Genomic DNA, 57671 nt, shown 5'->3' on the forward strand with positions numbered 1-57671 from the left:
ACGAGGGTCCGGCGCGTCTCGTCCTCGGCGGGGGCGGGGGCGGCGGAACCGTTGACGGATCAACGAAGAACGCCGCCGTGTTCTTAAAGCCCTGTGCTTCTGCAAGTTTGGTGAGAGTCGAATAGACGTTCTGAGCCGACACAATCGGCGATCCGGAGCTAAGCAACTGCATCTGTTGTGCAAGCATGGCGTTCAGCGATTGCGTAGACTGATCACGGCTCATCACCGAGAACGCAACCGATGTCTGTACATCGAAGTCCGGGGTAAACTGGTCAATCGGTACAAATTCGTTTGTCAGCCGCGTCACAAGCGCCTGTGCCTCTTCCGGATGCTGGATAAGCTGATCGATCAGCACGCGAACCAGATAGGCATATCCCGAATCCGCGAAAACACGCGAGATGCCTTCAATGAGAAGCTGACCTTGGTTTGAACGCTGATTTGCAGCGGTAGCCGTCACGTCCTGTAGATCGGAAGCGTTCAGCGACATCATCGACGGACCGACACCAGTCGATAAATCCAGACCTTGTGTAAGGCTCTGAAGCATCGGTACAGCATCGCCACCAGCAAAGGGCGGAACTACGTAGGAGATGCCGCCCGTTGGATCGGAAGAGCGGATGACCGCGCCCGGATGGATGTTCATGGCATCTTCAGGATTGGTCACGTCGGGATTGATGACCTTGATAGGATGAACATGCATGTACAGGTCATCCAAGATCGCCCGAGTCATCTTGGTGATGGTGACATGTTCGTCACCGATCCGGTCAGGGATACCGAGCGAGAACAGACTCCCATGAATCGGGAAAGGAACGAAAGCGGCGTAAGGATAGAAGCGGGTTGTCTCTTCCCAATCCAACAGAACAGGTGCGTCCAGACTACCGGCAAGAGTCAGACGGTAGTGACGTGCCTTCTTTTCCAGCTTCAGCTTAGTGTAAATTTCATAGACTTCGACATCGTCACCGGAAATGCCTTCATCGCCATCGGTGACCTTGTGCCGCTCAATAGCAACCCCGTCCGTGCTGTCTGTGGCGAGTGGAATTTTATCAACCTTTGCGGCGTCATAGCCCAAGTCCAAGAGGTCTTGCTTGCTCATAATGCGACGGTGCCCCTGCAACTTCGCATCAATGCCGCCCGTCTCGCACGACAGCTTCGCATCGCGGGAAATAATCAGGTTTTCAGGTTCGACCGGACGAATGATCGGGTTGAAGAACTTGGTGATTGTCCGGATTTTCAGGTCGCGAACTTCAACGCCCATCTGCGGATGCGGATAGGGGTCGGAAGCCTCTTCGATGACGATTTGCTTCTGTTCTTCCTGCTGGAGGAAAGTGGCAAGTTGTTCATTCGGAACGCCCTTTAGGACTTGCGGAAGCGATTCCTGGGTGTCCGTGTTGAACTCTACAGCAACCACCGACAGACCGTTCAGCAAGCCCGTTTGAATCCACGGTTGCAGGAACGTTGCGTGCTTGTTCTTCTGTGTGAGAATCCACGAAACGACTTTCGTCTGTTGGCGCGCAATTGCCTCATCTTCCGCACCGAACGGCACGAACTCGACAACGTGTTCCGAAGAGTCAAGAATGTGCAGAAGTTGAGCAGTCAGCCAGTCGCAATGCTGCTGCACGACAGGGCTAACCCACTTCGATGACCGCTTGATTTTCTCGTCACCGGGAAGATAGGCGCGATTATAGTATTTTAGAGCCTTTTCGCTCTTCGCCGCGATGTTCGAATTGGACCAGCTAACAGCGTCTTTGAGCTTAGCGCTAATGTTTTTTAGAATAAGTTCTTCAGCCATAAATCTCTACCGAATTTATAGCTATTTAGGGAATTCTATTCATTCGAATGATGGGAGATGGTCGTAGTTAAGCGGCTTAGACCACGAGTATTTTGACGCATAGCGCGATGGAGACACGGCAAAAGTCAGGGCAAGAGCGTCCGCAAAGTCGGGCGAACGCCCCAAACGCTTCTTTATGCTCTTTTTATCTTCGACCTTGATTTTGCCGGTGCTGTCCTCGTACGTCGGAGTCGCAAGCTCTTCGATCAGCCTTGCAGAGTTCGGGATTCCAACATTCTCGGAATGAATCCATTCGCGGACTTCCCACAGGAGTTGGTCACGCAAACGGCTGTATCGGTCCGGATTCCGGGTTGGCGTCTTCGCGGTATTGCAGCCATGAACGGGAAGCCCCCAATCCTTCAGGTTGGACCAAACACCGTTGCCAAGACCGTTGGAGTCGACGGAAATGACGGCAGGACGGTCTTGCTTCGGAGTGGCTTCGTAGAGGTCGCGGACCTTGTACGCCAGTTGGGTAGGGTCAAGGTTCTGCCACTGCTTAAAATCCAAAATCTTGTTGTCGTGGCGGATGCAGAGAACAGAACTGTCCTTACCAGCGCCAGCCGGGTCCAAGCCCCATAAAATCGGAACATTGGGAGCCGGTGCAACGTCGGCGTAGTTCCGAACCGCTGCATCAATGAATTCTCGGGAGATCATCCCTTCCGTATCGGACAGCGGGAATTCGCCTTCGACCATGATCCGATATTGTCGAGAGGTCGGACCACCGAAGTTCTTGGCGATGCGCTCGAATTTTTCAGGCTGGCTTGGGTCGTACTTTCGCGAGTCGAAGAAGGTGCCGTGAACCTTGGTCCATTCATCAGCGATTTCCGGATCATTCCATGTTCGCCAGAAGAAGCCGCTTGCCCGGTCCGGGTTGGAAATTAGGCAAAGCTTTGCGCCGTCGCCGTCCGACAAGATGTTCACGAGTGCTTCAGTGAAAACCTCATCATCAACGCCCGATGCCTCATCTACAAAGACGAAGTTGTTTTCGGCATGGATACCGCGTGCCCGGGCGGTGTTGGTCTTGTCTGCAAGGCGCATTTCGGCAGTACAGGAGGCGGCATTGACGACACGGCTAATGGTCGTCGCCTGTACGCTGTAGGCATCGCGGAACAGCGGAAGCATGCGGTCATGAAACTGCTTCAGTTCGTTCCATACACCGGTTTTCAGGTTCGGCTCTGAAGGTCCGAAAACAGAGATTTTTACCTGATCGTGGGTGATCAGTGCCCACCAGATACAGACCGACATCACGAAGGTTTTGCCGAAGCCGACACCACCCTTGAACGTGATCTGTTGGCTTGTCCGGAACGCTTCGCAAAATTCGACCTGTTTCGGTGTTAGGTCGTAGTCAAAGACCTGCTTCGCGAACAACGGAATATCGACATACCAAGCGTCACGAAGGGCGGCAAGTTGTTGGAATTCTTCTTCTTTTGTAGACATGCCCATATTTAGAGAACGGGCATTTTCTCACGCTTCGAAGCGGTCACTTCTTGCTAATCAGCCGCAACACGAGTTCGCGGAAATCTTCCTTCAGCTTGCCCGGGTTCTTCCGGTACTGCTTCGCCCAGTTGATGCAGCCTTCTGCAATGTACATGCCGACCAGACCGATGGAGAAGGCAACGGCATTGGCAATCTGCGGATCGGCAACGCCAAGAGCCATGGCAACAATCGGGGTGAAGTACACGGCGAAGAGCGAGCCGGTGAAGCCACCAATGAGGTTTTCAGCCATGGTGCCGGATTTGGCGACAACGGCTCTGGCAATCGAGCCAAGGAAACCAGCGACAAGGTGAGACGGGGAAAAGCCATTGGCGGCAAGCCAAAGGGCGAAAGCGGCGATCATCGCGACAAACCAATCAATCATTATCGGCATCCTTTACGGTCACCGGTTCAATGATTGGCGTGACATCAATGACGGGCGTGACATCGATGGTCTTACGGTCGTCCTTCAAACGAGCTTGGTTGATTTCAGCAAGCAAACCAGCGATGTGGTGTCGATGATCGACCTTGATTTCCTGCTGTGTTGCCGCCTTGGCAACGAACGGATCGAGGAAGTAGGCAGCGGCTTTCACTCGGGCATTGTCATTGCTTGAATTCAGCATGACATCGGCAAGCGTTTCGACCGCGTCCATGGTTCGCTTTGCCAAGGCTTCCTTGACTTCTTGCGGAATAGGCACGGTGCCACCAGTCTTTTTGCGTCCCTTCTGGAAACCAATGGTCTTCAGGTGCTCCCGGTGTTCGGGGCTTTGAAGCCGTTCCCGCTCTTGCTGGCTAACCGCGCGCTTCGGTCGTTTCTTCGGTGCATCAGTCACTAATCCGCCCTCCAAAGGTCTTTAGGAAAGCGTACGCGTCGTCCTCGTAAACGAAGTCAGCAATGAAGCCATCATCCTGCACTTCAATGGTGAAATCGTCGGAAATAAGTTCGCGAATTCGGGTGCCGAATTTGCGGTTAACCCAAATGGGATATTCACCATCTTCGCGGGATTTCGTAATTTCAGCACTGTAGCCATTTTGGGGAATGAAAAATCGAATACGCACGTCTTGCCTTCTGCATTGAAATCTGTTTTCCCGTATTTATTGCAATTGGGATTTGAGAGGATTAGAAGATGGCTGGATTTCTGAAGTTTGCGGAAAAGTACGCTGTTAAGGAAAATAAAGCCGTTGAAGCTTTTCGTTCGGCTTTGACTAAGCAATCGGAAGCGTTTGAGAAGGGCGAAGTCAACCGGCGTAGTTGGGTGAAGCCAGATGGTTCAAGCTTTGTGGTGAAGCTCGGGAAGCTCGACGGAACCTATGTCATTCCGACCAAGCAAGAGGTCACTGCTTTCCTTACCGGTGCGGCGAATGCTTCCCGCGATGATAGTGAGTTCATCGCCCTGATTGAATCCGTATATGGCGAGCCGTTGGGCGAAGAGCCGAAGCCGCGCCGGGGTCGGAAGCCGAAGGCGCAAGCGGCTGAAGTCCATACGGACGTGATCCGGCTGAACCTGAAGAGTGCGCCGCGTTCCGAGTGATCGGAAACGACAGGCAAAAGTGACGAAGCCCCGGGGATTTTTCGTTGGGGTTAGTTCGCTTCCGGCTCATCCCGGCTCGCGGCGATGTGCGCAAAATTGTTGATGGCGGTCGGCTCGATTGCAGCCGCTTCCGCTTCGATGGCTTCCGGCTCGACTCTGTTGACCTTCACAGCTTCGGCAAGTTGAGCCGCGACCGCGTGAACCGCTCCAAACTCTTCAAGCTTGAAGGTGCCACGGTCGGCGGCGGCACGGATCACGGCAAGGGCGTTCTTTGCCAAGGTTTCGGGCAGAAAAATTACGGGTTCGTTCATGGGTAAATCTCTCAAATATCAGTTGGTCGCTTCGGCGGCTTGGCGCTCGTATTCCGCGACCTTCAGACGCAAGCGCTTTTCAATGTCGGAAAGAATCCACCGATCTTCCATCGGCTTTCCCTGCACAAGGTCGGCGATGCGTAGTTTCAGGTTTTCATATCCGAGATAGGCGGGGTTCACGGTGTCCTGAATGCAGTTGAAACAACCGCTCTTGTACATCTTTTGCCACATGAACAGGTTTTCAATCTCATCCTGAAGGCGGTTGATCTGAGCTTGCTCGTCATCCGTAATGCGGTAGTTGGTCATGGGAATATCTCTCAAATATCAGTTGGTCTTTTCGCCATGCCTTGCCAGCATCGCAGCCACATCAGCGGCAACGCGGTCGATCTTGGCGATATAGCTGTTTGCCTTCTGAAGGCGTTCCAAGCGGGTAGGGTTGGTCATCGGGTAAATCTCCATTGGGTTAACTCACGATAGTATTTAGCGAATTCGGATTTTGGGGGGAGGGGCGGAGCATGGACGCGGGTCCGCGAAAAAAGATGCCCCGGCTGTGAAGCTGGGGCATTAGTCAATCGCCTCCATCAGAGGCTGGGAGGAGAACCACGGAACATGTGCCCGACGCGTACAGGCGGGGTAACCTGTGGGGGACTTGGGTCAGGGTCAGGCACATGTCCCAATCAGAAAGCTAGGGCACAGAGAGAAATTGGCAATGCCTGAAAGACGCGTCTATGCGCTGTAACGATGCGACTGAATGTTGTGGCTCGTACTGTAGCATTCACTAATAGAATGATGAACGGACGGAGAACGCTCCGATGCCGCCTATTCAAGCTGCATCTGTGCAGCCTGTTCGGCTTTCTTCTTTTCGCGATAGCGCTGCTTCTTCAGCTTCTCTTCTTCCCGCTTCTTTTCGACAGACTTCGTGACACGCGGGCGACCACGCTTCGGTTGTGCGCCAAAATCAATAGGAAGCGGTGTGGACGGGGCACAGCCAAGCAAGCCTTGAAAGGCTTCGGCTGCGCCTTCGTCAGGAAGAACGCAAACAACTTTCAGTATCTTGCCAGTGTCGTCGGGCTTGCCAATCTTGTCCTTGTCCCGGATCATGGTGCGCCCGAGAAACTGATAAATCATCTGGTAGCAGAGCGCGTTCTTCGCTTGTGCCTTTGTGATGCCGTAAAAGGCATAGAGCCGGTCATTGGTGTCCGGATCGTAATTGATGGCGGCGAGGAACACAGCCATGTTGCAGTGCTTGAACGTGTTCCAGCCGAACGGGTTGGTGATGACGCGTTGACCGCCTTTATCATCCAGCAGCCAGCGATAATCCTTGTCGTCTGAAAGCTTGTTGGAACAATGAATGTGTTCGCGACCGGGGAACATATCACCCAAGCAGAGCGCAACCCGATCCACATAGTCTTGCGTGCCTCTTTCCTCGTCGCCTTTGCCAAGGCGGGTCAGGAAGGTCTTCGACAAGTTCTTGACCGGTGCGTGATAGAGTTCAACAAAATCGGCAACGTGCTTCATGTCCTGATAGCGTAGACGCGACTGAATCCATTCGTTCCGCTGAAAGTGCACGTCTTTCGACCACATCATTGCCAAGAGGGTTTCATCGAAATTGGCGCTGATAATCAGGGTGTCTTTGTAGGCATCAACAATGGACGGTAGCATGAAAATAGTGAATTGAAGCCAAACGCGCCTTTTACAGATCACCTTGCCGAGCATTTCGATGAAGTCGTTGACCGCCCGAACAAATGGACGCCATTTCTTGTCATAGGCGCGAGCGTCGAGATTGGACCACTTGCCCGGGGTCAACTTTTTGTACGCGTCCAGCGCGCCGCTAAGCTTCAGGTTGGAACCTGCCAAAGCGCCGCTGATGGCAACAAAGTCCAGTTCACCGGGACGCTTCATTTCTTTCAACGCCTGAAGTCCGTTGTTTAGCATATCGACGGATTGTTCAGTCGCCGCTTCAAGGAACTCTTCGGGGCTGTGCTGTTCGGAAATGCCAAGATTGTGCGCTCGGTTGGTCGAAGCCTCTGGCGTGATCTTTTCATGATGATCTTCGGGCGGATTCTCGCCAGTCCGAAAATAGTTCAGCCATTTTGCAGTCAATTCAGCGACAAGCGCCTTTGCAGTTTTCAAATCGCCAGTTCGCAGCGAGCGCCAAATTTGTTTTCCGTACTTATCCCAATAGAATGAGGGAACAGCGATGCGGAAATAGTAGGTGTTGTTCCGCTTGAATAGATAGGTTGCGTCTACAAGAGACATTTTCAGTTTTCTCCATTTGTCGAAATAGTGTATAATGCAGCCGCAACGCCACCTAAGCGGCTTGCAAACTCACCATACAGATTGTGATTGAGTGTAAACGATCCTGACAACGGCGCGTCGGCGCGAGCCGTTAAGTGTCTTTCCGAATTGTCGGGGGATCGAATGCGTTCATTATCGCAGTGTAGCAAAACACTGTCAACGATTATTTCGAACCTTGCTTCATTTTTATTTCGTTTTGAAAATGAATTCTTGGATATACTAGAATTTACTTTGAAAACGAATTTGGGAAAGCCGGGGAATCTGCTGGAAAATGGTATGGCAAAGCAGCCCTTGGCGGGCGCTTGTATGTAGCAGTTGATGTAGCAGATTGGAGAAAAAAGCCAAAAAACCTTGAAAATCAGGGACTTAGTGGCGGAAGAGGTGGGATTCGAACCCACGGTACGGTTTCCCGCACGCCGGTTTTCAAGACCGGTTCCTTAAACCACTCGGACACTCTTCCAACTCATCGATATCGCTTGGCGACGGGGCTCCCTGCTAAAGCCGGTCGCAAACCGGCCATTGCGGCCCGTTTCCCACCAAATCACTCGATGGCTGGCTTTCTAGCAGCTTTGATTGCGCCGTCAACTTGCTGTGTCGTTTGGCCGGCGGTGGCGTGGGCAGTCGAACAGGTGTGTTCGCGCGTTAAGGCGTCCTAAACCATAATGGAACTTTCATCCTCGATCCCGCCGTTTGCGAGCAAATCGTTACGCAATTTCGCCATCATGGCATCGTGATTAACATATTGTTGTGAGCGCACCGATACGAGGCGACGGATCGCGGGGGCATGACGATCCGGGTCAAACCGACGGGGACTGTAGCGGCGTGGGATATATGAAAAGTGGATGCTTCTCGGCCGGAGCGCGCAGGGCGATGCGCGTTGCCGCCATTCCGATAATGTGTGCCGGTCTGGCCGCCTGTGGCACAACGGGCGATACCGCCAAGAAACCGACCCGAAGCAAGGAGTACTTCGCTGAATCCGAATACGGCGTGAAGGCGAGCCCGCGGGTGGTCCAGGAAGGACAGCCGGTTCCAAAGGGAGGCGGCCGCTATCAGGTCGGCCAGCCCTATCAGGTGCGCGGGAAATGGTACCAGCCGAAGGAGGAGCCGGGCTACAGCAAGGTCGGGCTCGCGTCCTGGTATGGTTCGGCCTTCCATGGCCGCTACACCGCAAACGGCGAAATCTACGATAGACACCACCTTTCCGCGGCCCATCCGACATTCCCGCTGCCGAGCTATGCCCGCGTCACCAATCTCGAGAACGGTTCGTCCGTGATCGTTCGCGTCAACGACCGCGGTCCCTATTCGGACGGGCGGATCATCGATGTTTCCTCAAAGGCGGCCGAGATGCTCGACGTCAAGGGGAAGGGCACCGCTAAGGTTCGAGTGCAGTATGTCGGCAAGGCCCCGCTGGACGGCCACGATATGCCCTACCTGATGGCCTCCTATGTGCCGAAGGGCTCGCGCGTTCCCGCCGTCGATCCGGGTGGGCAGATCGCGACCGGCGTGATGGTCGCCTCTGCGGCACCGCTTGCCGAAGCGATGCCGGCCGTTATCCCCACCTTTGCGCAACGTGACAACGGTCCGTCCGAAGGCACAAGCTTGACGGCACTGGCCGCCGAACGACCGACGAGTGCCGCGGTCGCAGCGATCGGGCAGTTCGCGGCGCTTCCCGAGATCGGTCCTATCCCGGCCGCACGGCCCGGCTACGTGCCGCTGCCGGGCGACGGTTCGAGCTATGCGGCCGCTTATACCGAAGCGAAGCCGGTGCAGAAATCGCTCGAGGCCTTCGAAGCGGTCCTTCACCGCGACGGGTCGCTGAGCCTGATTCCGGGGCCGGGCGAGGCACGCTGATATCACTTGCGGCTTGCCGCGAGCGTCAAGATGTAGGACTCTCGGCCGGTCATCGGAGTCTTCATGTTCGCCCGCCTTCTCACCGCATTTTTCCTATGCCTGGTATTGCCTTGGACCGTCGCCGCACAGAGCGCTGGCGGCGCGACCGCGTTCGACACCAAGGCAAAGCAGATCTATCTGATCGATGCCGCCACCGGCACGGTGCTGTTTGCCCGCGGCGAAAATGAACCCGTCGCCGCCGCCTCCCTGGCCAAGGTGATGACGCTGGCGGTTGTCTTCAAGGCGGTCCATGACGGGGAAATCAATCTCGATACGACCTTTCCCGTGTCCGAGCACGCCTGGCGGACCGGTGGCGCGCCCTCGCGCACGGCGACGATGTTTGCTGCGCTGAAGTCGCAGATCCGGGTGGAGGACCTGATCCGCGGCGTGGCGGTTCTGGCCGCAAACGACGCATGCATTGTCCTGGCCGAAGGCATCGCCGGTTCTGAAAGCGCTTTCGCGGCACGGATGAACCAGCAGGCCAAGGAACTAGGCCTGGCGCGGTCGCGTTTTGACAATGCGACCGGCCTGCCGTCCCCCGGAAATAAGGTCAGCATGCGTGACCTGGTCGGTCTGGCGCAGCACCTCCAAGGGAGCTATCCGGATCTCTATCGCTACTATTCCGAACCGGAATTCGAGTGGAACAAGATCAAGCAGCGCAATCGCAATCCGTTGGCGACGATGAACATCGGCGCGGATGGCCTCGTGATGGGGTTTGCAGAAGACGCCGGTTATGGTCTGGTCGCTTCGGTCGAGCGGAACGGCAGGCGCTTGTTCCTGGCCATGAGTGGGCTGTCGAGCGACAAGGAGCGTCTCGACGAGGCCAGGCGCTTGATCGACTGGGCGATGACGTCATTTGCTTCGAGGACCTTGTTCAAGGCTGGAGAAACGATCGCCGAAGCGAGCGTCTATGGCGGAAGCGCCGGTCATGTCCCGCTGCTGGCGAGACAGGACGTCGATGTGCTCCTGCCGATCGGCAGCACCGAGCGCCTGTCGGCGCGCGTGATCTACTCCTGGCCTCTGCGGGCACCGGTCGCCTCCGGTCAAGGGGTCGGTGTGCTGCGGATCTGGAGCGGAGACAGGTTTTTGCGTGAGGTGCCCTTGGAAACCGCAGCCTCGGTCGAGGTCGGCACGCTCTCGAGCCGGGCGCTGGATGCGCTGCAGGAACTCTTATTCTTTTGGCTTTGAGGTTCGGCGCGCGCTGGCCGGTCCGATCGAGGTTGGGCCGCGATGGCCAGCAATTTCAATCGCAAATCGATTTTCTGTTTTGCAGGATATGCGCTAGAAGTGGGCCGAATCGCCCGGCTGGCGGACGGGAAAGACCCCGGCGCACCGGGAAGCGGAAGTTGGATTGGCTGGGTTGACCGGGTTGTTTGTCACGTTTGAGGGCGGCGAGGGCGCGGGAAAGTCGACCCAGATCCGACTGTTGGCGGAAGCACTCAGGACGCGAGACCATCGCGTACTGGTGACGCGAGAGCCCGGCGGTTCGCCGGGGGCCGAAGCTGTCCGCCATGTCATTCTCTCGGGTGCCGCCGAGCGTTACGGGACGCGCATGGAAGCCCTGCTGTTTGCGGCCGCCCGCAACGACCATGTCGAGGAAGTCATCAGGCCGGCTCTGCGCTCCGGCACCGTCGTGCTGTGCGACCGGTTTCTCGATTCGTCGCGTGTCTATCAGGGCATCACCGGCAATCTGGAGCCGGCTTTCATCGAGCGCCTTCAGATGGTCGCCATCAATGGCGTGATGCCGGACTGCACGCTGATCCTTGATTTGCCCGCCGCCGAAGGTCTCGATCGTGCCCGTCGTCGGGCCGCCGGCCCGTCCGCGGAGGGTGAGCCTGATCGGTTTGAAAGAGAGGAAATCGAGACGCACGAAAAGCGCCGGGAGGCGTTCCTCGAACTCGCCGAGCGCGAGCCGTTCCGTTGTCGCGTCGTCGACGCAACCCAGACACGGGAAGCAATCGCCAGCCAGATCCTGTCGATCGTCGAACCGTTGCTGCCGCTGCAAAAGCGGGGCCGCTTCGCTTTACCGGAGGACACGACTTGAGCTCGGAGCAACCAGGTGTGCTAGACGGCGCGATTGCGCCTGCCGAACAGACATGTCTGTTCGGGCATGACAACGCGCAAGCGTTTCTGGCGCAGGCCTATCGCTCCGGCAAGGGCCATCACGCGATCCTGATCGAGGGGCCGGAAGGCATCGGAAAAGCGACGCTTGCCTTCCGTTTTGCCCACCATGTCCTCACCTATCCAGATCCGAAGACCGCACCGGAGACTTTGATTGCACCGGACCCCAACTCGGCTCTCGGACGCCAGATCGCCTCTGGCGCCTCGCACAATCTTCTGCACCTGTCACGCCCCGTCGACGAGAAGACGGGCAAGGTCCGCACCGCGATCACCGTGGACGAAGTGCGCCGGGCCGGCAAATTCTTTGCCCAGACGTCGGGGACTGGAAACTGGCGCATCGTCATCATCGACCCGGCCGATGATCTGAACCGCAATGCGGCCAATGCCATCCTCAAGATCCTCGAGGAACCGCCAAGAAACGCGCTGTTCCTCGTGCTGACGCACGCGCCAGGCAGGCTGTTGCCGACGATCCGGTCGCGTTGCCTGCCGCTCAGCCTTGCGCCGCTTGGAGACCGCGACCTCGCCCTCGCCTTGGACAATCTCGGGGTGGCGCTGCCGGCCGCGCATTCCGATCGCTTGCTGGCCGCCGCCGGCGGCAGCGTCGCGACGGCACTGAAACTGATCAACTACGGCGGCTTCGACATTCTCGAAGCCTTCCGGGCGATTGTCGCAGCGGCGGGCGCGGCACCGCGCAAGGATGTGCACAAACTTGCCGAGGTTCTCTCCGCCAAGGACAGCGACACGCTTTACGACTTCTTTTGTGGTCAGGCGATTGACCACGTCATGGAAGAGGCGAGGGCGGCCGCATTGCGCGGCGACATCGTCAGGGCGGAGCATGTGGCGCGTTTGTCGTCGTCGCTGACGGAAAAGTTCGGCATTGCCGCAGCTTACAATCTCGATCGCAAGCAGACGATCATCGAGGTTCTGGACGACATCGCCGCACTGGCCGCGTGACTGAGCCACGCTCAGGTCCATCAGGCAAAAACGAGCTTTGACCCCACCAGGCCGAGCGTGATCGCAAGGAGCGTGCTGATGAGACGTTCAGGCAGGCGCGGCGAAAGATGGCTGCCGATGATGATGCCGGGGATGGACCCGATCAGCAGCGTTCCCAACATCAGCCAGTCGACTTCGCCGATCATCCAATAGCCCATGCCCGCCAGAAGCGTCAGCGGAACCGCGTGAACAATATCCGAGCCGACGATCTCGCGCACGTGGAGGGCCGGATAGAGTGCCAGAAGCACCGTCACGCCCAGCGCGCCGGCACCAACAGACGTCAGCGTGACGAGCACGCCGATCACCAGTCCGAGCAGCACCGTCAGCAGCGCCATGGTCGTCGGCCCGACCTGCGGTCGATTTCGGCCCAGCCGGCGAAGCTTCTCGATGATCCGATGCCGGAAAAGCAAGAGAAAGGCGGTCAGGATCAATGTGTAGCCGAGCGTGATCGTGATGAATGCGACCGCGGTAAAGCTGGCTCTGTCGATCCCCGAGATGAGCCACAGCGTCACCGCTGCGGCCGGCAGGCTGCCGGCGGCCAGTCTTCCGACGATCCGCCAATCGATCGTCTTGTTGCGGCCATGGACGGCGGTGCCGGCGGTTTTGGTGATCGCGGCGTACAGAAGGTCCGTACCGACGGCGGTGACCGGGTGAACCCCGAACAGGAGAACCAGAAGCGGCGTCATCAGGGAGCCACCGCCAACACCCGTCACACCGACGAGCATGCCGACGAAGAAACCGGAAATGGAGAACAGCGGATTGAAAGAATTCCACAAATCCAAACAGCGTTTCCTTCCGGTTTCAAGCGGTGAACCATGATCGAAGGTTCCAAACCCTGCGAAACTGGTCGAAATGCCGAATGGTTAGTGGCGGCTTCGGGCCGTGTCAAGCAAGTGATAAAGGCGTCGCGGAAGGACGGCAGGGGTGCAAACTTGCTGTTTCCCTGGCGGCCTGCATGGGCTAATAGCTGCGTCCATATCACGATAAGACAGGTCAAGCTTCGACATGAGAGACACGTCGCCCTTCTACATCACGACCGCAATCGCCTATCCGAACGGCAAGCCGCACATCGGGCACGCCTATGAACTGATCGCGACGGATGCGGTGGCGCGCTATTATCGGCTGGATGGGCGCGACGTGTTCTTCCTGACCGGCACCGACGAGCATGGCCAGAAGATGCAACAGACCGCGCGCAAGGAGGGTCTGAGTGCGCAGGAACTCGCCGACCGCAACACGGCGGAGTTCCGGAAGATGGGTGTGCTGCTGAATGCGTCGAACGACGACTTCATCCGCACGACCGAGGCGCGTCACCATGAGGCCAGCCAGATCATCTGGCAGCGCATGGCCGATGCCGGCGACATCTACAAGGACAGCTATTCCGGCTGGTATTCGGTGCGCGACGAAGCCTACTATCAAGAAGGCGAGACGGAATTTCGCGATGACGGCGTGCGCTATGGTCCGCAGGGAACGCCGGTCGAGTGGGTGGAAGAGGAGAGCTACTTCTTCCGCCTTTCGAACTACCAGGACAAGCTTCTGCAACTCTACGAAACGCAGCCGGATTTCGTCGGCCCGGCCGAACGGCGCAACGAAGTCGTTTCCTTCGTGAAATCTGGGCTCAAGGATCTGTCGGTTTCGCGCACGACCTTCGATTGGGGCATCAAGGTGCCGAACGATCCGGCGCACGTCATGTATGTCTGGGTCGACGCACTGACCAACTACATCACCGCCACCGGCTACCTGACCGACGCCAACGGCCCGCGCGCGAAATACTGGCCGGCGGACATTCACATGATCGGCAAGGACATCATCCGCTTCCACGCCGTCTACTGGCCGGCCTTCCTGATGTCGGCAGGCTTGCCGCTGCCCAAGCGCGTCTTCGCCCACGGCTTCTTGCTCAACAAGGGCGAGAAGATGTCGAAGTCGATCGGCAACGTCGTCGATCCGGCGAATCTGGTCGAGCATTTCGGCCTCGACCAGGTCCGATACTTCCTGCTGCGCGAAGTCTCCTTCGGCCAGGACGGCAGCTACAGCGAGGAGGCGATCGCCACCCGCATCAACTCCGACCTTGCCAACGGCATCGGCAATCTTGCCAGCCGCTCGCTGTCGATGATCGTGAAGAATTGCGACGGCAAGATCCCGGCCTGCGGTCCGCTGACCGAGGCCGACCGCACGATGCTGGCTTCGGCGGACGCGTTGCACGCGATCACGCGCGACGAAATGGGCAAACTAATGATCCACCGGGCATTGACCGCGATTATCGCCGTCGTCTCCGAGGCGGATCGCTATTTCGCCGGTGAGGCCCCCTGGGCGCTGAAGAAGACCGACCCGGAACGCATGGGCACGGTTCTCTACGTGACGGCCGAGGTTGTCCGGCAGATCGCGATCCTGCTGCAGCCCTTCATGCCGGATTCGGCGGCCAAACTTCTGGATCTCGTCGCCGCACCGGCCGACAAGCGCGACTTTGCAGCGCTCGGTGAGGCTGGCAGACTGGTCAGCAGCACGCCGCTGGAAGCGCCGGTGCCGGTTTTCCCGCGCTATGTCGCGCCAGAGGCCTGAGGGAAGGGGCGAGGACGGATCGATGCTGATCGACACGCACTGCCATCTGGACTTCCCCGACTTCGCGGCCGAGCTCGACGAGATCGTCGTGCGCGCGCACGCCGCTGGCGTCCGGCAGATGATCACGATCTCCACGCGGGTGAAAAAGTTTCCGGAAATCCTGGCGATCGCCGAACGGTACCCGACAGTGTTCTGTTCGGTCGGCACCCACCCGCACAATGCGGATGAGGAGCTTGATGTCACCGTCGACGAACTCGTCGGGCTCTCGCACCATCCGCGGGTTGTCGCAATCGGCGAGGCCGGGCTCGACTATTTCTATGACAATGCGCCGCGCGAGGCGCAGGCGGAGGGCTTGCGCAACCATATCGCGGCGGCGCGTCTGACCGGGCTGCCGCTAGTCATTCACAGCCGCTCGGCCGACGAGGACATGGCGGCGATCCTGACAGAAGAGACGCAAAAGGGCGCCTTTCCGTTTCTGCTGCACTGCTTTTCGTCGGGGGCGGACCTGGCACGCGTCGGCGTCGAACTCGGCGGTTACGTTTCCTTTTCCGGCATCCTGACATTTCCGAAATCGGAAGAATTGCGTCAGATCGCAAAGACGGTTCCGGTCGATCGGATGCTGGTCGAGACCGACGCCCCCTATCTGGCGCCGAAGCCCTTCCGCGGCAAGCGCAACGAACCGGCCTATGTCGCGCATACGGCCTCGACGCTGGCCGAGACGCTTGGCATGAGCGAGACCGAGATTGCCACGATCACCACGGAGAACGCCTTCAGGATATTCTCCAAGATGCCGAGGGTTTGACACCGTGTCCTACCGCCGGCGCTTCACCATCCTTGGCTGCGGCTCTTCCCCCGGCACACCGCGCATCACCGGCGATTGGGGTGATTGCGATCCGGCGAACCCAAAAAACCGGCGCACGCGCACAGCACTGCTGGTCGAGCAGGTCGGGCCGGATGGGATGACCACCGTCGTCATCGACACCGGGCCGGACTTTCGCGAGCAGATGATCGCCGCGCGGGTCAAGAGCATCGATGCGGTGCTGTATACTCATGCCCATGCCGACCACATTCACGGTATCGACGACATCCGCGGCTTCGTCCAGCACAGCCGGAAACAAATTCCGATCTGGGCCGACCCGCTGACGATGACTCGCATTCGCGAGGGTTTCGGCTATTGCCTCGAAACCCCGCCGGGAAGCTTCTATCCGCCGATCGTCACGGCCAACCTGATCGATCCGGTCGACATGCCGGTGGTGATCCGCGGGGAAGGGGGTGCGATCCGCTTCGATGCGCTGATGCAGGTCCATGGCTCCAATCATTCGCTTGCGTTTCGCGTCGGCAATGTCGCCTATTGCACCGACGTCAGCGCCTTTCCGGAGTCCACCGCCAGCCGTTTGACGGGTCTCGACCTGTTGATCATCGATGCCCTGCAATACCGCACGCATGCCAGCCACTTCTCGCTCGCCCAGGCGCTCGAATGGATCGATCGACTGGCGCCGAACCGCGCGGTGCTGACGCACATGCATACGCCGCTGGATTACGATCGGGTGATGCGCGAGACGCCGGATCATGTCGAGCCCGCCTATGACCAAATGGCCGTCGAGTTCGACGTCACCGACGAGGTGATTTCCCTCGATGCGACCTATGCGGTCTAGCGCCGACCGCAAGCAGGATCGGGTACAGTTTGCCCGGCAAGCGACGCCGCGTGAGCAGTGTTAGAGCTGCAGGCTTCAGCGGAGCGCCCTGACCCGCCGAACTCTTCTTTCTGTGACAGGAAACAGAAACCCCCGGTCTACGCCGGGGGCTGTCTGGCCCGGCATTGCTGCCGGGCTCTCGTTGCGGGGCCCGCCGGTTTGGGCGGAACAGTCCGTCAAGCGGAGTAGTACATGTCGAACTCGACCGGATGTGGCGTCATGTCGTAGCGCATGACTTCCGCCATCTTGAGTTCGATGTAGGAGTCGATCTGGTCGTCGTCGAAGACGCCGCCGGCGGTCAGGAACTTGCGATCCTTGTCGAGGCTTTCCAGCGCTTCGCGCAGGCTACCGCAGACGGTCGGGATCTTCTTCAGCTCCTTCGGCGGCAGGTCATAGAGGTCCTTGTCCATGGCCTTGCCCGGATGGATCTTGTTCTTGATGCCGTCGAGGCCGGCCATCAGCATGGCGGCGAAGCTGAGATAGGGGTTGCCGAGCGGGTCGGGGAAGCGGACCTCGACGCGCTTGGACTTCGGACCGGTGCCGAAAGGAATGCGGCACGAGGCCGAGCGGTTGCGCGCCGAATAGGCGAGCAGGACCGGCGCTTCGTAGCCCGGCACGAGACGCTTGTAGGAGTTGGTCGTCGGGTTGGTGAAGGCGTTGATGGCCTTGGCGTGCTTGATGATGCCGCCGATGAAGTAGAGGCAGCTTTCGGACAGGCCGGCATACTCGTCGCCGGCGAAGGTCGGCTTGCTGTCCCTCCAGATCGACAGGTGCACGTGCATGCCCGAGCCGTTGTCGCCGAAGATCGGCTTCGGCATGAACGTGGCCGTCTTGCCATAGGCATTGGCGACCTGATGGACGACGTACTTGTAGATCTGCACCTTGTCGGCGCTACGAACGAGCGTGTCGAACTTGACGCCGAGCTCGTGCTGGGCAGCCGCCACCTCATGGTGCTGCTTCTCGACGACCACGCCCATCTCGGCCAGGACCGTCAGCATCTCCGAGCGCATGTCCTGGCAGCTGTCGACCGGCGGGACCGGGAAATAGCCGCCCTTGACGCGCGGCCGGTGGCCGAGGTTGCCGGTTTCGTAGTCGGTGTCGTCGTTGGAGGGCAGTTCGGACGAGTCGAGCTTGAAGCCGGTGTTGTAGGGGTCGGCCTTGTACTTGACGTCGTCGAACACGAAGAACTCCGGCTCCGGACCGACGAACACGGTGTCGCCGATGCCGGACGCCTTGAGATAGGCCTCGGCCTTCTTGGCGATGCCGCGCGGGTCGCGGTTATAGGCTTCGCCGGAAACCGGGTCGAGGATGTCGCAGACGATGACCATGGTCGACTGCGCGAAAAACGGGTCCATGTGCGCCGTGATCGGGTCCGGCATCAGCACCATGTCGGATTCATTGATGGCCTTCCAGCCGCCGATCGAGGAGCCGTCGAACATCACGCCGTCGGCGAACATGTCTTCGTCGACGCAGGAAACGTCCATCGTGACGTGCTGCAGCTTGCCCTTCACGTCGGTAAAGCGCAGATCCACGAACTTTACGTCGTTTTCCTTGATTTGCTTGAGGATATCATTGGCAGTCGTCATTTTTCGAAAGTCCCTGTGTGAGATGACGAGGTGAAACAACCCGGGCCGGACGGCCGGATGATGGTGGGTCAGATGGCATCAATACCGGTTTCGCCGGTACGGATGCGGACAACTTCTTCAATGTTGGAAACGAAGATCTTTCCGTCGCCGATCCGGCCGGTCTGGGCGGCGTTGCGGATCGCTTCGATGACGGCTTCGACATTCTCGTCCGCCAGAACGACTTCGACCTTAACCTTCGGCAGAAAATCGACAACGTATTCGGCGCCGCGATAAAGTTCCGTATGGCCTTTCTGACGCCCGAAGCCCTTCGCTTCCGTAACGGTGATGCCCTGCAGGCCGACTTCCTGAAGGGCCTCCTTCACTTCGTCCAGCTTGAAAGGCTTGATGATCGCTTCGATCTTTTTCATGAAAGAGTGTCTCTCCGCTTCTCCCGTTGGCAGGGGCATGGTCCCGCTGGCCGATCCAATGCAGGTTGCGTGCCAGTATCAGTACTTGCTGCGCATCTTTCGGCAAATAGATCGTTAGTGGGCATTTATGGCCACGCGATGTCGCCAGATTGGCCGCCTGCCGCGCTGTCCGCCTGCTCGAAATTGTGCGTCTGCCTGCGGAAGGAGGCTGTTCGGGCTATCGGCCACCGCTTGTTCCATCCGGCCGCTGCCAATTTGAGCACCTCCAGTGTGCAGATGCCTATTATTTGCGCATTTATATTGCAGTGGCGCCGTTGACGTTTTGCGGGCATTCTCGCCGCATGCACATCGATCTTGAAACACTTCTCGTCACCCCTGCGGAAATGGCGGGCATCGACCGGGACGCCGCCAATAGTGGCATAGACAGTTTTGCGTTGATGGAGCGCGCCGGACAGGCCGTGGCCGCCGCAGCGCTGCGGCACTATCCGGGGGCCTTTCGCTTTGCGGTCCTCGCCGGCCCGGGCAATAACGGTGGAGACGGCTATGTGGCCGCGCGCGCGCTTGCCATGTCCGGTTGTCCCGTCGAGATCTTCGGCTTCGGGCCGGCGCCAACCCATGGGGATGCGGGCAGGGCGCGAAAGCGCTATCGCGGCCCGGTTCGGCCGCTTCAGGATTATGTGCCGGCGGTCGGCGATGTCGTGATCGATGCCCTGTTCGGTGCCGGGCTTTCGCGCGACCTCGACGGTCAGGTCGGTGCGGTGATCGAGCGGGTGAACTGGCTGGCACTCCCGGTGGTGGCGATCGATCTGCCAAGTGGCGTCGACGGCCGCACCGGCCGCGTGCGGGGTGCGGCGCTGCAGGCGAGCCATACGGTCACCTTCATGTGCCGAAAGCCGGGCCATCTGCTCATGCCTGGCCGGGCATTGTGCGGCGACACGGAGGTCTTCGATATCGGCATCCCCGGCCGGATTGTCGCCGCCGCATCCCACCACCTGCGTGTCAACGAACCGGGCATCTGGCGCATGAGCCTGCCTCGCGCCAGCGCGGGGGCGCATAAATATGGACACGGCCATCTGGCGGTCTTCTCGGGAGGGCGGCTTGCCACCGGCGCCGCGCGGCTGTCTGCCAGCGCCGGGCTGAAGGCCGGGGCCGGGCTCGTGACGCTCCTGACACCGGCCGAGGCTGCCGACGACAATGCCGCGCACCTGACCGCGGTGATGCTTCGCCAGATCGACAATGTCGCCGCATTGAGGGCACTGATCGCCGACCCTCGTCTTTCGGCCTTCGTTCTCGGCCCGGGTTTCGGCGATTTCGCACGGGCGCGGGACTATGTCATGGCGCTTCGTGATCGACCGCTGGTGCTGGACGCCGATGGCATCACGGCTTTCCGCGACAAGCCGCCGGAGCTTTTCAGCGCCTTCGCCGATGGGCCGACCCACCTCGTGTTGACGCCGCACGATGGCGAGTTCGCGCGAGTCTTTGCCGACATTGCAGATGATCCGGCGCTGTCGAAGGTGGATCGGGCGAGACAAGCGGCCAGGCGCAGCAACGCCGTAATCGTTTTGAAGGGAGCCGATACGGTGATCGCCGCCCCTGATGGTCGCGCCCTTATAAACGCCAATGCGCCACCCTGGCTGGCAACTGCCGGGTCAGGCGATGTGCTGTCGGGCATCATCGGCGCGCACCTCGCCCAGGGAATGCCGGCCTTTGAGGCGGCCGCGGCCGCGGTCTGGCGTCATGGCGAGGCGGGCAGGCGCGCAGGCAGCGGACTGACGGCCGAGGATCTCATCAACGTCCTGAATGGTTTAGATCAAATCAAATGACTTGGCTGCGGGCCGCCGGCCGTTAAAGCTGTGCGAACCGAAGCGTATGTGGAACCGGATCCATGGGCCTGATCGATATAGCTCTCTTAGTCCTTGTCGCGGCCGTCTGGGGCTTCAACTTCGTCATCATCAAGATCGGGATCGCCAATTTCCCGCCGATCCTGTTTTCGGCGCTGCGGTTCCTCTTCGCCGCCGTGCCGCTCGTCTTCTTCCTGCCGCGGCCGGCCGTGCCGTGGCGGCTGATCCTCGGCATCGGCTTCGTGCTCGGCGTGGTGAAATTCAGCTTCCTCTTCATCGGCATGGACGTCGGCCTGTCGGCGGGCCTGGCCTCGCTTCTCCTGCAGTCGCAGGCGTTCTTCACGATCATGCTGGCCGCCACGATCTACGGCGAGCGATCGCGACCGGTCCAACTGGCCGGCATTGTCGTCGCCTTTGCCGGTATGGTGGTGATCTCGACCACGGTGGATGCGGGATTTACCTATACCGGGCTGGCCCTCGTGCTGGCCGCCGGCCTCGCCTGGGCCTTTTCCAACATGCTCATGAAGAAGATCGGAAATGTCGACATGCTGGCGCTGATGGTCTGGGTCAGCCTGGTGCCGCCCATTCCGCTTGCCGTCATCTCGCTGGCGACCGAGGGCCTGGAGCGCGATCTCGCGGCACTTCAGGCGCTGTCGTGGCAGGGGCTCGGCGCCGTTGCCTATATCGCCTACATCGCGACGGTCTTCGGCTTCGGCGTCTGGGGCTATATGATCCGCAAGCTCGGGGTTTCGACGGTCGCGCCGTTCTCCCTGCTCGTGCCCGTGTTCGGCATGAGTTCGTCCGCGCTCGTGCTGGGGGAAAGTTTCGGCCCCGACCGTCTTGCCGGCGCCGCGCTGGTTGTTTGCGGGCTTGTTCTCACAGCGCTCGGACCGCGCCTCGTCGACCGCATCCGCCGTCCCGCCTCTGCGACTTCATAGGGCCAGAAGAACCTCTACTCGCGCGGCTGGACGCGTTTTTGCAATTCGCGGGCGCCGTTCGGCGCGTTGACCTTGCCCGAGGTGATGAAGAAGGCGAAAACGTCGCGCTTTTCCGGTGCCGGCCGATGCGCCGGATCGATCACGGGCAGGTCTCCAGGCTGGCTGCCGTCCGCCCATTCCGTCAGGCGATCGGCCCATTCGTCGAGCGCTTTGGGCGGATAGCAGGTCGGCACATCGTCCGAGCCGCGCTGCAGCCGGGCGTAGACGAAGTCGGCGGTGACATCGGCGATTTCCGGATAGTCGTCATGGTGGGCGTAGACGATGGCAGCCTTGTGCTTGCGGGCGAGCGCTGCGAACTCCGGCACCCGAAACGAATCGTTGCGCACTTCCAGTGCGTGCCGCAACGGCAGACCGTCCTGCTTTTCCGGCAGGAGCTGCAAGAATGCCTCGAAATCCTCCGGATCGAATTTCTTGGTCGGCGCAAACTGCCAGAGGATCGGACCGAGATGCGGGCCGAGTTCCGTCAGCCCCTGTGTCAAGAAGCGCTCGATCGACTCGCCCGCCTCCGCCAGCACCTTGCGGTTCGTCGTGAAACGGCTTGCCTTGAGCGAGAAGACGAATCCCTCGGGCACCTCCGCGGCCCACTTGGCAAAGGTCTCCGGCTTCTGCGAGCTGTAATAGGTTCCGTTGACCTCGATCGCGGTCAATTCTCGGCTGGCGAACTCAAGCTGGCGTTTCTTCGAGAGCTTGTCCGGATAGAACGTGCCCTCCCAGGGTTCGAAGGTCCAGCCGCCGATGCCGGTACGGATGGTGCCGGGCTTGGTCATGAGTTTCTCCTATTGGGCCGCTGAGACCGGGTCCTTGAGCTTAGTCTATGTGACGATCTTGCGGCGGATTCTCATTCCGCCGCCGCCTTCCGCATCGGCCGCCGCTCCAGCAGTTCCTTCAGGAAATGCCCGGTATAAGACCGCTCGACCTTCACCACGTCCTCCGGCGTTCCCTGCGCGATCACCTCGCCACCGCCGTCGCCGCCTTCCGGGCCGAAGTCGATGACCCAGTCGGCGGTCTTGATGACCTCCAGGTTATGCTCGATCACAACCACGGAGTTGCCCTGGTTCACCAGCTCATGCAGAACTTCAAGAAGCTTCGCTACATCATGGAAATGCAAGCCGGTTGTCGGCTCGTCGAGGATATAGAGCGTGCGGCCGGTCGAGCGCTTCGAGAGCTCCTTGGCGAGCTTGACGCGCTGCGCCTCGCCGCCGGACAGGGTGTTGGCCTGCTGGCCGATCTTGATATAGCCGAGGCCGACCTGGTTCAGCGTCACCAGTTTGTCGCGCACGGCCGGGACGGCGGCGAAGAACTCGACGCCCTCCTCGACCGTCATGTCGAGCACGTCGGCGATCGACTTGCCCTTGAAGTGAACGTCGAGCGTTTCGCGGTTGTAGCGCTTGCCGTGGCAGACGTCGCAGGTGACGTAGACGTCCGGCAGAAAGTGCATCTCGATCTTGATGACGCCGTCGCCCTGGCAGGCCTCGCAGCGCCCGCCCTTGACGTTGAAGGAGAAACGGCCGGGCTGGTAGCCGCGCGCCTTTGCCTCCGGCAGCCCGGCGAACCAGTCGCGGATCGGCGTGAAGGCGCCGGTGTAGGTGGCCGGGTTCGAGCGCGGCGTGCGGCCGATCGGCGACTGGTCGATGTCGATGACCTTGTCGATGTATTCGAAGCCGTCGATGCGGTCATGCTCGGCGGCGATCTCGCGCGCACCCATGATGCGGCGCGCCGCCGACTTGTAGAGCGTCTCGATCAGGAAGGTCGACTTGCCGCCGCCGGAGACGCCGGTGACCGCGGTGAAGACGCCGAGCGGAATCGAGGCGGTGACATTTTTCAGGTTGTTTGCCCGGGCACCGACGACTTTGATTTCCTTCTTCTTTTTCGGCTTGCGGCGTTCGGCAGGTACCGCGACGGAAAGCTCGCCGGAGAGATATTTTCCCGTCAGCGACTTCGGGTTCGCCATGATGTCGGCAGGCGTTCCCTGCGCGATCACCTCGCCGCCATGGATGCCGGCGGCAGGGCCGATGTCTACGACGTAGTCGGCCGTCAGGATCGCGTCCTCGTCGTGCTCCACGACGATCACCGTGTTGCCGATGTCGCGCAGGTGCCGTAGCGTGTCGAGCAGGCGGGCATTGTCGCGCTGGTGCAGGCCGATCGACGGCTCGTCCAGCACGTAGAGCACGCCGGTGAGGCCCGAGCCGATCTGCGAGGCCAGGCGGATGCGCTGGCTTTCGCCGCCGGACAGCGTGCCGGAATTGCGCGACAGGCTCAGATATTCGAGGCCGACGTCATTGAGGAAGCGCAGCCGCTCGCGGATCTCCTTGAGGATACGGACGGCGATCTCGTTCTGCTTGGCGTTCATGTGGCCGGGCAGGGCGTCGAACCAGTCGCGGGCCACGCGGATCGACATGTCGGTGACCTGGCCGATGTGCAGCTTGTCGATCTTCACCGCCAGCGCCTCCGGCTTCAGCCGATAGCCGTTGCAGGCCGGGCAGGGGGCGGCGGACATATAGCGCTCGATCTCCTCGCGCGCCCAGGCCGAATCCGTCTCCTTCCAGCGCCGCTCGAGGTTGGGGACGATGCCTTCGAAGCTCTTGGTCGTCTTGTAGGAGCGCGCGCCGTCCTGATAGTGGAACTCGATCTTCTCATCCGTGCCGTAGAGGATCGCCTTCTGGCCTTCTTCCGAAAGGTCCGACCAGCGACTGGAGAGCTTGAAACCGTAGGCCGCGCCCAGCGCCTCGAGCGTCTGGTTGTAGTAGGGCGAGGACGACTTGGCCCACGGAGCGATTGCGCCGTCGCGCAGGGTCCGCTCCGGCTCGGGCACGATCAGGTCCGGGTCGATCTTCTGCTGGCTGCCAAGGCCGTCACAGGTCGGGCAGGCACCGAAAGGATTGTTGAAGGAAAACAGCCGCGGCTCGATCTCGGGAATGGTGAAGCCGGAGACCGGGCATGCGAACTTCTCCGAGAACAATACCCTCTCATGCGTATCGTTCAGCGACTTGTTGGCCGACCCGCCGGCGGCCGTTTCGTCCGGCGGCAGCGGTTTGTCGGCGAACTCGGCGATCGCCAGTCCGTCGGCAAGCGTCAGGCAGGTTTCGAGACTGTCGGCGAGGCGGGCGGCGAGATCCGGGCGTACCACGACGCGGTCGACCACGACATCGATGTCGTGCTTGTATTTCTTGTCGAGCGCAGGGACGTCGGCGATCTCGTAGAACTGGCCGTCGACCTTGACGCGCTGAAAGCCCTTCTTCATCAGTTCGGCGAGTTCCTTCTTGTACTCGCCCTTCCGGCCGCGCACGATCGGCGCGAGGATATAGAGGCGCGTGCCTTCGCCGAAATCGATGACGCGGTCGACCATCTGGCTGACCGTCTGGCTCTCGATCGGCAGGCCGGTCGCAGGCGAATAGGGGACCCCGACGCGGGCGAACAGCAGCCGCATGTAGTCGTAGATCTCGGTGACAGTCCCGACCGTCGAGCGCGGGTTCTTCGAGGTCGTCTTCTGCTCGATCGAGATCGCCGGCGACAGCCCGTCGATCTGGTCGACATCCGGCTTCTGCATCATCTCCAGGAACTGGCGCGCATAGGCCGAGAGGCTTTCGACGTAGCGGCGCTGACCCTCCGCGTAGATCGTGTCGAAAGCGAGCGACGATTTGCCGGAGCCGGAGAGGCCGGTCATCACGATCAGCTTGTTGCGCGGCAGGTCGAGGTCGATGCCCTTGAGATTGTGCTCGCGCGCCCCGCGAATGGAAATGGTCTTGAGTTCGCTCATGTGTCCAGCGCCAGATGTCGAAGGTCGGAAGAAGTGGTTTGTCGGTCGCGCACCCTATTTAGGGACTGGAACCGGCCTGTCCATGTGCGTTGCGGCAAAACCGTGCCTCTTTGCGATTCGGTTGACAAGATTGCGATGATTTACTAGAACAAAAAAAGAACGAAATACACTAGAATTTGAATCTGTGGATTGTCCGGCACATGGGGCGGCGTCCGCCGCCGCCAGCCGTTAAGATGCGCGGATGAATTTCATGAGGAACCGGAAACCTCTCCGGCGTGACAACAAGGACTGAGCGGATGGCAGGCAGCGTCAACAAGGTAATCCTGATCGGGAACGTCGGCGCGGACCCGGAGATCCGCCGCACGCAGGACGGTCGCCCGATCGCCAACCTGCGGATCGCGACGTCGGAATCCTGGCGCGACCGCAACTCCGGCGAGCGCCGCGAAAAGACGGAATGGCACACCGTCGTCGTCTTCAACGAGGGCCTGTGCAAGGTCGTCGAGCAGTACGTCAAGAAGGGCGCCAAGCTCTATATCGAGGGCGCGCTGCAGACCCGCAAGTGGCAGGACCAGAACGGCAACGACCGCTATTCGACCGAAGTGGTGCTGCAGGGCTTCAACTCGACCCTGACCATGCTCGACGGTCGCGGCGAGGGCGGCGGCGACCGCCGTGGCGGCGGCTCCGACTTCGGTGGCGCTGGCAACTATGGCGGCGGCGCACCGAGCTATGACGACTACGGCTCGCAGCCGTCCTCGTCCGGTGGCGCGAGCCGCGGCGGCGGATCGTCGAATTTCTCGCGCGACATGGACGACGATATTCCGTTCTAAGGCCTAGCGTTGTCCGGGCGGAAACATTTTCTCGCCCGGGTGGGCGAGACGTCGCGCGGAGCCGGAATGCCGGTGCCTGTCAGGTTGGCATCAGAACAGTCACGATAGGTTCGCAAGTCCCGGCGCACCTGTCTCGAGTTGGGATTCGTGCGCACCGATCCACATCCGGTTGCCCCGCCAGTCGGTGCTTCGCGCAAGCCAACCGCGGACCCATATCACTGGCAACAACAGATCGCGCGTGACCATGGCGATGAGCGACCATCGGGAAAGATGCCAGTTCTTCCGATGGGCGAGCGCGAGTTCGGGCAAGTAGGTCGCGCCGGCGACAAATGCAGCGGCGGCGGCCACGCTGTGGCCTGCGCCGATCGCCGCGATCACCGACAGCACAAGCGGCGGTACCACCCCCAGCAGGATTTCCGGTGAGAAGAATTGCGGAAAGGTAACGCGTCGCAAGCGCGCCCACCGGCACTGCCGTGCCCAGACCTCGCGAAATGTCCTGCTGCCGAGTGGTTGATCGAACGGGGAGGACACCAGGTGCACCTTCAGGCCGAGGCCCCTGACGAGTTTCGTGGCGGCCGCATCCTCAGCGATCTGAGAACCCAGCGCCTGAATGCCGCCGTTGGCATCCAGCATGCTTTTGCGCCAGAGCATGCTCTTGCCCTGTGCACACCCGAACCCAAGCGCCTCGCCGGCATATTGCCAACGCGCCTGATGGGCGTTCAGGAACGCACATTCGACCTCCGCCCAGAATCCTTGCGGACGTGAACCAAGCGGGGTCGAGCATACCAGCCCGCTGTCCGGGCGCCACGCCGCCATCAGGCGAGCAAGATAGTCGGCCGGCATCAGGACGTTCGAGTCGGCGAGAACCACCCATTCATGCGACGCGGCGTTCCAGCCTTTCACGCAGTTGTTCAGCTTCGGATTGGCACTGATCGGATCGTCGCCGACAAGAAGCGTTGCGGGAATGGCAGGGTGGCGTCTGCGCACATCGTCGACCAGCGGGATCACTGCATCCCTTGCATCAGCGACGCAGAAGATCACTTCGTAGTCCGGCCAATCCAGGCGGAATGCGCTTTCCAGCGTTTCCCGCGAAAATTCCTCGCGGCCGCAGAGCGGAATGACGACAGAGACTGGCGGGCGTCTACGCGCCGCGGGCTGCGGGCCCAGGCGGGGCCAGATGCGCCGGCCGGCTATGGCCAGGCTCAACAGATTGATGGCCAGGAGCGCTCCGGCGGCGGTAAAAAAATTCAGCATCATGGTTCCATCGACGAGCCGCTCCGCCGTTCTGGCGAACCGAGACATCCGATAGACATCACCCAGAGATGACAGACCGATGACATCCGATGCCTCGGATCGACGCTGGCAGACGGTTGCCCAAGGGCGAAGGGGATCCGCCACTCCGCGCGGTGCCGGTCCTGTGGATGGCTGGTTTATGGGAGTTAAGGCAAAGGTATCGAAGTCAGTAGGTGACCATTTTGGACGCCACGTGAAAGGCGCGCATCGCAGTCAGATCACGAACGCCGCCCGGGTGCCGTCGACGACGAACTGCACTGCCAGCGCCGCCAGAATGACCCCGAGAAGCCGCGTCAGGATCGCCCGGCCGGTCACGCCAAGATAGCGGTCGACCCGTTCGGCGATATAGAGGGTGAGATAGACCACCGCGACGCACACGGCGATGACGACGAGGAGGGCTGCGCGGCCCACCGGCGACGACAACGACCCGGACAGAAGGATCGTCGCGGAAATGGCGCCGGGCCCGGCGATCAGCGGCAGGGCGAGTGGAAAGACCGCGATGTTGCGGATGTGGTCCTTGGTGATGGCGACTTCGGATGTCTTCTCCTTGCGTTCCTGGCGACGCTCGAAGACCATCTCGAAGGCGATGGTGAACAGTAGCAGACCGCCGGCAATGCGGAAGGCGGCGATCGATATCCCGAGCAGGCCGAGGATCCCGGCGCCGAAAATCGCAAAAGTGGCGAGGATGGCGAAGGCGATGATCGACCCGCGCAGCGCCACCTGGTTGCGTTCGGCGCGGTTCATGCCGACGGTCAGGCCGAGAAAGATCGGCGCGAGCCCCGGCGGGTCGAGCGTCACCAGCATGGTCGTGAGCGCATTGACGACCAATTCGTAATCGTACATCCGGCCATCCCCCTTGCCGATCCGCATTCTCTCGATGCGCTTTAGCCGCCATTGTTAGGGCAGTGACGCACCCAAGTGAAGGGGGCGGCGGTGCCACATTCGGGCGGCGCCATCAAATTGCGGCATTTGGCGGATTTCTGGCAAAAGACTGTTCAAAACCTCCCACAAAATTGGCGCAGTTCAAGCTGGTAGGCTATAAAATCCCGACTGATTCTGAACAAAGATCGTGATCGAAATTGACAGAGCAAACGACCCCCGGCGGCAAGTCCCCTTCCGGTATTGAGCCCATTTCCATCACCGCGGAAATGCAGCGGTCTTATCTCGACTACGCCATGAGCGTCATCGTGAGCCGCGCACTGCCCGATGTGCGGGATGGCCTGAAGCCGGTGCACCGGCGCATCCTCTTCAGCATGGGCGAGATGGGGATTGACTGGAACAAGAAATACGTGAAGTGCGCCCGCGTCACCGGTGACGTGATGGGTAAGTACCATCCGCACGGGGACGCGGCGATCTACGATGCACTCGCCCGTCTCGCGCAGGACTGGTCGCTTCGCCTGCCGCTGATCGACGGCCAGGGCAATTTCGGTTCCGTCGACGGCGATCCGCCGGCGGCGCAGCGCTACACCGAGTGTCGCCTGGAGAAGGCAGCGCACAGCCTGCTCGACGACCTCGACAAGGAAACGGTCAACTTTCGCGACAACTACGACGGGACCCTGCAGGAACCGTCGGTGCTGCCGGCGAAATTTCCCAACCTGCTCGTCAACGGCGCGGGCGGCATCGCCGTCGGCATGGCGACGAACATCCCGCCGCACAACCTCGCCGAAGTCATCAACGGCTGCATCGCGCTGATCGACAATCCGGCGATCGACCTGCTCGACCTGATGCAGATCATCCCCGGCCCTGATTTCCCGACCGGCGCGATGATCCTCGGCCGCGCCGGCATCCGCCAGGCCTACGAGACTGGCCGCGGCTCGGTGATCATGCGCGGCGTGGCCCGGGTCGAGCCGATGCGCGGCGACCGCGAGCAGATCATCATCACCGAGATCCCCTACCAGGTGAACAAGGCGACGATGATCGAGAAGATGGCCGACCTGGTGCGCGAGAAGCGCATCGAGGGCATCTCGGACCTGCGAGACGAATCCGACCGCGAGGGATACCGCGTCGTCATCGAGCTGAAGCGCGACGCCAACGCCGAGGTCATTCTCAACCAGCTTTATCGCTATACGCCGCTGCAGACCTCCTTCGGCTGCAACATGGTGGCCCTGAACGGCGGCAAGCCGGAGCAGATGACGCTGCTCGACATGCTGCGCGCCTTCGTGTCCTTCCGCGAAGAGGTCGTCAGCCGCCGGACGAAGTACCTGTTGCGCAAGGCGCGGGACCGGGCCCACGTTTTGGTCGGCCTGGCGATCGCCGTGGCCAATATCGATGAAATCATCAACCTCATCCGCCACGCGCCCGATCCGCAGACGGCGCGCGAGCAGTTGATGGTGCGCCGCTGGCCGGCCATGGATGTCGAGCCGCTGATCCGCCTGATCGACGACCCCCGTCATCGCATCAATGACGACCTGACCTACAACCTCTCCGAGGAGCAGGCCCGCGCCATTCTCGAATTGCGACTGGCGCGTTTGACTGCACTCGGTCGCGACGAAATCGCCGACGAACTGAACAAGATCGGCGAGGAAATCCAGGACTATCTCGATATTCTCGGTTCCCGCCTGCGCATCCAGACGATCGTCAAGGACGAGATGATCGCGGTCCGCGACGAATTCGGCACGCCGCGCCGCACCGAGATCGCCGATTTCGGTTCCGACATGGACGACGAGGACCTGATCGCCCGGGAAGACATGGTGGTGACGGTCTCGCACCTCGGCTACGTCAAGCGTGTGCCGTTGACGACCTACCGGGCGCAGCGCCGGGGCGGCAAGGGCCGGTCCGGCATGGCAACGCGCGACGAGGATTTCGTCACCCGTCTGTTCGTCGCCAACACGCACACGCCGGTCCTGTTCTTCTCCTCGCGCGGCATCGTCTACAAGGAGAAGGTCTGGCGGCTGCCGATCGGAACGCCGCAGTCGAAGGGCAAGGCGCTGATCAACATGCTGCCGATCGAGCCGGGTGAGCGCATCACCACGATCATGCCGTTGCCCGAGGACGAAAGCACCTGGGAGAACCTGGATGTGATGTTCTCGACGACCCGCGGCACGGTTCGCCGCAACAAGCTTTCGGATTTCGTGCAGGTCAACCGCAACGGCAAGATCGCAATGAAGCTCGAGGAGGAGGGCGACGAGATCCTCTCCGTCGAAACCTGCACCGATCAGGACGACGTGCTGCTGACGACCGCGCTCGGCCAGTGCATCCGCTTCCCGGTGGACGACGTGCGTGTCTTCGCCGGCCGCAACTCGGTGGGCGTGCGTGGCATCTCGCTGGCGGCAGGGGATCGGATCATCTCGATGACGATCGTCGGCCACGTCGATGCGGAGCCGTGGGAGCGTGCCGCCTATCTCAAGCGTTCCGCCGCTGAACGGCGGGCCGCCGGCGGCGAAGTGGAGGACATCGCCTTGGTTGGCGAAGAGGTCACCGAAGAGGGACAGCTCTCCGACGAGCGCTACGAGGAACTGAAGGCGCGCGAGCAGTTCGTGCTGACCGTTTCGGAGAAGGGTTTCGGCAAGCGGTCCTCATCCTACGACTTCCGCACGTCCGGCCGCGGCGGCAAGGGTATCCGTGCCACCGACACTTCGAAGACCAACGAGATCGGCGAACTGGTCGCGGCCTTCCCCGTCGGCGACGGCGATCAGTTGATGCTCGTCTCCGATGGCGGCCAGCTGATCCGTGTGCCGGTCGACGGTATCCGTATCGCCAGCCGCGCAACCAAGGGCGTGACCATATTCTCCACCGCCAAGGATGAGAAGGTCGTCTCCGTCGAGCGCATCAATGAGCCAGACGGCGAGGATGAGGAAAACGGCGACAGCGAAGAGGGCGCGACCGAAGGCACCGCCGCTGATCTGAGCGCTGGCGATCCGACCGCCGAAGAGTAGGGCTCCCATCCGAGAAACAGCATAAAGGCCGGCCGCATCGCGACCGGCCTTTTGTGTATGTAAGTGCGGTTTCAAGAAGCAACGGCTAGGGTACCGGGCGAATAGCCTGCTTTCCTCTTCCGCGTCTTCGTGCTCGAAGGTCGCGCGGCAAAAGTCCACAGACAGCATTGCGCCGAAAAAGGCGGTGGACTTGTGGAGAAGCGGTTCATCGGATCAGCCCCGGTTGCAGCTGTGGGCCTCGCGCGCCTCCCGCTGCAGTGCACGGATGGCGGCGGTGGTGAGAAGAACGAACATCGTCAGGCTGAGCAGGGCATTCGACGTTTGTTCCCAGCCGCGCGCCCTGGGATCGGGGCGAGCGAATTGCCCGCTTTTGTTCTCCCGATCTTGCCGGGGACAGAGAAACGACCGAGCCCAACAATCTATTGCTTCTGGCGCCGCCGCGTGACACAACGCGGCAAACGGGAAAACGCCATGGCTGTCGCCTTCTATCCGGGGTCATTCGACCCGATCACCAACGGACATCTCGACGTGCTGGTCCAGGCGCTCAACATCGCGCCGAAAGTGATCGTCGCGATCGGCATCCATCCGGGCAAGGTACCGCTGTTTTCTTTCGACGAGCGCGCCGACATGATCCGGCAGGCGATTGCCGAGGCGCTGCCTTCGCGCTCGGGCGACGTTTCTGTCGTGGCCTTCGACAAGCTGGTCGTCGATGCTGCACGCGAGCACAAGGCGCATTTGCTGATCCGCGGCCTGCGCGACGGCACCGACCTCGACTACGAAATGCAAATGGCTGGAATGAACCAACAGATGGCCCCGGACGTTCAGACCGTATTCCTGCCCGCCGGCACGGCGTCGCGGCCCATAACCGCCACATTGGTTCGCCAGATCGCCGGCATGGGCGGAGATGTGAGCGCCTTTGTTCCCAAGGTTGTCAACGCGGCACTGAGAGCGCGCAAGCGACCCTGATAGTCACAACGAAATGGAGTGATCATGAAACTCTTGAAGATCGCGTTTGCGGGTGCGCTGCTCCTTGCGACCGCCACCGGCAGCGTCTGGGCGCAGGCGAAGGAATACCTGACGATCCAGTTGAAAGACGGCCCGGTCGTCATCGAGCTGCGCCCCGATGTCGCGCCCAAGCACGTGGCCCGGATCAAGGCCCTTGCAGCGGCTGGCGAATATGACAACGTCGCGTTCCACCGCGTGATCGACGGCTTCATGGCCCAGACCGGTGACGTGCAGTACGGTGACATGGAAAGCGGCTTCAATCCGGCCGCAGCCGGCACCGGCGGCTCCTCGCAGCCGGATCTTCCGGCCGAGTTCTCCGACGTACCGTTCGAGCGCGGTACCGTCGGCATGGCGCGCGCGCAGGATCCCGATTCAGCCAATTCGCAGTTCTTCATCATGTTCGCGCCGGGCGACTTCCTGAATGGCCAGTACACCGTTGTTGGCAAGGTGGTCGAAGGCATGGAGAATGTCGACAAGATCAAGCGCGGTGATCAGGCCAACAATGGCTCCGTCACCGATCCCGATCGGATGATCAAGGTCACCGTCGGAAAATAAGCCTCAGAGCAAGGAGAAAGACCATGGCCGAGATCAAGGATCCGGAAAACACCATCATCATGGAGACCTCGAAGGGCAAGGTCGTGATCCAGTTGCTGCCGGACCTGGCGCCCGGTCACGTCGCCCGCATCAAGGAACTGACGCGCGAGGGCGCCTATGACGGCGTGGTCTTCCATCGCGTCATCGAGGATTTCATGGCGCAGACCGGCGACGTGCAGTATGGCAAGACGGGCGGCAAGGACTTCAACCCGGCTCGCGCCGGGATGGGCGGCTCCGACAAGCCGGACCTGAAGGCCGAATTCTCGAACATGAGCCACGTCCGCGGCACCTGCTCGATGGCCCGCAGCCAGATGCCGAACTCGGCCAACTCCCAGTTCTTCATCTGCTTCACCGACGCGCCCTGGCTGAACAAGCAGTACTCCGTCTGGGGCCAGGTGATCGAGGGCATGGAGAACATCGACAAGATCAAGCGTGGCGAGCCGGTGCGCGATCCCGACACGATCGTCTCGATGAAAGTCGCCGCCGACGCCTGATCTCTTTCGATCGAACGAGCCCGCTCCGGCGCCTGTGGCGTGGGGGCGGGTTTCCCTTTTCTGCCGAAATGGGGTATCGGCATTCAAACCCGAAGCAACGACCGCTTATGCGCATAGATTTGTTCGATTTCGAGCTCCCCGAAGAGCGCATCGCCCTACGCCCGGTATCACCGCGCGAGGACGCCCGCCTGCTCGTCGTCCATCCAGGGCAGCCGGTTCCCTTCGCCGACCACCGGGTTGGCGACCTGCCCGATTTTCTTGAGCCGGGCGATGCCCTGGTGTTCAACGACACCCGCGTGATCCCGGCGCAGCTCGAGGGCATTCGCCACAGGGAAGGGGCGGGCGGCCAGCAAGTATCGGCGACGTTGCACATGCGCATCGCCGCCGACCGCTGGAAGGCGTTCGCCAGGCCGGGCAAGCGCATCAAGGTGGGCGACCGCATCTCCTTCGGCCACGAGGGCAGGGTCTGCCTGCTCGGCACGCTTGACGCCACCGTCGAGGAGAAGGGTGACAATGGCGAGGTGACGCTGCGGTTCGATTTCTTCGGCCCGACGCTGGACGAGGCGATCGCGACCGTCGGCCACATCCCGCTGCCGCCCTATATCGCCTCCAAGCGGGAGGGCGACGAGGCGGACCGACGCGACTACCAGACCATCTATGCCCGCGAGGAGGGTGCGGTCGCAGCCCCCACCGCCGGGCTGCACTTTACCGAGGGGCTGTTCGAGCGGCTCGACCGCAAGGGCGTCGAGCGCCATTTCGTCACACTGCATGTCGGAGCCGGGACCTTTCTGCCGGTCAAGGCGGACGATACCGACGACCATGTGATGCACCAGGAAATCGGCCACGTCTCGAAGGCAACGGCTGATGCCCTGAATGCCGTGCGGGCGAGGGGCGGGCGCATCGTCTGCGTCGGGACGACGTCGCTGCGGCTGCTTGAAAGCGCGGCCTCGGCGGACGGCACGATCGAGCCGTGGTCCGGCGCCACGGGGATCTTCATCACGCCCGGATACCGCTTCCGCACCGCCGATGTGCTGATGACCAACTTCCACCTGCCGAAGTCGACGCTGTTCATGCTCGTCTCGGCCTTCTCCGGTCTCGAGACGATGCGCGCGGCCTATGCGCACGCCATCGGCACCGGCTACCGCTTCTATTCTTACGGCGACGCCAGCCTGCTTTTCCGGGAAGACCGATGACCGAACGATTTGAATTCAAGCTGCTTGCGACCGACGGCAAGGCGCGGCGCGGCGAGGTGACGATGCCGCGCGGCACGATCCGCACGCCGGCCTTCATGCCGGTCGGCACCGTCGGCACCGTCAAGGCGATGTATCTCGACCAGGTCCGGGAGCTCGGCGCCGATATCATCCTCGGCAATACCTACCACCTGATGCTGCGCCCCGGCGCGGAGCGCGTCGCGCGCCTCGGCGGTCTGCACAACCTGATCCGTTGGCCCTGGCCGATCCTGACGGATTCCGGCGGGTTCCAGGTCATGTCGCTGTCGGGACTGCGCAAGCTCGACGAGAAGGGCGTCACCTTCAAGAGCCACGTGGACGGCTCGCTGCACCACATGTCGCCGGAGCGTTCGATCGAGATCCAGGGCCTGCTAGACAGCGACATCCAGATGCAGCTCGACGAATGCGTCCGTCTTCCGGCGGAACCGAAGGAAATCGAACGGGCGATGGAGATGTCCTATCGCTGGGCCGAGCGCTGCAAGGTCGCCTTCGGCGACCAGCCGGGCAAGGCGATGTTCGGCATCGTCCAGGGTGGCGATATTCCGGAACTGCGCGTGCGCTCGGCGCAGGCGCTCGCCGCCCTTGATCTTAAAGGCTATGCGATCGGCGGGCTGGCGGTGGGAGAGCCGCAGGCGGTCATGCTCGACATGATCGACACGACCTGCCCGCATCTGCCGACCGATAAGCCGCGCTACCTGATGGGTGTCGGCACGCCCGACGACATCCTGAAGTCGGTCGCGCATGGCATCGACATGTTCGACTGCGTGATGCCGACCCGCTCGGGACGCCACGGCCTTGCCTTTACCCGCAATGGCCGCATCAACATTCGCAACGCCCGCCACGCGGAAGATCTGCGGCCGCTCGACGAGCAATCGAACTGCCCGGCGTCGCGGGACTATTCGCGCGCCTATCTGCATCATCTCGTGCGCGCGAACGAGTCGCTTGGCGGGATGCTGCTCACCTGGAACAACCTGGCCTACTATCAGGACCTGATGGCGGGAATTCGCGCGGCGATCGAAGAGGGGCGCTACGCCGACTTCATGGCGGAAACGCAGGAAGCCTGGGCGCGTGGCGAAGCCGAGGCCAAGAGCGGGGCCTGAGAGCCGCGCGTCAGATGTCGGAGCCCGGAGCGGCCGGCTGCATATGCACCCCATTGATCTTGTAGCTGCCGTCCGGCTGGCGAACCACCTGGTAGATCAACGTCCAGTCCTTGCCGTCGCTGCCGGTGATCAGAACCTCCTGCAAGACCGTGCCGCCTGACACCTTGCTGCGACCGAAGGCGAAGTTCCCGGGGCGATACACCGGCCCATAGCCGCGTTTGACCATGTCGAAAAAGGATGTTTCGTCGGGAAATTTCTCCCGGATCGTCGGCGAGGCGAACGAGTAGGCAGCCGTGGCGTCGTCGTGCAGGAAGGCGTCGATCTGGCGCTCGATGACGGCCTGCGCCGAATCGACGGGTTCGCCCGCCAAAGCGGCGGGCGCAGCAGGCAAGGCCAAGAGAAAGATCGCCACTGCTGTTGGAACCGACCTCATGGCAAAAGCTCCGTTGCTCTTTTCTCAGACTAGGCCAATCACCGGCACTTGAAAGTAGGCGGATTGCTTCACGACATGCGCGAAAGTCGACAAAAATACAATATAACAGCATGTTATATCTTTATTTTAATCTAATTCGTCACCATTCAACAGTTCGTGAAATCTTGTGGCTCAGTAATGCGCGGTGTGAACGTGCCACGGCTGGCCAGACCGGTGGTGTGGCCGGAGAGGCGCCGCCGCTTCAGGAGGAGTGCGAGCCAAGGGCCGTCACGATGGCGTCGGCTTCCTTGCCGTACACCTCCTCGTAGTGATCAAACGACTTGGAGAAATAACCGATGCCTTGCGTCGCCGATCGCAGCGACCGTGCCAGTTCGTCGAGCGCGTTGCCGGGAACGAGCGCACGAAACGTATCCCAACCCTTGGCAGATTCGTCGCGGTCGAATCCCAGGACCTGTCCCTTCAGCGCCGAGACGATCTGAACCAGGCCGCCCGTATAGATCGACGGGATGTGGATCTCGACACGGAGGATCGGCTGCATGAGCACCGGCGAAGCTTGCGCCAGGGCCTGGCGTACGCCCATTTTCCCGGCCGTCCTGAAAGCATATTCCGAGCTGTCGACCGTATGATGTTGTCCGTCGGTGAGCGTGACGCCGACATCGATGACCCCGAAGCCCAGGGGGCCCTTGTCCATCGCTTCGCGTGCGCCGGCTTCGACGGCGGGAATGAAATTCCGCGGCACGGCGCCGCCCTTGACGACCTCCGCAAACGAAAAGCCGTTTCCCCGCTCGTTCGGGTGGATGCTGAGCTTGACATCGGCAAACTGCCCGGCACCGCCCGTCTGCTTGCGGTGGCGATAGTGCACGTCGGACGGCTTGGATATCGTCTCCCGATAGACCGCACGCGGCGACTGCTCGGTGACCGGAATGTGGAACACGTCGTTCAAGGCCTTGCTGACCTCGCGCAGGTGCAATGGCCCCTGGACACTGACGAGATAGGCGCCCGATCCCTCCTCCTGCGTCACTTGAAGCCCCCGATCGGCTTCCGCGAGCTTCGCCAGCGTGCCCGACAGCTTGGTTTCGTCCCGCTCGCTGTCGGGCACCAGGATGCGATCGAGCATTGGCGACGGCGGCGCGACCCAGCCGGGCGCCGCGAGTGCCGAGCTGGCCGTAAGCAGCGCCGGCACAGGCAAACGGTCGGATTTGACCGTCGCGAACACCTCGCTCGGGGCGGGTACGCCATTGGCGAGCGGCCGGCCGGCAATCGGATCCTGCAGGCTGCCCAGCGCGAATTCGCCCTGCGACGACTGCTTCATTTCGTTCAACGCGCGGGCGAGCACGGTCTTGCCGATGTTCTGCCGGTGGAAGGCATGAAAGGTCACTGCGGCAAGTTCACCGTCCGAGATGTCTGCCGCACTCGCCAGTCGGCCGCGCAGCGCCTCGACGGGTGGAGCCTCATGACGCAACGCCTTCATCAGGCGCATGATCCCGTTGCTGTGGCTGGCCGCGCCGATAAAGATCGGGGTGATCTGGTTCTGCGTCAGGATTCGCGAGGCGATGGAGTAGACCGCCGCACTGTCCGGCTGCCGGTCCTCGATCAGTTCTTCCAGCAACCAGTCGTCGAATTCAGACAGTTGCTCGAGCAGCCCTAAGCGCGCCTCGTGTTCCTGTTCCGCCAACTCCTGCGGAATAGCGACGAGGGAAGAGGTCTGGCCCTCGCGGTACCGCCAGGCCCGCTCCGAGATCAGGTCGACGGCGCCGACGATCTTCTCGCCCTCGCGAATCGGGATCTGCCGCAGAACAAGGGTGTGTCGTGCATAGTCCTGCAACGCCGCGATCACGTCGCGAATGCGCCCGCGCGGCTCGTCTATGCGGTTGATGAAGATGATGCAGGGCGTGCCGGAGGCTTCGATAACCCGAAGATAAGGTGCGGCGAGCACCGCCTCCTCCGGGACCGGGGAGACGCACAGGATGCAGGCGTCGCTCGCCAGAAGCGCCTGTTGTGCGTGCGCCAATGATTCGATCGACCCCGGCGCGTCGAGTGCGCACCAGAATTCACCGCCGAACTCGAACTGGCAAAGGTTCAGGCCGTAAGGGGAGGTGGCTTTTCGCGCTGTTCCTTCCAACGCCGCCAGCTTGTCGACCAGCGTTGATTTCCCCGTCTGCGAAGGTCCCATCACGGCAAAGCAGCGCATCGGCATTCCTCCCATTGCCAGGATCGCAACTCTCTCCTTTTTGCAGGATGCCGCGAAGCCGGACGAAGCGCCAGAGACATGTTGATATTTCTTGGCAGCCGGTGGGTGAGGGCGAGGGGCACGATGCGATCGCCTGCGCGTTCCCGCCGAAGACGACGGCATCTCCCGTCGTCCTGGCAAGGTCCGCGCGATGGTCGATTTCCTGGTCGCCAACGCGGTCCGTGTAACGCGTGCTACGGCGGCGGGCCTCGCCCCATTGGCCCGAACCACGCCTCACGAGCACGCTGAGCGGCTGCCAGCCGGGCCGCTATTTCCATCCGCCGGGGGTGAAATTAACTTCTTGTTAACCATGAATCGGGTAGCTATGGGGAACCAAAAATTAACGAAGATCCCCAAAGTGTTAACAGAACCTCGTTCGATCCGTATCAAGGGCCGATCCTTCCTGGCGCTGATGCTTTCACCGGAAATGCCGCTCGGCGAGTGGCTTAGCCGGCTTGACGATCTCGCCGCGCGGTCGGCGGGTTTCTTCCTCGAACGGCCGATCGTGCTCGATGTGGCCGAACTCGACATCGACCGGCCGCAACTGAAGGACCTGCTTGCAGAGCTTGCGAACCGCAACGTGCGGGTCATGGGAATCGAGGGCGGACGACCCTCGCTGTTCGAGCCGGGGATGCCGCCGGCGATGCGGGGAGGGCGACCTGCGCCCGAAATCGAGGTTCCGGTGGTCGAGCGGACCGCGGACACCAGCAAGGCGCCGACGGCCCCGCAAGACGCACAGATCGTCAAGGCGCCGGCGTCGATGATCATCCGGGAGCCCGTGCGCTCGGGGCAATCGGTGTTCTTCCCGGAAGGCGACGTCACGGTCGTTGGATCGGTCGCATCCGGTGCGGAGATCATCGCCGGCGGATCCGTCCACATCTACGGCACCCTCCGGGGGCGGGCGCTGGCTGGCTCGGTAGGGAACGCGGGAGCACGCATCTTCTGCCGAAAGCTTGAGGCAGAGCTGCTGGCGATCGACGGCGTCTACAAGACCGCGGACGATATGGCCGCAGACCTTCGCGGGCAGGCGGTCCAGCTCTGGCTCGAGGGCGATTCGATTATGGCAGAAAGACTAAACTGAGCCGGCTGCCGGCCAGCAACAGGAGCGGAAGATGGCGAAAGTAATCGTGGTGACATCCGGTAAGGGGGGAGTCGGCAAGACGACTTCGAGTGCCGCTCTCGGAGCGGCGCTGGCCCAGCGCAACGAGAAGACCGTCGTTGTGGATTTCGACGTCGGCCTGCGCAACCTGGACCTCGTCATGGGGGCCGAACGTCGGGTCGTTTATGACCTGGTGAATGTGATCCAGGGCGAGGCAAAACTGCCGCAGGCACTGATCCGCGACAAACGTCTCGACACGCTCTTCATGCTGGCGGCGTCCCAGACCCGTGACAAGGACAGCCTGACGCCGGAGGGCGTCGAGCGGGTCATCAACGACCTGAAACGGCACTTCGACTGGATCATCTGCGACAGCCCGGCCGGCATCGAACGGGGCGCGACGCTCGCCATGCGCCATGCGGACGTGGCCGTCGTGGTGACCAACCCGGAAGTGTCGTCGGTGCGCGATTCCGACCGCATCATCGGTCTCCTCGACGCCAAGACCGAAAAGGCCGAACGCGGCGAACGAATGGAAAAGCACCTGTTGCTCACCCGTTACGACGCCGCGCGCGCCGATCGCGGCGACATGCTGAAGGTCGACGATGTCCTCGAGATCCTGTCGATCCCGTTGCTCGGCATCATTCCGGAAAGCATGGACGTGTTGAAGGCGTCCAACATCGGTGCTCCCGTGACGCTGGCTGACAGCCGCAGCGCCCCGGCGATCGCCTATCTCGATGCGGCCCGTCGCCTTGCCGGCGAGACCGTGCCGATGAGCATTCCGGGCGAGAAACGCAGCATCCTGGGCAAGATATTCGGGCGGAGGGCGGCATGAGCATTTTCCGTTTCTTCAGCAAGCAGAGCTCCGCGCCGACGGCGCGCGACCGTCTGCAGGTGCTGCTGGCCCACGAGCGGGCAACGGTCGGTCAATCGGATCTGATCGCTATTCTCAGGGAAGAGATCCTCGCCGTCATCGCCAAGCACGTCGAGATCGATGACGAACGGGTGAGTGTAAAGATGGATCGCGGCGAGCACGTCACCACGCTGGAAGTCGACATCGAGATTCCGATTACCGTGACCGTTCGCGCGGCCTGAACACTGCCAGCCGGCAAATTCGACGATGGTCGGGAAACCCCATCCGTCAGACAAGCGCCCTCGTGATAGGCACGATACGAGGGCGCTTTAACGCTTGCTGGGCTAGGACCTAGGCCGCATTGCGAAACTCTTCGGTGGGGCGCCGGTTGCTCGGCTGCGACCGCTTATGGTCTCGTTGTTCGATGGCCGACCGATCGCCTTGTGCCGGATCGACGCCGCACAGACAGTGCTGATCCGCTCCAAGAGTCGACGGACATGGCGCGGGCTCAGGTCGAGAACATGCGCCGCCGAAGCCAGCGTCATCCGGCCGGCGACCACCTTCGACAAAACCTCGATCCGCTGCGGGGCACGCTCGCTCAACGCAATCAGTCCCATCCGCAATCTCCCACGTCATCAAACGCGGGGAGTGTGACATTCTTACTTTGCAGATCCAGGACATTCTAACTTTGCGGCTACACATCACTCTTGCATAAGATAGATTATGGAACAGATAACTGCGGTTTGTACCTCGCATCTATAATCCGCGGCTTGACCCGGGCTTTGTGGCTGCTTAAGCCGTGGCGCTATCAATCCTGCTCCACGAAAGGCCCGGCCGATGAGCAACGCGCGCGTACTTTCCGATGCCTACATTGCCGAACTGCCGGGCTACTATAAAGGCAAGGTCCGTGAAAACTACGATCTTGCCGACGGCCGTCGCATCATCATCGCGACGGACCGCCTCAGCGCCTTCGACGTGATCTTGACGTCGATACCGTTCAAGGGCCAGGTGTTGACGCAGACGGCGCGCTACTGGTTCGAGGAAACGGCCGACATCTGTCCGAACCATGTTCTGGCCTATCCGGACCCGAACGTCGTCGTCGGCACGCGGCTCGACATCCTGCCGGTCGAGGTCGTCGTGCGCGGCTACCTGGCCGGCACGACCAGCACCTCGATCCTGACGAAATACAAGAACGGTGAACGCGAGATGTACGGAATCCGCCTTCCGGACGGTTTGCGGGACAACGAGAAGCTGCCGCAGCCGATCATCACCCCGACCAGCAAGGCCTTCGATGGTGGACACGATGAGCCGCTCTCCGGCGCCGACATCCTCGATCAGTGCCTGCTGACGCGCGCCCAATGGGACACGGTCTCCGCCTATGCGCTCGCTCTCTTCGCCCGCGGCCAACAGCGCGCGGCCGAACGTGGCCTGATCCTCGTCGACACCAAATACGAATTCGGCACCGACAAGGATGGCCGAATCGTGCTGGCCGACGAGATCCACACTCCGGATAGCAGCCGCTACTGGATCGCAGACAGCTACGGCGAAGCATTTTCCAGCGGCACGCGCCCGCTAAGCTTCGACAAGGATTTCGTACGCGCCTGGGTCACTGAGCGTTGCGACCCGTACAAGGATCCGATCCCGGAAATTCCCGCCGACCTGATCGAACAGACCTCGAAGGTCTATATCCAGGCATATGAGACGATCACCGGACAGAAGTTCGCTCCCGACCTTTCCGGCGCAACGGTACTGGAGCGCATCCGCGCAAACTTGCAGCCATACTTTGAGCTCCAGAGCCAATCCGGCAATTGAAGCTCTCGGTCAAGGTGCGTCCTTGATGGGCGGCGTTTCGCAAGAACGCGCTCCGCCGTTCAGCCCGGTTCCATGCCGATGTAGCCACCCCGCGGCTGGGTCCCGCGCCGTCCCCTCTCCCGAGTATTAGGGATTGAGTATATGTCGCGATGGACCAATATGCTTTCCAATTTCGACTTGTGCTGCGCCACCGCCTTGTCGCGTGGCAACCTGAACGGCACAGACCTTGTGTTTTGCGCGCGCCTTCCCAAATAGTGGCGCGAAAGGAAAGCAGACATGAAAATAAGAAATGCCAAGTTCGGGATTGGTGATGTGGTCCGCCATCGAATCCATCCGTTTCGCGGCGTGATTTTCGACGTCGACCCCGAGTTTGCCAATACCGAAGAATGGTGGAACGCCATTCCCGCCGACGTTCGGCCATCAAGGGATCAGCCGTTCTACCATCTCTTTGCGGAAAGCGCTGATACGGAATATGTCGCTTACGTGTCCGAGCAGAATCTCGTTGCGGACGACAGCGGCGTCCCGATCCGTCACCCGCAGGTCCGGGCGCTGATGACACCCGATGCCGCCGGGACCTACCACTGGAAGGTCGATGCAGGCATCGTCCACTGAGGCGCCCTGCCCCAACCGGCCGCCGGTTCGCCAATGCGGCAGGAAACCCGCCACGATCGCCGGGTTTCCTGGTTTTTAATCTTGTGCGCGCTTACTGGCTCTTCGCCGCCTTCTGGGCGTCCTCGAGCTTCTTGCGGGCTTCGTCAGCCTTCTTCTGCATCTCTTCCTGCAGCAGACGTTGACGCTCCTCGAGCTTCGACTGCTCGATCGGCTCGCCGTCGAACGCGCCCGTGAAGCCGGACAGCGACATCTTGATCGGGTTCGGCGTGCGCTGGAAGTTGACCGAGGTGAACACCACTTCGCCGCCCTTCTTCAGGCTCGCCAGCATCTGGTCGGTCAACGGCGCCTCGGCGACGCACTTGTCGGGCATGCAGATGGCGTAGTCGATCTTCTGCGGCTTGCCGCCGTCGATCTGCATCGCCACGCCGGTCGGGATCAGCCGCGCGCTCGGAACGGATACCTGGATGATCTTCCGATTGACTTTGCCCTCGACGGTGATCAGGCCGACGGCCGTCAGCAACTGGCCGCCGCCTGCCGTCAGCAGGTTCTGAACGATGCAGACGTCATTCTCTTCCTGCTTCGTGCAGACCTTGAACCAGCCCTGCGGGGCTGCTCCCTGCTGCGCCTGGGCTGTGGCGGGCAAGGTGCCGGCCGCGAGCGAAACAGCAAATGCCGAAAGCAGTGCTTTTTTTGTAAGGATCGATTTCATAACGAGGTTCCGTCTCCTGAAAACCGGTGCCGAGCGCTGTTCGCCCCTGAATGTCTGGTCAGCCGTGCGCTCTCCTGTCGGCGAATTGAGGCATTTGCATGACCCGTGTTTCGGGCTCCCCTGTTACAATGCGCCGCGGTGGATATCCAGTCTCCCTTGCGTGTTTTTGCCCAGACTTCATCAAAAAGGGGCGTCAAGAATGTTCGATCATGGCACGCCCATGTAAGTTGCCGCCGAATCGTCATTTCAGCAATACGAGGAATCATCTTGCGGGTTCTACTGACAGCGCTCTTCATCGGACTTGCGATGCAACCGGTTTGCCTTGCGGATGCTGCACCGCTGCATGGGATCGCGATGCATGGCGATCCCGCGCTGCCGCCGGACTACAAGCACTTTTCCTATGTGAATCCCGACGTGAAGAAGGGCGGCAAGATCACCTACGGCGTCGTCGGCACATTCGACAACCTCAATCCGTTCATCCTGAAGAGCATGCGCACGACGGCGCGCGGTCTTTGGGATCCGGAGTTCGGCAACCTTGTCTACGAATCGCTGATGCAGCGCTCGCGGGACGAGCCCTTTTCCATGTACGGGCTCCTGGCCGAAACGGTGGAATGGGACGACGAGCGCAGCTTCGTCCAGTTCAACCTCAATCCCAAGGCGCGGTGGGCCGACGGCCAACCGGTAACCGTCGACGACGTAATCTTCTCTTTCGAGTTGTTGCGCGACAAGGGACGCTCTCCCTTCAGCCGCAGGCTCGACGTCGTGGAGACGATGGAAAAGGTCGGTGACAACAGCGTCCGCTTTACCTTCAACGACAAGGCCGACCGCGAGTCGCCGCTGCTGCTTGCCCTTTCCCCGGTTCTGCCGAAGCACGCGACCGAGGTCGAAGGGTTCGACCGCACCACGTTGCAGTTCCCGCTCGGCTCCGGCCCCTATCGGATCAAGGAGGTGAAGCCTGGAGAGAAGATCGTTTTCGAGCGCGATCCCGACTACTGGGGGAAGGACATTCCCGCGAAGATCGGTTTTGACAACTACGACCGGATCACGGTCGAGTACTTCCTGCAGGAGAATTCGCTGTTCGAGGCGTTCAAGAAGGGCGACGTGGACGTCTACCAGGAAGGCAATCCGACGAAATGGGCGCGGGGCTACGATTTTCCGGCGGTAGCCTCCGGCGCCATTGTGAGGGACACGTTCAGGCCGCAGGTTCCCTCGGGCATGCTCGGTTTCGTGTTCAACACCCGGCGGCCGATGTTCTCTGACGTCCGGGTGCGTCATGGTCTGTCGCTCGTGTTCGACTTCGAATGGGTCAACAAGAACCTGTTTGAGGGTGCCTACAAGCGGACGGAGAGCTTCTGGCAGAATTCCCAACTCTCCTCGCTCGGCGTTGCGGCAGATGGCCGGGAGCGGCAACTGCTGGGACCTGCGCTGGATAGGATCGAGCCGGCGATTCTGGACGGGAGCTACCGTTGGCCGGTCACCGATGCCTCCGGCCGCGACCGCAAGGTGTTGAAGCAGGCCGTGGTCCTGTTGAAGGAGGCGGGATACACGATCAAGGACGGCGTCATGAGCGATGCGGCCGGCAGACCGCTCGCCTTCGAGATCATGACCCAGAACGCCGATCAGGAAAAACTCGCCCTCGCCTATCAGCGTTTTCTCGCCGCGCTGGGCATTCGCGCATCCGTCCGCACGGTCGATGATTCGCAATATCAGAGCCGCGCCCAGACCTTTGACTACGACGTGATCATCCGGGCCTACGCCTCGTCGCTTTCGCCGGGAATCGAGCAGGCGGCGCGTTGGCGTTCCGATTTTCGCGATCGCGAAGGAAGCGAGGCCTTTGCCGGCGCCAACGATCCCGAGGTCGACCGGCTGGTGGATGCGATCCTGGCCGCGCGCAGCGCCGAGGATTTCCGCTCCGCGGTGCGCGCACACGACCGCATGCTGCTATCCAACCACTACGTCCTGCCGCTCTATCATCTTGGCCAGCAGTGGCTGGCGCGGCACAGCTACATCGCTCATCCGGATGCAATGCCGCTCTATGGCTACCAGTTTCCGGTATGGTGGGATGCGCGCGTCCAATAAGGCCGGTCCAGGCGCACTGTATTTGAAGACTAACGGCGGACGGACCGTTGAAGTGCGGCACGCTCGCAACTATCTCCGGATTGTGACAAGCCCTTGTGCAGGGAGGATGGACGGGACATGGAAACCGTAACGATAGACGTCGTCTCCGATGTTGTGTGCCCCTGGTGCTATCTGGGCAAGAAGAGGCTTGCGCAGGCGGTCGACGCCGTCTGCGATGAATTGAACGTGATGGTCACCTTCCGGCCATACCAGCTCAATCCGGACATGCCGCCCCAAGGGGTGGATCACAGGAAGCACCTCGTTGAGAAACTCGGCGGCGAAGATGCAGTCGAACGTGCCCATAGGACGCTGACGGAACTGGGCCAGCAGGCCGGCATCGATTTTCATTTCGAAGCCATTTCACGAAGCCCGAACACGCTCGACGCGCACCGGCTGATGCGCTGGGCGATGATCGAGGGGCCGCAAGTCCAGAACTGCGTCACGCTTGCGCTGTTCAAGGCCTATTTCGAGGAAGGCCGGAATATCGGCGATAGCAGCGTGCTCCTGGACATCGCCGAGAAGTGCGGCATGGATCGCGCCGTCGTCTGCACGCTCTTTTCGACCGGCGCCGATGTCGACTCCGTCAAGGAGGAGATCGGCATGGCGCGTGAGATGGGCATCACCGGCGTTCCCTGTTTCATCATCGACAACAAATATGCGGTGATGGGGGCGCAATCGACCGAGGTGCTGGCAAGTGCCATTCGCGAGGCCGCCGCGCTGAGGCAGTCAGGAGCGGCCGACCCTTGCTAGGGTATGTTTCCCCGTAGTTCCCGGACCGGCGCCGGGCCGCCGAGCGAGCGAGACGCCGGCTGGGCGCCTCACAAATGTCTCGAACCTGCTTTCGCAAGCGCTGCCGGCTCAGAGGAGTCCCAATTCCGCCAGTTCCCGCCGCAACTCGAGCGGCAGGTCGGCGCTGCCTCCGTCGAGATTGCGCAGATCACGTGGTGCGTCCTCATCTTTCAGATAGCGCCATCCCTGGAAGGCGCGCCTGGGCTGAAGCGCTGTCTCGATCACCTCAGGCCCCAGGATTAATTCACAGCGCGTGATCCCGTCCGCATCCTTGAAAGTCCGCAGGTCGATCAAACGCTGGCGGGCCTGAACCTGCCCCTTGATCACCCAGTAGAGCGAACCGCCGTCGAGCAGTTCGTCGACGCGCTTGGGGATCATCCGTGTCGTATGCGACGAGCTTGGCTCTAGGCCGGCGGCGAGCGCGACCAGCGCACGCCTCGAAACCCACTCGCGCAGGTCATCGAGTGTATCCGCACCGACGCAGAGTTTGATGAGATGCAGGGCCATGGCCCCCTTCAACGCCTTTCTCCGCCAGCCGTCAAGACGGCGGCGCGCACTTCGCCGGGGACTGCGTGCGCGTCAGGCCGGCGAAGACGTCTCAACACTCGACGACGTTGACGGCGAGCCCGCCGGTCGAGGTCTCCTTGTATTTCTCGTTCATGTCGACACCCGTCTGACGCATGGTCTCGATGCAGGCGTCCAGGGGCACGAAATGGGTGCCATCGCCCTTGAGCGCGAGCGAGGCTGCGGTTACTGCCTTGACGGCACCAAGCGCATTGCGCTCGATGCACGGCACCTGGACCAGGCCGGCGACCGGGTCGCAGGTCATGCCGAGGTGATGTTCGAGCGCGATCTCGGCTGCGTTCTCGATCTGCTCCGGTGTGCCGCCCATCACCGCCGCCAGGCCGGCCGCCGCCATGGCCGAAGCCGAACCCACCTCGCCCTGACAGCCGACCTCGGCACCGGAAATGGAGGCGTTGTGCTTGATGATGCCGCCAATCGCAGCCGCGGTCAGCATATAGTCGCGGATGCCTTCGGCGTCGGCATCCTCGTGGAAATGCAGGTAGTAACGGATCGTCGCCGGCACAACGCCCGCCGCACCATTCGTCGGCGAAGTCACGACCCGGCCACCGGCCGCATTCTCTTCGTTCACCGCCATGGCATAGACGCTCAGCCAGTCGTTCGCCAGGAGCGGATTGGCCTTGTTCGAGCGCCAATCCTCTTGCAGCTTTTCGTGGATCATGCGCGCGCGCCGCTTCACCTTCAGGCCACCCGGCATGATGCCCTCCCCCTGAAGGCCGCGATCGATGCAGTTCTTCATCGCCTCCCAGATGCTATCCAGCCCGGCATCGAGTTCCTCACGCGACATGACGGTTTCCTCGTTCGCCCGCTTCATCTGGGCGATCGTCAGCCCGGAACGGGCCGCCATCTCGAGCATCTCTTTCGCCGTGGCGAACGGGAACGGAATCTTGCGGTCGCTTGCCTGGGCCTTTGTCGCCCGCATTGTCTCCAGTTCCGTATCGGTCACCACGAACCCGCCGCCGACGGAATAGTAGATGCGCTTCAGGAGTTCGCGTCCATCGCGGTCATAGGCGGAAAACGTCATCCCGTTCGCATGTCCCGGCAGCGGCGTCTTCTTGTCAAACACGAGATCGTGCTTCGGCTGAAAGGCATAGCCGGGATGGCCCGGCGGCGTGACGCGGCCGGTCCGCTCGACCTCGGCGATGATCGCGTCCATACGGTCGGGGTCGACCTGGTCCGGGCGCTCCCCCATCAGGCCGAGGATGACCGCCCGATCGGAGCCGTGGCCGACGCCGGTATAGGCCAGCGAGCCGTGCAGGCTCATCTTGAGGGCTGCGACCGTCGCTCCGGCTGGACGCGGCCAGTCGGTCGACAGGATGAGATCGAGGAAGCGGTTGGCCGCCGACATCGGTCCCATCGTGTGCGAACTGGAGGGGCCTATTCCGATCTTGAAGACGTCGAATACGGAGAGAAACATCGCGTGGACCTGCTTTATCGTGCAGCCGCATCGCGGCTGTAACCTGTCGCCGTGCCGCCTGGGTGGTGGCGGACGCTGACACAGCAATATGTGGTGGAAGCTACGCGATCAGGCAAGCGCTATCGAGTGATGTCCCGACATTGGCTTTCACGGCTGCGACATTGCCTCGCATCGGATCCCCAAAAACAAAAGCAGCACGCCTGGGAGTGGCGTGCTGCTTTTGCTCGTTACGAGAGGGATGTGATCAATTGCCTCCGAAGAGATAGACAAGGGCAATAAAGCCCGCAAAACCGAGAACCATCCGGAGGGTAAGACCCCAGCAGGACTTCTGAGCGGTATTTTCCATGATTTCCCCAAATGAAGAACACTGCGGCGGCGCCGCCTGAGCGCCGAACGCGATCTTCATTAGTGAATAGTTTATGAAAACGCAATCACCAAAAATGGCAGAAAAAAGGCAGAGGCATCGGGCTTGACGCACCAGTCACTTGGCGGCGCCCGTAAAATCAACTTGTTGAGGGATGCCTGCCCTGCCCCTTGCGGGCCGGAACCGCCATACTTCAGCCAAAGGTGTCAACATCCCGCCAGCCGGTTTGCGAACGGCCCTAGGGCCCGTTCCCAAATCACCCAAACCGTGGCAAACCTCGATCCATGTCAATTGCCGATCCTATCGCATTCGCGGTGTTCATCGTTCTGTGGCTGGGGTATGCCTGGACCACTGACAATCGACGCTTTCGCAACCGCATAAGCCTGACGCGCGCGATGAACGCGCAGCGCGCTGCCTGGATTCGAAACGCCTTGCACCGCGACCTGCGCATGATCGACACCCAGATCATGTCCGGCCTTCAGAACGGCACCGCATTCTTCGCCTCCACCTCGATCCTGGCACTCGGTGGCTGCTTTGCCCTGCTCGGCGCCACCGAGAAGGTCTTCCTGGTCCTGGGCGACCTGCCGCTCGTGTTCCAGGCGGGGCGCGCCGGGTTCGAACTGAAGGTCGGCGGCCTCGCCTGCATCTTCGGCTACGCCTTCTTCAAGTTTGGATGGTCCTATCGGCTCTTCAACTACTGCACGATCCTTCTCGGTGCCGTGCCCATGTCCGGCGACATCCACAAGGACCCGGCGGCGGCAGAGCTCGCGGCCGAGAAGGTGATCCAGATGAACATCCTGGCCGCGGGCCATTTCAACGCCGGCCTGCGGGCGATCTTCCTCTCGATCGGTTATCTCGGCTGGTTCGTCAGCCCCTATCTGTTCATGGTATCGACGGTCTTCATCATCTTCGTGCTCGTCCGCCGGCAGTTCTATTCTGAAGCGCGCCGGACCGTTCTCGAGCGGGTCGACTAGACGGCTTGCTCCGCCACCTTTCCGCCATCCGCCCGGCACAAGGTCGAGACCGGAACATTCAAGGGCGAATCGGGACGGACCGCACGCCATGACAATAGCGACGACAAATCCCGCCAACCTCCAGGGCGGCGCAACGATCCCCGCCAAACGCCTGGCATGGCTGGATGCGGCCCGCGGCATGGCCCTCATTGCCATGGCGGTCTACCACTTCACCTGGGATCTCGACTTTTTCGGCTACATTGCACCGGGAACGGCAGCGACCGGCGGCTGGAAGATCTTTGCCCGCCTCATCGCCGGCAGCTTCATCTTCCTGGCAGGCTTCAGTCTCGTCCTCGGCCACCGCACCGAAATCCGCTGGCGCCCCTTCTGGATCCGCTTCGGGCGGATCGCTGCGGCGGCGTTGCTGATCACGGCCGCCACCTATTTCATCTTCCCGGCCAGCTTCATCTTCTTCGGCATCCTGCACCTGATCGCCACAGCGAGTCTGATCGGCCTGCTCTTCCTCCGCCTGCCGATCGTGGTGATCCTGCTTGCCGCGGTCGCCGCATTCGCCGCGCCGCATTATCTGCGCTCCGCCGTCTTCGATCAGTCGGCGCTGTTGTGGGTCGGCCTGTCGCAGACGATGCCGAGGTCCAACGACTATGTGCCCCTGCTGCCGTGGTTCGGCGCGTTCCTGCTCGGCATGGCCGCCAGCCGGCTCTTTCTGTCGCGGAAGGCACCGGTAACGATCACACCGCGTCCGGTTGTGAACAAGCGGTGGATATCCCTGCTCGGGACAGCCGGGCGCCACAGTCTCGCCATCTACCTTCTCCACCAGCCGGTGCTGATCGCGCTGGTCTATCTCTTCACTCTGGTCGTCCCGCCCGAAAGGCCCGACCCGGTCGAGAGCTACAGGCAGAGCTGCGTCGCAGCCTGCGGTGCCGACACGGACGCTGCATTCTGCAGCGCTTTCTGCGACTGCACGCTCGGTCGGCTGCTGCAAGACGGACTGTTCGACGGTCTGAACAACGGCACGATCAATGCCAGGAGCGATGCTCGGATCGCCGCGATCTCGCAGCAGTGCACCACAGACGCGCTGGCGGGCAGTCAATTGAAGGAGTAGCCGCATGAATGCCTATCGGAGCAAGCCGTTCACCTTCCCCTGGCCTCCGATCATTTATGCACTCGCCGTTCTGGCCGCCCTCGCGCTGCAATTGTGCTGTCCGGCTGAAATTCCAGACACGCATTTCTGGCTGTCGAATGCAACCGGCACGCTTCTCCTCCTGCTTGCGGTCGTGCTCGGTGTCTGGGCGCTCCGCACCCTGAAGGACGGCCAAACCACCGTGCTGCCGCATCGGTGTGCCAGCCATCTGGTGACGAACGGCCCCTATCGGTACACCCGAAATCCGATCTATCTTGCGCATACGCTGGCCATGGCCGGTCTTGGAATTCTGCTCGAAATGCCGTGGCTTCTGCCGGCCGCGGTCGCCGCCGTCATCGTCACGACGCTCGTCGCCGTCCGCCGGGAGGAACTGCACCTGTTGTCGCGGTTCGGTTGCGATTTCGAGCGCTACTGTCGATCGACGGCGCGCTGGATCTAAGGCGCCCAACATCACGGGCGTCGCCCATCGAGGCGAAAATTCAACTGGCAGCGGCTGTCAGGTGCCGACACCGATCTCCGCCAGCCGCGTCAGGCATGCCTCCTCGACGTTGTCGAGTTCGGCCAACGTCTCGTCGATATCCCGTCGCTTCTGCCGCAATTCCTCGCGCTTCTCGTTGACCTTCTGCATGAGAAGCTGCAACTGCCCGGTCTCGCCGGGGGGATCCTTGTAGATCTGGATGATTTCGCGGATCTCCGAGATCGTGAAGCCGATCCGGCGTCCGCGCAGAATTTCCTTGATCAAATGCCGGTCGGCCGGTCGGAACAGACGCGTGCGGCCCCGTCGCTCAGGATGGATCAGGCCTTCGTCCTCGTAAAACCGCAGGGTGCGGGTGGAGACGCCGAACTCGCGCGTCAGTTCCGTTATGGTATAGTATTTGTTCACGTCGGCTCCGGCCATCCGAGGATGGCGCGATCTTATTGACATTTACGTGAAAGTCAATTTTGCGCATCTGGGCCCGTGTTCAAAAACCGGAATTGGGTCTTGCAGGGACCGCTCTGTGATCCACGCGGCGCAGCGAGAAAACCGGACGGCGATGGGACTCAGTGGATGGCAAACCACCAGGTCGCAAGGCCGAGGAACGAAAAGAAGCCCGTCGTGTCGGTGACCGCCGTGACGAAGACGGTCGAAGATACCGCAGGGTCGGCCCCTACCCTGTCCAGCAGCAGCGGGATCATGATGCCCGCCAGCGCCGCCGCCATCATGTTGATCAGCATGGCCGTGGCAATGATGCCGCCGATATTGGCATCGTGAAACCATAGCCCGGCGACGCAGCCGATCAGCGTCCCGCAGAGCACACCGTTCAAAAGGCCGACCCCGGCCTCGCGGCGGACGACGCGCCAGGCGTTGTGGATATCGAGATTGCGGGTCGCGAGCGCCCGCACGGTCACGGTCATCGTCTGCGACCCGGCGTTGCCGCCCATCCCAGCGACCATTGGCATCAGGATCGCAAGCGCCACGATTTCTTCGATCGTCGCTTCGAAGAACGAAATCACCCATGCGGCGAACGATGCGGTTAGCAGGTTGACGAGCAGCCAGGGCACGCGCGAGCGCGAAGTCTCGAAGACGGTGTCGGACAATTCTTCGTCGCCGACGCCGCCGAGGCGCATCAGGTCCTCCTCGGCCTCTTCCTGGATCACGTCGACGACGTCGTCGATCGTCAGCACGCCGACGAGGCGGCCGTTCTCGTCGACGACGGCGGCGGAAAGGAGGTCGTACTGCTCGAACAGCTGCGCCGCCTCCTCCTGGTCCATCAGGGCCGGTATCGGATGGCTCGTCTGGCGCATCACCGTTTCGACCTTGGTGTCGCGCTTCGACCGCAGGACCCGGTCGAGATCGACAACGCCGACGAGACGGAAGGTCGGGTCGATGACAAAGATCTCGGTGAAGCTGTCGGGGAGGTCCTCGTCCTCGCGCATGTAGTCGATCGTCTGGCCGATCGTCCAGAACGGCGGCACCGCGACGAACTCCGAACGCATGCGCCGGCCGGCCGTGCTTTCCGGATAGTCGAGCGAACGGCGAAGACGGATCCGCTCGGTGAATGGCAGCTTGGAAAGGATCTCGTCCCGGTCTTCCTGGTCGAGGTCTTCGAGAATATAGACGGCGTCGTCCGATTCCATTTCGCCGATCGCCGCGGCGATCTGCTCGTTCGGCAGATGCTCGACGATGTCGAGGCGGATTGCCTCGTCCACTTCCGTGAGCGCGGCAAGGTCGAACTCGTCGCCCAAGAGCGAGACGAGCGCGCGTCGCTGCTCCGGCTGGATCGCCTCGAGCAGGTCGCCCATTTCCGATTCGTGCAGGTTGGCGACATGACGGCGCAAAAACAGCAGGTCGCGATCGGCGATCGCCGCCCCCACATGCATGAGGAAGTCGGAGCGCACCGAGCCGTCCGGCGCGTAGATGTCGCCGCGATCGAACGTGGTCGAATCGACGGGCAGAGCACGCTCGCGATGGTCTTCGCCGCTGTCCGTCATCCGAGCCGCTCCTCGAAAAGCACTCCCCGGCGCCGCATCCAAGTGACGCGCCTGCGAGGGCGATTAGATTGTGATTGCAATGGCGCTGCCGGGCAACGCAAGCTCTCCGCCTTGCCACCCGGCCTCGTGCTAGCCCAAAGCATTGTCGTGGTCCACAGCCATGCGCGACAAAACGATGGACCCGCGCGGCAAAAATTCGCCCACTGTTGCGAATTCGATCCCCTCTTTTCGCACGCGAAAAAAGCTGCACCATGGGAATCCCGCCGCCAATCGGCGGCGCCCGAAGGGCACGGTCTTTTCAAGTGACGGGCAGATCTGTAGTTCGGCAGCAACGGTTTCGAGGCTCCCAGATGACCATACGCCCCATAGTGCGGTTTCCCGACGAACGGTTGCGCAGGCCGTGCCAGCCGGTAACGCGGTTTGACGACGCGCTCGCGGCGCTTGCGGCCGATCTGACGCAAACGATGCGCGCCGCCCCCGGGATCGGCATCACGGCTGCCCATATCGGCGAACCGATTCGTCTGGTGGTCATCGAGCTTGACGGTCCGCAATCGACGCGGATCTACGCCAACCCCGAGATCGAGTGGACCTCGGAAGAGGTGGGCATGCACACTGAGGGAAGCGTCTCGATGCCCGGCGTGGTCGAGGAGGTCGCGCGCCCTTTGCGGATCCGCGTCCGCTACCAGGACCTAGCGGGCGCTTCGAGAATCGAAGAAACCGACGGCCTGCTCGCCGTTTGCCTCCAGCACGAGATCGACCAGCTCGAGGGGATCTTCTGGATCGACCGGCTGTCGCGGCTGAAACGCGACCGGATCGTCAAGAAGTTCCGCAAACTGCAGATGGATCGCGGCTGAACGTCAACCCGCCGCGTCCGCAAACCCGCGCCGCATGAAGTCGCCGGGAGGGCGGCGACGGCGCAATTGCTCCGCTTGGGGACGGAAAGACAGCGTCCGTCAAGCCCGTTATGCCGGTTGCCGATCCGGGTCGATCGCGTCGATACCGGCGGCGATGCCGCATTTATCGCGAACGAGAGGCAGACCGATGCACTCGGAGAGATCCGGCTCGGTCGTAAAGACATTTTCTCGATCCCTCAATCGCACCAAGACGAAGGTGTCTTCGGCGATCTGCCGGCGAACCTTCCCCTTGTCGTCGTAGGAATGGCCCATCTTGGTGATCGAGAATCCCGCGAGGGTCACAGACGGCGCGCCCACGAAAAGTCCGTAGCAGAGGGCGGCAACGCCGTTCGTCACCTTGCCAACCTCTCCGATATCGGCAGGAAGTCCGCCGCTCACGGCTGCGACGATCGCCTCGCGTTCCGGTTTGGTGGCACGCATAAGGCTTGCATAGCGCACATGCGGCTTGGCCAGAAGCTCCAGGCGCATCCACCAAAGCGGCTTGTTATGGAGCCATAGAAGGCCCCTCGTCCTGACGTGCGGATGCTCTTCCCACGACTTCCTCCGCTTGCGGAACGTCAGGTCGGCGGGCGGGAGACCCAGTGCGTTGGCCGTCTTGCCCGAGTTGTTGATGTCCACGCGTGCACAGTGTCCGATCAGGTCGGGTGGGATCGTGGGGGACGGCGCCGAGCCGAGAATCAGCCACGGCCTATCCAGGATACCAAGCCGTGCGAGCCAGCGACGGTGTTTTTCTCGCAAAGCGCCAAGCGCGCCGGGCTCCATCTTCATCGCGCGCTCCGGACCGAGTAGCGAAGGTTGGACTCATCTAATTTAGAAATGCGTAATCTTTCTGACACAAGCGATTGTTCGTGTCCATTCGCCGCCGGGTGGCGAGAGCCCTCCGAGCGTAGCCGAAGGGAAAGCTGGCGCAGCAATTTCACAGCGGCCGCGATAGCGGGGGCAGCTTGGAGCGCCTAGACGTTGCTCTGTGTGGGACCTCGAAGCATCAAGAGTTCATTCGCGAAGAACCGAGCGCTCGAGGCTGGCGACAACGGCTCTGGCTAGCGTCTCCCGCGCCTGGCCTTGAGGACATGCGAAAATTTAGCTGCTTGATCCTGAAACAAAAAACCCGGCTAAAGCCGGGTTCTTGGTGCGGTCGAGAAGACTCGAACTTCCACGGGTTGCCCCACAGCGACCTCAACGCTGCGCGTCTACCAATTCCGCCACGACCGCATCGTGGTAGGGTCGACTTGCGCCGACGGGGGTGCATGTAGCAAAAGCGTTTTGGGTGCACAAGGCCACTGCGACAGAAATCTGACGAGAAAAACAACAATTTCAACAGCCCCTGTGAACAGCCGCTTTTCCCCCTCAAATCCCCGTGCTCTCCGGCCTATATTGGCTGAGACGTGAGAAGGACGCATCATGCAACGTGCTCAACTTGATAGATCGATGTTCGCCGCTCCCGGCTCGCGGCCGGCGCGCTGGCGGATAGAACCGGGCCTGATCCCTTACCCGGTCGCCGTCGAAACGATGGAACGCGAAGCCGCGGCGATCGCTGCGGGTGAGGCCGATGAACTTGTCTGGCTGGTGGAGCATCCGCCGCTCTACACCGCCGGCACCAGTGCAGACAGCGCGGATCTGGTGGACGCGGATCGCTTTCCCGTTTTTGAGACCGGGCGCGGCGGCGAATACACCTATCATGGGCCCGGCCAGCGCGTCGTCTATGTTATGCTCGATCTGAAGCGGCGTCGTCAGGACGTGCGCGCCTTCGTGGCGGCGCTCGAGGACGTCGTCATCGAAACATTGGCGCAAATGAATGTCCGGGGCGAGCGCCGGGAGGACCGGGTCGGCGTCTGGGTGCAGCGTCCGGAACGGCCGCCGCTGCCCGACGGCTCGCCGGCCGAGGACAAGATCGCCGCGATCGGCATCCGCCTGCGCCGCTGGGTCAGCTTTCACGGGTTGTCTCTGAACGTCGATCCCGATCTGGAGCATTTCAGCGGAATCGTCCCGTGCGGAATCCGCGGCTATGGCGTCACCAGTCTCGTCGATCTCGGGCTGCCCGTGATGATGAGCGATGTCGACGTGCGCCTGAAGGAGGCGTTCGAGAAGGTCTTCGGGCCGGTGACGATCGACCGATAGAGAAAGAGAGCGGAGCGCCCTCGAGTCAGGCGGCCGGGGAGTCTGCTCGCCTCGCCGAATTCACGCGCTCTCGCCAGAGGATGAACAGGCCGGACCCGACGATGATGGAGATCCCCACCCATTTCCACATGTCGGGAAAATCGCCGAAGATCGCGTAGCCGAGAATCGTGGCGGAGATAATCTCGAAATACTGGAAGGGCGCCAGCAACGACAGCGGCGCCATGCGGAAGGCGCGCACGACGAGCATGTGCGCGTAGCCGGACAGCCCGCCGAGAATGAGCAGCAGGACCAGTGCAAACCCGGATTCCGGCAGCGACAGTTCGAAATCCTCGATACCGGCGGCATTTCCCAGTATCAGCGCGCCCCCGATGAACAGCATCCCGCCGAATCCGGAAATGGTCTGCATTGTCAGCGGCGAATCGCCCTCGCCGATCGCCCGGTTGAGGAAAAGATAGAGCGAGAACAGGAAGGCACAGCCCACCGGCAGCAAGGATGTCATGCCGAAAACGGCGAAGCTCGGCTGGATGACGATCAGGGCACCGCCAAAGCCCACGGCGATCGCCAGCCACCGCCGCCAGCCGACGCGCTCCCCGAGAAAGGCAGCTGACATCGCCGTCAAGATAAAGGGTTCGACGAAATAGATGGCGAACACGTCCGCCAGCGGCATGTATTTGACCGCGGCGAAGAAGAGCAGGCTGGCGCCCCCGTGCAAGATGCCACGCAGCAGGTTCATCCATGGCCGTTTGGGGCGAAACGCGTCCTTGCCGCCGACCGTCAGAAGCAGTGGCAGCGTGCAGACGAGCTGGAAGAAGAACCGATAGAATGTCACCTGCCCCGGCGACATGCCGCCATAGGTCGCCATGTACTTGGCGATGGCATCCATACCGGGCAACAGCATCATGGCAAATGCCATGAGCGCCATGCCCTGCATCGTGTGTTGTCGGAAGTGTTCCGTCGCCGACGGTTGCATGGGGTGCCTTTGGTTCGCCTGTCGCCGGTTGCGATCGTTCCGCGATGGCAGGAACCGGCGCCATTAAAAGATGGCCCCGCTTCAACAGCATTGCGGGCTACCAGGTCAAGCCGTCCCGCCGGATGTTGGCGTTTCCTTTTGCGCATCACCGCAAGCCATGCGTCCGAAGGCGGCGCAATTGGAGCAGCCTGGCCGCTTGCCGGTCCCTAAGCTTGGATCACGACAACGGAGACCGCAATGGCTGAAGCCGGTGACAGCAACACCATCCCCTTTCGATCCAGCCACGCGGACGGCGACACGCTCGGCGGTCGGATCTGGCGGGCGCGGGACGCACTTGATCTGTCGCTCGAGGAAGTCGCCACAAGGATGGG

Annotated in this window: 54 protein-coding genes, 2 tRNA genes and 1 pseudogene (1 of these 57 running past the window's edge); 30 read left to right on the plus strand and 27 right to left on the minus strand. The window is 61.5% G+C overall.

All coding sequences use genetic code 11. From position 1 onward, the window contains the following. From JNC62_RS16275 to JNC62_RS16295, 5 genes are all read right to left on the minus strand, one after another. Positions 1-1786: portal protein (locus JNC62_RS16275; protein WP_374840067.1), on the minus strand; the 1786-nt coding region annotated here is incomplete at its 3' end. A 39-nt stretch (positions 1787-1825) separates the two neighbouring features. Beyond that, positions 1826-3262: a terminase large subunit domain-containing protein gene (locus JNC62_RS16280; RefSeq protein WP_374840068.1), complete on the minus strand. Its 1437-nt coding sequence runs from the start codon at positions 3260-3262 to the stop codon at positions 1826-1828. A 43-nt stretch (positions 3263-3305) separates the two neighbouring features. Further along, positions 3306-3683, minus strand: coding sequence for a hypothetical protein (locus JNC62_RS16285; RefSeq protein WP_374840069.1), 378 nt, complete (start codon positions 3681-3683; stop codon positions 3306-3308). Continuing rightward, on the minus strand, positions 3676-4131 hold the full coding sequence (locus tag JNC62_RS16290) for a hypothetical protein (RefSeq protein ID WP_374840070.1): 456 nt from the start codon (positions 4129-4131) through the stop codon (positions 3676-3678). The genes JNC62_RS16285 and JNC62_RS16290 overlap by 8 nt, the downstream gene beginning before the upstream one ends. Then, positions 4124-4357, minus strand: coding sequence for a hypothetical protein (locus JNC62_RS16295; RefSeq protein WP_374840071.1), 234 nt, complete (start codon positions 4355-4357; stop codon positions 4124-4126). Before JNC62_RS16295 ends, JNC62_RS16290 begins: the two co-directional genes overlap by 8 nt. Positions 4358-4425: 68 nt before the next feature. Here JNC62_RS16295 and JNC62_RS16300 point away from each other — a divergent pair, with 68 nt between their 5' ends. Continuing rightward, a complete protein-coding gene (locus JNC62_RS16300; RefSeq protein ID WP_374840072.1) occupies positions 4426-4830 on the plus strand; it encodes a hypothetical protein in 405 nt (134 codons plus the stop codon). Between the two features lie 50 nt (positions 4831-4880). Here JNC62_RS16300 and JNC62_RS16305 read toward each other — a convergent pair whose 3' ends face one another. From JNC62_RS16305 to JNC62_RS16320, 4 genes are all read right to left on the minus strand, one after another. After that, positions 4881-5141: a hypothetical protein gene (locus tag JNC62_RS16305; protein ID WP_374840073.1), complete on the minus strand. Its 261-nt coding sequence runs from the start codon at positions 5139-5141 to the stop codon at positions 4881-4883. 18 nt (positions 5142-5159) lie between these two features. Then, positions 5160-5447 carry a hypothetical protein gene (locus tag JNC62_RS16310; protein ID WP_374840074.1) on the minus strand — a complete coding sequence of 96 codons (288 nt, stop codon included), beginning with the start codon at positions 5445-5447 and terminating at the stop codon, positions 5160-5162. Positions 5448-5960: 513 nt separating this feature from the next. Beyond that, positions 5961-7400 (minus strand): DUF6538 domain-containing protein, encoded by a 1440-nt coding sequence (locus tag JNC62_RS16315; RefSeq protein ID WP_374840075.1) that lies wholly within the window; start codon positions 7398-7400, stop codon positions 5961-5963. A 409-nt stretch (positions 7401-7809) separates the two neighbouring features. After that, positions 7810-7899: transfer RNA gene (locus JNC62_RS16320), tRNA-Ser, on the minus strand. A 371-nt stretch (positions 7900-8270) separates the two neighbouring features. On the opposite strand from JNC62_RS16320, the gene JNC62_RS16325 reads away from it, so the two are divergent. From JNC62_RS16325 to JNC62_RS16340, 4 genes are all read left to right on the plus strand, one after another. After that, on the plus strand, positions 8271-9290 hold the full coding sequence (locus tag JNC62_RS16325) for a septal ring lytic transglycosylase RlpA family protein (RefSeq protein WP_374840076.1): 1020 nt from the start codon (positions 8271-8273) through the stop codon (positions 9288-9290). Between the two features lie 63 nt (positions 9291-9353). Continuing rightward, positions 9354-10517: a D-alanyl-D-alanine carboxypeptidase family protein gene (locus tag JNC62_RS16330; RefSeq protein WP_374840077.1), complete on the plus strand. Its 1164-nt coding sequence runs from the start codon at positions 9354-9356 to the stop codon at positions 10515-10517. A 163-nt stretch (positions 10518-10680) separates the two neighbouring features. Beyond that, a complete protein-coding gene (gene tmk, locus JNC62_RS16335) occupies positions 10681-11373 on the plus strand; it encodes a dTMP kinase (RefSeq protein WP_374840078.1) in 693 nt (230 codons plus the stop codon). Then, positions 11370-12404 (plus strand): DNA polymerase III subunit delta', encoded by a 1035-nt coding sequence (locus JNC62_RS16340; RefSeq protein WP_374840079.1) that lies wholly within the window; start codon positions 11370-11372, stop codon positions 12402-12404. Before tmk ends, JNC62_RS16340 begins: the two co-directional genes overlap by 4 nt. A gap of 20 nt (positions 12405-12424) precedes the next feature. On the opposite strand, the gene JNC62_RS16345 is transcribed toward JNC62_RS16340, so the two are convergent. Beyond that, positions 12425-13225: a sulfite exporter TauE/SafE family protein gene (locus tag JNC62_RS16345; RefSeq protein WP_374840080.1), complete on the minus strand. Its 801-nt coding sequence runs from the start codon at positions 13223-13225 to the stop codon at positions 12425-12427. Between the two features lie 223 nt (positions 13226-13448). On the opposite strand from JNC62_RS16345, the gene metG reads away from it, so the two are divergent. The 3 genes from metG to JNC62_RS16360 are packed head-to-tail and all read left to right on the plus strand — an operon-like array spanning position 13449 to position 16654. Beyond that, a complete protein-coding gene (metG, locus tag JNC62_RS16350) occupies positions 13449-14999 on the plus strand; it encodes a methionine--tRNA ligase (protein WP_374840081.1) in 1551 nt (516 codons plus the stop codon). Positions 15000-15021: 22 nt separating this feature from the next. Beyond that, positions 15022-15801, plus strand: coding sequence for a TatD family hydrolase (locus tag JNC62_RS16355; protein WP_374840082.1), 780 nt, complete (start codon positions 15022-15024; stop codon positions 15799-15801). A gap of 4 nt (positions 15802-15805) precedes the next feature. Continuing rightward, positions 15806-16654: an MBL fold metallo-hydrolase gene (locus JNC62_RS16360; RefSeq protein WP_374840083.1), complete on the plus strand. Its 849-nt coding sequence runs from the start codon at positions 15806-15808 to the stop codon at positions 16652-16654. A 215-nt stretch (positions 16655-16869) separates the two neighbouring features. On the opposite strand, the gene glnA is transcribed toward JNC62_RS16360, so the two are convergent. Next, entirely contained in the window at positions 16870-18279 is a 1410-nt protein-coding gene (gene glnA / locus JNC62_RS16365; RefSeq protein WP_374840084.1) for a type I glutamate--ammonia ligase, read from the minus strand. A gap of 68 nt (positions 18280-18347) precedes the next feature. After that, entirely contained in the window at positions 18348-18686 is a 339-nt protein-coding gene (locus JNC62_RS16370) for a P-II family nitrogen regulator (protein ID WP_374840085.1), read from the minus strand. Positions 18687-19027: 341 nt separating this feature from the next. On the opposite strand from JNC62_RS16370, the gene JNC62_RS16375 reads away from it, so the two are divergent. Both JNC62_RS16375 and JNC62_RS16380 read left to right on the plus strand, forming a co-directional pair. After that, positions 19028-20509: an NAD(P)H-hydrate dehydratase gene (locus tag JNC62_RS16375; protein WP_374840086.1), complete on the plus strand. Its 1482-nt coding sequence runs from the start codon at positions 19028-19030 to the stop codon at positions 20507-20509. Positions 20510-20571: 62 nt separating this feature from the next. Further along, entirely contained in the window at positions 20572-21465 is an 894-nt protein-coding gene (locus tag JNC62_RS16380; RefSeq protein ID WP_374840087.1) for an EamA family transporter, read from the plus strand. Positions 21466-21479: 14 nt separating this feature from the next. Here JNC62_RS16380 and JNC62_RS16385 read toward each other — a convergent pair whose 3' ends face one another. After that, entirely contained in the window at positions 21480-22292 is an 813-nt protein-coding gene (locus tag JNC62_RS16385; RefSeq protein ID WP_374840088.1) for a DUF72 domain-containing protein, read from the minus strand. A 71-nt stretch (positions 22293-22363) separates the two neighbouring features. After that, entirely contained in the window at positions 22364-25282 is a 2919-nt protein-coding gene (gene uvrA / locus JNC62_RS16390; protein ID WP_374840089.1) for an excinuclease ABC subunit UvrA, read from the minus strand. A gap of 296 nt (positions 25283-25578) precedes the next feature. Between uvrA and JNC62_RS16395 the strand changes: the two genes are divergently transcribed. Then, positions 25579-26109 carry a single-stranded DNA-binding protein gene (locus tag JNC62_RS16395; RefSeq protein WP_374840090.1) on the plus strand — a complete coding sequence of 177 codons (531 nt, stop codon included), beginning with the start codon at positions 25579-25581 and terminating at the stop codon, positions 26107-26109. A gap of 99 nt (positions 26110-26208) precedes the next feature. On the opposite strand, the gene JNC62_RS16400 is transcribed toward JNC62_RS16395, so the two are convergent. Together JNC62_RS16400 and JNC62_RS16405 are read right to left on the minus strand one after the other, a co-directional pair. Next, positions 26209-27363, minus strand: a complete 1155-nt coding sequence (locus tag JNC62_RS16400; RefSeq protein WP_374840199.1) for a ceramide glucosyltransferase — start codon at positions 27361-27363, stop codon at positions 26209-26211. 252 nt (positions 27364-27615) lie between these two features. Then, on the minus strand, positions 27616-28245 hold the full coding sequence (locus tag JNC62_RS16405) for a MarC family protein (RefSeq protein ID WP_374840091.1): 630 nt from the start codon (positions 28243-28245) through the stop codon (positions 27616-27618). Positions 28246-28481: 236 nt separating this feature from the next. On the opposite strand from JNC62_RS16405, the gene gyrA reads away from it, so the two are divergent. From gyrA to tgt, 6 genes are all read left to right on the plus strand, one after another. Continuing rightward, positions 28482-31277 carry a DNA gyrase subunit A gene (gene gyrA / locus JNC62_RS16410; RefSeq protein ID WP_374840092.1) on the plus strand — a complete coding sequence of 932 codons (2796 nt, stop codon included), beginning with the start codon at positions 28482-28484 and terminating at the stop codon, positions 31275-31277. Between the two features lie 471 nt (positions 31278-31748). Then, positions 31749-32243 (plus strand): pantetheine-phosphate adenylyltransferase, encoded by a 495-nt coding sequence (coaD, locus tag JNC62_RS16415; RefSeq protein ID WP_374840200.1) that lies wholly within the window; start codon positions 31749-31751, stop codon positions 32241-32243. 24 nt (positions 32244-32267) lie between these two features. Beyond that, positions 32268-32837: a peptidylprolyl isomerase gene (locus JNC62_RS16420; RefSeq protein ID WP_374840093.1), complete on the plus strand. Its 570-nt coding sequence runs from the start codon at positions 32268-32270 to the stop codon at positions 32835-32837. Between the two features lie 23 nt (positions 32838-32860). Next, complete coding sequence (locus JNC62_RS16425; protein ID WP_374840094.1) at positions 32861-33370, plus strand: peptidylprolyl isomerase; 510 nt, start codon at positions 32861-32863, stop codon at positions 33368-33370. Between the two features lie 107 nt (positions 33371-33477). Further along, entirely contained in the window at positions 33478-34563 is a 1086-nt protein-coding gene (queA, locus tag JNC62_RS16430) for a tRNA preQ1(34) S-adenosylmethionine ribosyltransferase-isomerase QueA (protein WP_374840095.1), read from the plus strand. Continuing rightward, positions 34560-35699, plus strand: coding sequence for a tRNA guanosine(34) transglycosylase Tgt (gene tgt / locus JNC62_RS16435; RefSeq protein ID WP_374840096.1), 1140 nt, complete (start codon positions 34560-34562; stop codon positions 35697-35699). The genes queA and tgt overlap by 4 nt, the downstream gene beginning before the upstream one ends. A gap of 10 nt (positions 35700-35709) precedes the next feature. On the opposite strand, the gene JNC62_RS16440 is transcribed toward tgt, so the two are convergent. Together JNC62_RS16440 and JNC62_RS16445 are read right to left on the minus strand one after the other, a co-directional pair. Beyond that, complete coding sequence (locus JNC62_RS16440; RefSeq protein WP_374840097.1) at positions 35710-36132, minus strand: DUF4864 domain-containing protein; 423 nt, start codon at positions 36130-36132, stop codon at positions 35710-35712. Positions 36133-36373: 241 nt separating this feature from the next. Beyond that, positions 36374-38323 (minus strand): elongation factor G, encoded by a 1950-nt coding sequence (locus JNC62_RS16445; RefSeq protein WP_374840098.1) that lies wholly within the window; start codon positions 38321-38323, stop codon positions 36374-36376. A 388-nt stretch (positions 38324-38711) separates the two neighbouring features. Between JNC62_RS16445 and minC the strand changes: the two genes are divergently transcribed. From minC to minE, 3 genes are read left to right on the plus strand one after another with little or no spacing between them, the layout of a single operon-like run. Then, entirely contained in the window at positions 38712-39443 is a 732-nt protein-coding gene (gene minC / locus JNC62_RS16450) for a septum site-determining protein MinC (protein ID WP_374840201.1), read from the plus strand. A gap of 31 nt (positions 39444-39474) precedes the next feature. Further along, a complete protein-coding gene (gene minD, locus JNC62_RS16455) occupies positions 39475-40290 on the plus strand; it encodes a septum site-determining protein MinD (protein WP_374840099.1) in 816 nt (271 codons plus the stop codon). Continuing rightward, on the plus strand, positions 40287-40550 hold the full coding sequence (gene minE, locus JNC62_RS16460; RefSeq protein WP_374840100.1) for a cell division topological specificity factor MinE: 264 nt from the start codon (positions 40287-40289) through the stop codon (positions 40548-40550). Before minD ends, minE begins: the two co-directional genes overlap by 4 nt. A 159-nt stretch (positions 40551-40709) precedes the next feature. Here the strand turns inward: minE and JNC62_RS16465 are convergent. Further along, positions 40710-40925, minus strand: a pseudogene (locus JNC62_RS16465) (helix-turn-helix domain-containing protein); the annotation flags it as partial. Between the two features lie 220 nt (positions 40926-41145). Between JNC62_RS16465 and JNC62_RS16470 the strand changes: the two are divergent. Both JNC62_RS16470 and hspQ read left to right on the plus strand, forming a co-directional pair. Then, positions 41146-42120: a phosphoribosylaminoimidazolesuccinocarboxamide synthase gene (locus JNC62_RS16470; RefSeq protein ID WP_374840101.1), complete on the plus strand. Its 975-nt coding sequence runs from the start codon at positions 41146-41148 to the stop codon at positions 42118-42120. A gap of 276 nt (positions 42121-42396) precedes the next feature. Next, a complete protein-coding gene (gene hspQ / locus JNC62_RS16475; RefSeq protein WP_374840102.1) occupies positions 42397-42732 on the plus strand; it encodes a heat shock protein HspQ in 336 nt (111 codons plus the stop codon). 91 nt (positions 42733-42823) lie between these two features. On the opposite strand, the gene JNC62_RS16480 is transcribed toward hspQ, so the two are convergent. Next, positions 42824-43441 (minus strand): invasion associated locus B family protein, encoded by a 618-nt coding sequence (locus JNC62_RS16480; protein WP_374840103.1) that lies wholly within the window; start codon positions 43439-43441, stop codon positions 42824-42826. 306 nt (positions 43442-43747) lie between these two features. Between JNC62_RS16480 and JNC62_RS16485 the strand changes: the two genes are divergently transcribed. Beyond that, on the plus strand, positions 43748-45520 hold the full coding sequence (locus tag JNC62_RS16485; RefSeq protein ID WP_374840202.1) for an extracellular solute-binding protein: 1773 nt from the start codon (positions 43748-43750) through the stop codon (positions 45518-45520). A gap of 117 nt (positions 45521-45637) precedes the next feature. Then, positions 45638-46309, plus strand: coding sequence for a DsbA family oxidoreductase (locus JNC62_RS16490; protein WP_374840104.1), 672 nt, complete (start codon positions 45638-45640; stop codon positions 46307-46309). Positions 46310-46417: 108 nt separating this feature from the next. On the opposite strand, the gene JNC62_RS16495 is transcribed toward JNC62_RS16490, so the two are convergent. Continuing rightward, entirely contained in the window at positions 46418-46855 is a 438-nt protein-coding gene (locus tag JNC62_RS16495) for a DUF1489 family protein (protein WP_374840105.1), read from the minus strand. Positions 46856-46946: 91 nt separating this feature from the next. Next, a complete protein-coding gene (locus tag JNC62_RS16500) occupies positions 46947-48347 on the minus strand; it encodes an L-serine ammonia-lyase (RefSeq protein WP_374840106.1) in 1401 nt (466 codons plus the stop codon). Between the two features lie 648 nt (positions 48348-48995). Between JNC62_RS16500 and JNC62_RS16505 the strand changes: the two genes are divergently transcribed. The 3 genes from JNC62_RS16505 to JNC62_RS16515 all read left to right on the plus strand — a co-directional run bounded on the left by JNC62_RS16505 (position 48996) and on the right by JNC62_RS16515 (position 51265). Then, entirely contained in the window at positions 48996-49685 is a 690-nt protein-coding gene (locus JNC62_RS16505) for a DUF599 domain-containing protein (protein WP_374840107.1), read from the plus strand. A gap of 88 nt (positions 49686-49773) precedes the next feature. Further along, complete coding sequence (locus tag JNC62_RS16510) at positions 49774-50787, plus strand: heparan-alpha-glucosaminide N-acetyltransferase (RefSeq protein WP_374840108.1); 1014 nt, start codon at positions 49774-49776, stop codon at positions 50785-50787. 4 nt (positions 50788-50791) lie between these two features. Then, the gene (locus JNC62_RS16515) at positions 50792-51265 is read left to right on the plus strand and encodes a methyltransferase family protein (RefSeq protein ID WP_374840109.1); all 474 of its coding nucleotides are present in this window, start codon (positions 50792-50794) and stop codon (positions 51263-51265) included. Positions 51266-51322: 57 nt separating this feature from the next. Here the strand turns inward: JNC62_RS16515 and JNC62_RS16520 are convergent, their stop codons facing one another. Together JNC62_RS16520 and mgtE are read right to left on the minus strand one after the other, a co-directional pair. Then, a complete protein-coding gene (locus JNC62_RS16520) occupies positions 51323-51709 on the minus strand; it encodes a MerR family transcriptional regulator (protein ID WP_374840110.1) in 387 nt (128 codons plus the stop codon). Between the two features lie 158 nt (positions 51710-51867). Further along, positions 51868-53298 carry a magnesium transporter gene (gene mgtE, locus JNC62_RS16525; RefSeq protein ID WP_374840111.1) on the minus strand — a complete coding sequence of 477 codons (1431 nt, stop codon included), beginning with the start codon at positions 53296-53298 and terminating at the stop codon, positions 51868-51870. Positions 53299-53648: 350 nt separating this feature from the next. Between mgtE and JNC62_RS16530 the strand changes: the two genes are divergently transcribed. Then, positions 53649-54152: a peptide deformylase gene (locus JNC62_RS16530; protein WP_374840112.1), complete on the plus strand. Its 504-nt coding sequence runs from the start codon at positions 53649-53651 to the stop codon at positions 54150-54152. 108 nt (positions 54153-54260) lie between these two features. On the opposite strand, the gene JNC62_RS16535 is transcribed toward JNC62_RS16530, so the two are convergent. Together JNC62_RS16535 and JNC62_RS16540 are read right to left on the minus strand one after the other, a co-directional pair. After that, positions 54261-54980: a hypothetical protein gene (locus JNC62_RS16535; protein ID WP_374840113.1), complete on the minus strand. Its 720-nt coding sequence runs from the start codon at positions 54978-54980 to the stop codon at positions 54261-54263. A 359-nt stretch (positions 54981-55339) separates the two neighbouring features. After that, positions 55340-55424 (minus strand) — tRNA-Leu (locus JNC62_RS16540). 189 nt (positions 55425-55613) lie between these two features. Between JNC62_RS16540 and lipB the strand changes: the two genes are divergently transcribed. Continuing rightward, positions 55614-56330, plus strand: a complete 717-nt coding sequence (gene lipB / locus JNC62_RS16545) for a lipoyl(octanoyl) transferase LipB (RefSeq protein ID WP_374840114.1) — start codon at positions 55614-55616, stop codon at positions 56328-56330. 25 nt (positions 56331-56355) lie between these two features. On the opposite strand, the gene JNC62_RS16550 is transcribed toward lipB, so the two are convergent. Then, entirely contained in the window at positions 56356-57252 is an 897-nt protein-coding gene (locus JNC62_RS16550; RefSeq protein WP_374840115.1) for a DMT family transporter, read from the minus strand. A 285-nt stretch (positions 57253-57537) separates the two neighbouring features. Here JNC62_RS16550 and JNC62_RS16555 point away from each other — a divergent pair, with 285 nt between their 5' ends. Continuing rightward, positions 57538-57671, plus strand: partial view of a helix-turn-helix domain-containing protein gene (locus JNC62_RS16555; protein WP_374840116.1) — the start only. The gene runs 280 nt beyond the window's last position; the window shows 134 of its 414 coding nt (coding positions 1-134); it begins with the start codon at positions 57538-57540; its stop codon lies beyond the right edge, outside the window.

Origin of the sequence: Mycoplana ramosa, from assembly GCF_041930185.1 — a bacterium.
In the GTDB taxonomy this organism is placed as follows: domain Bacteria; phylum Pseudomonadota; class Alphaproteobacteria; order Rhizobiales; family Rhizobiaceae; genus Mycoplana; species Mycoplana ramosa.

Coding starts and splice junctions, on each gene's coding strand:
- JNC62_RS16280 (WP_374840068.1), bottom strand. CDS start 3,262: ATGTCTACAAAAGAAGAAGAATTCCAACAACTTGCCGCCCTTCGTGAC.
- JNC62_RS16285 (WP_374840069.1), bottom strand. CDS start 3,683: ATGATTGATTGGTTTGTCGCGATGATCGCCGCTTTCGCCCTTTGGCTT.
- JNC62_RS16300 (WP_374840072.1), top strand. CDS start 4,426: ATGGCTGGATTTCTGAAGTTTGCGGAAAAGTACGCTGTTAAGGAAAAT.
- JNC62_RS16305 (WP_374840073.1), bottom strand. CDS start 5,141: ATGAACGAACCCGTAATTTTTCTGCCCGAAACCTTGGCAAAGAACGCC.
- JNC62_RS16310 (WP_374840074.1), bottom strand. CDS start 5,447: ATGACCAACTACCGCATTACGGATGACGAGCAAGCTCAGATCAACCGC.
- JNC62_RS16315 (WP_374840075.1), bottom strand. CDS start 7,400: ATGTCTCTTGTAGACGCAACCTATCTATTCAAGCGGAACAACACCTAC.
- JNC62_RS16325 (WP_374840076.1), top strand. CDS start 8,271: ATGAAAAGTGGATGCTTCTCGGCCGGAGCGCGCAGGGCGATGCGCGTT.
- JNC62_RS16330 (WP_374840077.1), top strand. CDS start 9,354: ATGTTCGCCCGCCTTCTCACCGCATTTTTCCTATGCCTGGTATTGCCT.
- metG (WP_374840081.1), top strand. CDS start 13,449: ATGAGAGACACGTCGCCCTTCTACATCACGACCGCAATCGCCTATCCG.
- JNC62_RS16355 (WP_374840082.1), top strand. CDS start 15,022: ATGCTGATCGACACGCACTGCCATCTGGACTTCCCCGACTTCGCGGCC.
- glnA (WP_374840084.1), bottom strand. CDS start 18,279: ATGACGACTGCCAATGATATCCTCAAGCAAATCAAGGAAAACGACGTA.
- JNC62_RS16370 (WP_374840085.1), bottom strand. CDS start 18,686: ATGAAAAAGATCGAAGCGATCATCAAGCCTTTCAAGCTGGACGAAGTG.
- JNC62_RS16375 (WP_374840086.1), top strand. CDS start 19,028: ATGCACATCGATCTTGAAACACTTCTCGTCACCCCTGCGGAAATGGCG.
- JNC62_RS16380 (WP_374840087.1), top strand. CDS start 20,572: ATGGGCCTGATCGATATAGCTCTCTTAGTCCTTGTCGCGGCCGTCTGG.
- JNC62_RS16385 (WP_374840088.1), bottom strand. CDS start 22,292: ATGACCAAGCCCGGCACCATCCGTACCGGCATCGGCGGCTGGACCTTC.
- uvrA (WP_374840089.1), bottom strand. CDS start 25,282: ATGAGCGAACTCAAGACCATTTCCATTCGCGGGGCGCGCGAGCACAAT.
- JNC62_RS16395 (WP_374840090.1), top strand. CDS start 25,579: ATGGCAGGCAGCGTCAACAAGGTAATCCTGATCGGGAACGTCGGCGCG.
- JNC62_RS16400 (WP_374840199.1), bottom strand. CDS start 27,363: ATGCTGAATTTTTTTACCGCCGCCGGAGCGCTCCTGGCCATCAATCTG.
- JNC62_RS16405 (WP_374840091.1), bottom strand. CDS start 28,245: ATGTACGATTACGAATTGGTCGTCAATGCGCTCACGACCATGCTGGTG.
- coaD (WP_374840200.1), top strand. CDS start 31,749: ATGGCTGTCGCCTTCTATCCGGGGTCATTCGACCCGATCACCAACGGA.
- JNC62_RS16420 (WP_374840093.1), top strand. CDS start 32,268: ATGAAACTCTTGAAGATCGCGTTTGCGGGTGCGCTGCTCCTTGCGACC.
- JNC62_RS16425 (WP_374840094.1), top strand. CDS start 32,861: ATGGCCGAGATCAAGGATCCGGAAAACACCATCATCATGGAGACCTCG.
- queA (WP_374840095.1), top strand. CDS start 33,478: ATGCGCATAGATTTGTTCGATTTCGAGCTCCCCGAAGAGCGCATCGCC.
- tgt (WP_374840096.1), top strand. CDS start 34,560: ATGACCGAACGATTTGAATTCAAGCTGCTTGCGACCGACGGCAAGGCG.
- JNC62_RS16440 (WP_374840097.1), bottom strand. CDS start 36,132: ATGAGGTCGGTTCCAACAGCAGTGGCGATCTTTCTCTTGGCCTTGCCT.
- JNC62_RS16445 (WP_374840098.1), bottom strand. CDS start 38,323: ATGCGCTGCTTTGCCGTGATGGGACCTTCGCAGACGGGGAAATCAACG.
- minD (WP_374840099.1), top strand. CDS start 39,475: ATGGCGAAAGTAATCGTGGTGACATCCGGTAAGGGGGGAGTCGGCAAG.
- minE (WP_374840100.1), top strand. CDS start 40,287: ATGAGCATTTTCCGTTTCTTCAGCAAGCAGAGCTCCGCGCCGACGGCG.
- JNC62_RS16470 (WP_374840101.1), top strand. CDS start 41,146: ATGAGCAACGCGCGCGTACTTTCCGATGCCTACATTGCCGAACTGCCG.
- hspQ (WP_374840102.1), top strand. CDS start 42,397: ATGAAAATAAGAAATGCCAAGTTCGGGATTGGTGATGTGGTCCGCCAT.
- JNC62_RS16480 (WP_374840103.1), bottom strand. CDS start 43,441: ATGAAATCGATCCTTACAAAAAAAGCACTGCTTTCGGCATTTGCTGTT.
- JNC62_RS16485 (WP_374840202.1), top strand. CDS start 43,748: ATGCAACCGGTTTGCCTTGCGGATGCTGCACCGCTGCATGGGATCGCG.
- JNC62_RS16490 (WP_374840104.1), top strand. CDS start 45,638: ATGGAAACCGTAACGATAGACGTCGTCTCCGATGTTGTGTGCCCCTGG.
- JNC62_RS16495 (WP_374840105.1), bottom strand. CDS start 46,855: ATGGCCCTGCATCTCATCAAACTCTGCGTCGGTGCGGATACACTCGAT.
- JNC62_RS16500 (WP_374840106.1), bottom strand. CDS start 48,347: ATGTTTCTCTCCGTATTCGACGTCTTCAAGATCGGAATAGGCCCCTCC.
- JNC62_RS16505 (WP_374840107.1), top strand. CDS start 48,996: ATGTCAATTGCCGATCCTATCGCATTCGCGGTGTTCATCGTTCTGTGG.
- JNC62_RS16510 (WP_374840108.1), top strand. CDS start 49,774: ATGACAATAGCGACGACAAATCCCGCCAACCTCCAGGGCGGCGCAACG.
- JNC62_RS16515 (WP_374840109.1), top strand. CDS start 50,792: ATGAATGCCTATCGGAGCAAGCCGTTCACCTTCCCCTGGCCTCCGATC.
- mgtE (WP_374840111.1), bottom strand. CDS start 53,298: ATGACGGACAGCGGCGAAGACCATCGCGAGCGTGCTCTGCCCGTCGAT.
- JNC62_RS16530 (WP_374840112.1), top strand. CDS start 53,649: ATGACCATACGCCCCATAGTGCGGTTTCCCGACGAACGGTTGCGCAGG.
- JNC62_RS16535 (WP_374840113.1), bottom strand. CDS start 54,980: ATGAAGATGGAGCCCGGCGCGCTTGGCGCTTTGCGAGAAAAACACCGT.
- lipB (WP_374840114.1), top strand. CDS start 55,614: ATGCAACGTGCTCAACTTGATAGATCGATGTTCGCCGCTCCCGGCTCG.
- JNC62_RS16550 (WP_374840115.1), bottom strand. CDS start 57,252: ATGGCGCTCATGGCATTTGCCATGATGCTGTTGCCCGGTATGGATGCC.